This window comes from Micromonospora sp. WMMD729 (assembly GCF_049315225.1).
Classification (GTDB): domain Bacteria; phylum Actinomycetota; class Actinomycetes; order Mycobacteriales; family Micromonosporaceae; genus Micromonospora.
Window position 1 is genome coordinate 1,662,364 of sequence record NZ_CP186059.1, and the last position, 57,671, is coordinate 1,720,034.

Sequence of the window (57,671 nt, forward strand, 5' to 3'; positions counted from 1 at the left end):
ACGGCCGAGCTCAGGACGGTGACCACGAGTCGCGGTCCGATGGCGGACATCGGCTCGGTGGTCCCGTCCGCCCGCTGATCGGTCATGCGGGCACTATCGCACCCCCGCCGGAACGTGGGCAGTGGCCGCGGGCCCGATCGGGTCACCCCGCCGGATGCCCCGGCTGACGGTGCGCGCCGCGAACGCCTGACCTAGCGTCGACGGGTCCGCCGGGGTGGGAAACACCGGAAGATGGCGAAACGTCGACATTGGCGCGTGGTGAACGACGGGTATCCCTAACGACGGTTCAGCGCCGATCATTGCCCGGAGATCGATGTGAGTCATTCTCACCTCCGGGTGGATCGCCCGGCACGGAGGGCGAGACGTCGGCACCGGAAGCCGGGCGTACCGAACGGCCCGACTCCGCGTCCCCGGAGGATCGCCATGCCCCGTACCGCTCTGCGTGCCCGCCTCGCGGCGCTCGCCGCCGCCACCCTGACCGCGAGCGTCCTGACGGTGATCCCGCCGTCACCGGCGCTCGCCGCCACCACCTTCACCGCCAACGACTACTGCCTGGGTCAGTGCTCCGACATCCTGCCCCCGGGACAGAACGGCAACGCCACGCTGGTTGCCATCCTGGCGCACCAGGCGCTCGGCACCCGCCCCGCGCACTCCAGCGACCAGCTCGACGAGTACGCGAACCTGGTCTACAACTACGCCGGGCTCACCGACGAGCAGATCGCCCACTTCTACAACGACGCCTCGTTCGGCGTACCGGCCGCGCAGGTCGAGAGCACCGTCTCGCCGCGCGCGGACGTGACCATCGTGCGGGACAAGGCCACCGGCGTCCCGCACGTCACCGGCACCACCCGCGGCGGCACCATGTTCGGCGCCGGCTACGCCGGGGCGCAGGACCGGCTCTGGGTGATGGACCTGCTGCGGCACGTCGGACGCGGCAACGTCAGTTCGTTCGCCGGCGGCGCGCCCGGCAACCGTGAGCTGGAGCAGAGCGTCTGGGCCAACTCGCCCTACACCGAGGCGGACCTCCAGGCCCAGGTGGAGGCGCTGCGCACCAAGGGCGTTCGGGGTCAGCAGCTCTACACCGACGTCGCCGACTACATCGCCGGCATCAACGCCTACATCGACAAGTCGATCGCCGACGACAACTACCCGGGGGAGTACGTGCTCGCCGGCGCCGGCAAGCCGAAGCACTTCACCATGACCGACCTGATCGCCACCGCCGGCGTGATCGGCGGCCTGTTCGGTGGGGGCGGCGGCAGCGAGATCCAGTCCGCTCTGGTCCGGGTGGCCGCCCGAGCCAAGTACGGCGTCACCGAGGGCGACCGGGTGTGGGCGTCGTTCCGGTCGCAGAACGACCCGGAGACCGTGCTCACCCTGCACGACGGGCAGAGCTTCCCATACGGGGCGACGCCGCCCGGCGCGACCAGCGCGGTGCTGCCCGACGCCGGGACGGTGGTCGCCGAGCCGCTCGCCTACGACGCCAGCGGCGGGGCCGCCTCCCGCACCGGCGCCAGCACCGCCACCAAGGAGCTGATCGGCGGCCTGGCCAACCTGCGCGCGCACGGCATGTCCAACGCGGTCGTGGTCTCCGGGCGGCACACCACCACCGGTAACCCGGTCGCCGTGTTCGGCCCGCAGACCGGCTACTTCGCGCCGCAGCTGCTCATGCTCCAGGAGTTGCAGGGGCCCGGCATCAGCGCACGCGGCGCGGCGTTCGCCGGGCTCAACCTCTACGTGCTGCTCGGCCGGGGCCAGGACTACGCGTGGAGCGCCACCTCCGCCTCGCAGGACCTGACCGACACGTACGCGGTGCCGCTGTGCACCACCGACGGCACCGCGCCGACGCTGCGGTCCAACCGCTACCTCTACCACGGGCAGTGCCTCGCCATGGAGGCGTTGGAGCAGCGCAACTCCTGGTCGCCCACGCTGGCCGACTCCACCCCCGCCGGCTCGTACACGTTGCGCGCGCTGCGCACCAAGTACGGGCTGGTCTCCTACCGGGGACTGGTGAACGGGCAGCCGACCGCGTTCACCAAGCTGCGCTCCACCTACCGGCACGAGGCCGACTCGGCGATCGGCTTCCAGGCGTTCAACGACCCGACGGCGATGGGCAGCGCGGCGGCCTTCCAGGCGTCCGCCGCCAGCGTCGGGTACGCGTTCAACTGGTTCTACGTCAACTCGACCGAGGCGGCGTACTACAACTCCGGCTCGAACCCGGTCCGGTCGTCGGTGACCGACCCGAACCTGCCGGCCAAGGCCGAGCCGGCGTACGAGTGGGCCGGCTGGAACCCGGACACCAACGACGCCACGTACGCCCCGACGTCGGCCCACCCCCAGTCGGTCAACCAGGACTACTACGTGAGCTGGAACAACAAGCAGGCGCGGGACTTCGGGGCGGCGGACGGCAACTTCAGTTTCGGCTCCGTACACCGGGGTCAGCTTCTCGACGGCCCGGTGCGGGCGGCGATCGCCCAGCGCAAGCTCGGCCGCGCCGACGTCGTCAAGATCATGGCGGACGCGGCGGTGACCGACCTGCGCGGCCAGCAGGTCCTCGGCGACCTGCTGCGGGTGCTCGACAGCACGCCGGTCACCGATCCGGCGCTGGCCGACGCGGTGGGCAAGCTGCGCGCCTGGCAGCAGGCGGGCGCCCGCCGGGTGGAGACGTCCCCGGGTTCGAAGGTCTACCAGCACGCCGACGCCATCCGGATCTTCGACGCGTGGTGGCCGCTGCTGGCGTCGGCCGAGTTCCGGCCCGGCCTCGGGCCGGACCTCTACGCCGCGCTGGTGGACGCCATCGAGGTCAACGAGGCGCCGTCGGGCGGCCAGAACGGCGGGCGCGACGGCACCGCGAGCTGGGCGTTGCAGGGTCAGGCGCACAAGGGTTCGTCGTTCCAGTACGGCTGGTGGGGCTACGTCGACAAGGACGTGCGCACCGTCCTCGGCGATCAGGTGGCGGGCGGACTGGGCCGCGCGTACTGCGGCAACGGCAACCTCGGCGCCTGCCGACAGTCCCTTCTGGACGCCCTCGGTCAGGCCGCCGCCGTGCCGGCCGGCACGGTCTACCCCGGCGACAAGTCCTGCGGCGCCGGTGACCAGTGGTGCGCCGACTCGATCGCGCAGTCCGGGCTCGGTGGCATCACCCACCCGGTGATCGCCTGGCAGAACCGTCCCACCTACCAGCAGGTCGTCTCGTTCCCGGCCCGGCGGGGTGACGACATCACCAACCTGGCCCAGGGGCGTCCGGCGACCGCGTCGAGCACCCAGTTCCTGACCAGCTACACGCCGGACAAGGCGGTCGACGGCAGCCTGAGCAGCCGGTGGGCCAGCAGTTACAACGACAACCAGTGGCTCCGCGTCGACCTCGGCGCGGCCCGCACCGTCAGCCGGGCGGTGCTGCGCTGGGAGTCCGCCTACGGCACCTCGTACCGGATCGAGGTCTCCGGCGACGGCAGCTCCTGGACCCCGGTGTTCACCACCACCGGCGGCAACGGCGGCGTCGACAACGTCACCTTCGCCCCGGTCACGGCCCGCTACGTGCGGGTGTACGGCGTCAAGCGGGCCACCTCGTACGGATTCTCGCTCTACGAATTCGAGCTGTACGGACGGTGACCCGCCCGGTAGGGGCCGGCGGATCCTTCGCCGGCCCCTACCGGCACGGCTCGGGTGACCGACGGCGACGAGGTTCCCGCGCACGTCGTCGAGGGTGCGGCGCGGGTTCCGGAAGTCCCCGACCCTGGCGGCGGACGACCACTGCCATGGGTGACAAACGGGTGGTGGGGGCGGCGTCCGACCGGTGGTGTGCGGACAATGGAGCGATGAGACGACAGGTTCGGCTGGGACGGTTGACCGGTGCGCGCGTGGACGGCGCGGTGGCGACGGGCGCGGCGGCCACCGGCGCGCGGGCGGCGGGGGCGGCGTCGCTCGGTGCGCTGGCCCTGGGGGCGCTGGCGGTCGGAGCGGTGGCCGTCGGGGCGCTGGTGATCGGTCGGCTGGCGATCCGCCGGGCGGTGGTGCGGGAGCTGCGCGTCGGCCGGTTGGAGATCGGCGAGCTGGTGGTGCACCACCGACCCGCTGCCGACGGCTGACAAGCGCCCGGTTGGCGTCCCCTCAGGTCGGCCCGGACGGTCATGGCGTCGAGGCCTGGCCCAGGGCAGCCTTGACGATCCGGATCGCCTCGGTGGCGTCGATGCCGACGCGGGCGATGACCGCCGCGTAGTCGCGGGCGGCGCGGCGGGCCTGTTCGAGGGAGTGCTCGCCGCCGGCCGAGACGAACGAGCCGGCCCGGCCGTGCGTCTCGATGAGCCCGGCCTCCTCCAGCTCGCGGTACGCCCGTCCGACGGTGTTCACGGCGAGACCGAGGTCGGCCGCGAGTCGGCGGATCGTCGGCAGTCGCGTGCCGACGGCGAGCGTCCGGTCCTGGATCTGCCTGGCGAGTTGGGCCCGGAGCTGTTCGTACGGCGGCGTCGGCGCGGCCGCGTCGATGACGATCATCGGACCGCCATGGCGCGCCGCGCAGTCGTCCCGACGTCCGTGGTCCGCCCCTCGATCAGGCCCAGCGCGCCGACGCCCGCCAGCACGAGCCCCAGTGCGACGGCGTTCCACCAGCCGAGCGAGTCGCCGTACAGGAAGATGGCCGGCAGCGACCACACGAGGCTCGGTGTGACGAGGTGGCGGGCGTCCTCAACCCGCATGATGACGTCGGCGGTGAGCGACGCCTCGTCCTCGGCCACCGCGGGGGTCGTCAGGATCTGACGGAGTTGCATGACGATGCCGATCGCGACACCGGTCAGGCCGATCAGGACGACTGCCGCTCCGTACCGCAGGCCGGGGTCCGGCAGGGGCAGCACGCTCACCGCGAGCAGCACCGCGCCGGTGAGCGTGGCGACCGCGAAGGCGGCGTGCGGCCGACCGAGCACCACCGGCCAGCCGAGCGCGACCGGATGAGCGACCCGCCGGGACAGTCGCGCGCCGGCCGCCCGGTCGACGCGACGTACCCACCCGCCGAGCAGCCACTGCCCGATCAGCAGTCCGAGCACCAGTGCCGAGAGCACCAGCAGCGGCGGCCAGGAGAACGCGTCGTGGTCGAGTCGTCCCAGCGCGTGCGTCAGTGCGGCAATGATCAGGAACGTGGCGAGCAGGACGCTGTCGACGAGCTTCGCGCGCCGCCGTACCGCCAGTCGCGCCGCGAGCAGCGGCGTGGGCTCGGCATCGGTCAGACCGTGCCGGGTGAGCCACCGTCCGGCTTCCGCGTGATCCGCCTCGCGCATGCCGCCCTCCCTCATACGTCGCAAGCATTGTCTCAACACGATGAGACATGACCTGCGGCAATGTCAACCCCGGCCGTGTGCTGATGGTGTCGACGATCCGACGGCGAAATGATTACTCCCGGTAATAATCTCGCGGCTTCGCGAGGTCGAGCTTGCCGTCAATCTGCATCATCCCGGCATCTGATGTAACGCTCCGGAAGTGGCCGATCACAAGCTGAAAGCGCGGTTCGCAGGCGCGGCGGGCGACCGAAATTCGTGCCGGATAACTGCGACCAAAATGGCCCCCTCGCACGTCTCTTAGGTGACGGATGGTCACGGCCGGCGGGCGGCCAAGGAGGGGTAAGGGACGTGGGGGACGTGCGTGGGCGGATGCGGGACGAACTGGCCCGACACGTCGCCCCGCCACTGGGTGATCTGGTCCAGCAGTCGATGGTGCAGGGTCGACGGCTGCGCCGTCGGCGTCGACTGGCGCAGTTCGGCGCGGGCGGATCGGCGTTGGTGGTGCTGCTCCTGATCGGCCTGGCGATCGGGCCCCGCCTCGGCGGTGACGCCCAGGTCGGTCAGCCCGGAACGTGGGACATCGGTGCGCCGGGTGGGGCGGTCGAGAGCCCCACGCCGTCCCCGGCGCAGACCCTCGACAGCACCCCGGGAGGCGGCTTCGAGCCGGACGAACCCCAGGCGCCGGGGGTGGGCACGTCGCCGACCCCCACGACGACGGTGATCGACACGGTGCGAATCGGTGCCGGGCCGGACGGTGAGTTGCAGACGACCACACCGCAGGCTGCCCTGGAACTGTTGACGCGGCTCCTGCCCAAGGGGACGACGAGCGGTGCGGCGAGCTTGGGCAGCGGCGGCGCGGGCCCCGGCATGCCGTTCGTCCAGATCTACCTGGATCGGGGCGACGGGCCCGGCATGGTGCGGCTCTCCATCCACCAGGACCGCCTCGGTGGCGATCCGGTACCGGGGACGGTGGAGCTGACCGAGGTGCCCGGCAACTGCATCCAGGACAAGATGATCACGGTCTACCACCGCAACGGCCTTCAGGTCGACGTGCTGATCTCCACCTGCCTGGCCTGGGCGGGCAAGGGGAACTCGCCCGCGCCGGTCGTCCTCTCGGTGGACGAGGCGATCGCGATCGCCGCCAACCCGACCTGGGGGACCAGACTGCCGGTCGAGATCGTCGCCATGGGCGCCAAGAAGTTCTCGAATCTGGCCAGGTCGGATGGCTGACGAGGACTTCGTGGAATTCGCGCAGGCGGCCGTGGGTCGCCTGCGCGACGCCGCGTTCCTGATGTGCCGCGACTGGCATCTCGCCCAGGACCTCACCCAGACCGCGCTGGCCAAGGTGTACGCCAACTGGGGGCGGGTGCGTCGGGCGGACGACCCCTACGCGTACGCCCGCAAGGTGCTGCTGCGCTGTGTGATCGATCAGCAGCGGCGTCGCTCCAGCAGCGAGTTGGCCATGTCGACGCCACCGGACCGGGGCGAGGAACATCCGGCTGAGCTGCGCATGACGTTGCTCGACGCGGTCGCCACCCTGCCGATGCGCGATCGGGCGATCGTCGTGCTGCGCTACTGGGACGACCTGAGCGTGGAGACGACCGCCGAGGTCGTGGGCGTCTCCACCGCCGTCGTCAAGAGTCAGAGCATGCGCTCGCTCAGCCGGCTGCGCGAGCTGCTCGGCGAGAGCCGTTCCGAGTTGTTCGCCGAGGAGCGCCATTGACCGGCCGCGCCTGTCCCGTGCGGGCGGGGCGGATGCCAACACGCATCGTCCGCGACGACGCGGCCCGCGGTGGCAGTCATCTGTGTGTGGGAGGTTCGGTGTCCGTATCGAGCAGCAGGGCCGGTCGAGGCCCGGTTCGCGGTCGAGGCCGAGTCCCGGCCGTGGTCGTGCCGCTGGCCCTGTCGACGTTGGTGCTGCTGGTCGCGGGGTGTCAGCGGGGGGATCCGGGCGACCGCCCCGAGGGGTCACCCGCCGTGCGCGTCGAGCCCAGCGGTCTGAGCATGCTGCTGGGAGCCGGTGACCTCGGTACGGGCTGGCATGCCGACGACGCGCGCCCCGGGCTGCCACCCTGGCCGTGGGAGCAGGACGACTGCCCCGACTACCGGAGCGCCGACTACCCCGCGAAGTCCCACCGGCGCGCTGCCGTGGAGCGCTACTACCGGCTGCCGGACGGCTCGTCGCCGGCCCACCACATCGTGGAGACGTACGAGCCCGGCTGGGCCGAGCGGAACGTCGACGACGTCCGTCAGGTCCTGCGGCGATGCGCCAGCTACCTGGTGCACGGATCGCGGGTCTCGTTCGAGTTCATCGACCCGCACTATCTGGGCGGTGCCGGTCTGCTCGTCCGGGGCCGCATCGCCCACACCGCCACCCCCACTACTACCGCTAGGTACTTCGTCATGGTGAAACGGGACGAGACGGTCTCGACGATCAGCCTGCCCGATCTGGGCAACCAGGCTGCGGTGGATTCGATCGCGGCGAAGGCGGTGGCCCGTCTTGGCTGAGCGGGGAGGTCGTAAGCTGCCACGCCGTTGGATCGTCGGCGCCGCCACCGTGTCGCTCGCCGGCATCGCGACGGCCGCGTTCGGCGCCACGCGCGTGCACGAGGGTGGCGGAGCTGACGCGTCACCCGGCCGTTCGCCGTCCGGTCCGGTCCCCACCACGCCGGCCGTCGACCTGATGAAGCCGGCGCGGGCGCGGATCGAGGCGTTCGTCGACCGGTACGACGGCCACCTCGCGGTGGCGGCGCTGGATCGACAGGGCACGGCCACGGTGACGGCCGGTGCCACGCGCTTCCAGACCGCCAGCATCGTCAAGGTCAACATTCTCGCCGCGCTTCTGCTGCGCCAGACGCCGCCCGGCAAGGCCCTGGGGTCGGAGACCAGACGGTTGGCCGAAGCCATGATCGTGTCGAGTGACAACGACGCGGCGGTGGCCCTGTGGCAGAAGATCGACCGCTCGCGCGGCCTCACCGCCGCGAACCGCACACTCGGTCTGCGCGAGACCAAGCCGAACCAGCACTGGGGAATGACCACGACCACGGCCGCCGACCAGCTCCGTCTGCTGACGGCGCTGACGTCCGCGAAGGGACCGCTGACACCGCAGGACCGTTCCTTCGTGATGGGCCTGATGAAGAAGGTGATCCCCGAGCAGCGCTGGGGCGTCACCGTCGCGCGGGAGCCGGGCAACACCTCCGTGTACGTCAAGAACGGCTGGGACACCGCGGACGTCGACGGCGGCCGCTGGATCGTCAACAGCATCGGACGGATCGTCGAGGACCGTCATGACTGGTTGATCGCCGTGCTCTCCGACCATCACGTCAGCCAGGAAGCGGGCATCAAGGTGGTGGAGAAGGCCGCGACGTTCGTCCTCAAGGAGATGCGCGCCGCCACCGCGGGCGACGGCCCCGCGCAGGAGTAGGCCGTCGCCCTGGGGCGTGTGTCACCGGTCGGGTGTGGTCGCCGGTTCAGGTGCGATCGGCGGCCAGGGGCAGCTGTGCGACCGGCACGAGTCGCCGGACGCCGCGGCTCGGGCTGGGCTGCTCGGTGCCCCGTACGGTCGCGATGTCGGCCGCGAGCGCCTCGATCTGTTGGCGGGTGACACCCGGCATGCAGATCAGGTGGCTGATGCCGCCGTCGGCGTTGGAGAGGCCGTAGCGGCGGGAGATCGGCGGTGGCGGCGTGGTGAAGTAGACCGTGAACGCGTGGACGTTGCGCCAGGCGGGCCAGCCGACGCTGGCCAGCAGGGAGTGGGCGAACCGGGCCGTCTCGCGGGCCCGCTCGGCGCGTTCGCGGTGCCCGTCCTCGCCGAGCAGTCGCAGCGCGTACCACATCTGGACCGCCAGTTGGCCGCAGCGGGAGCCGCTGATGGTGCTGTCGGTCGTGGCGGTGTAGGAGATCCGGCGTGCTGCCCGTTGCAGCGAACGGCGGGTCACCACCAGCCCGCCGGGCACGGTGGTGCCGTAGAACTTGTGGCTGGAGATGGCCACGGAGTCGACCACGCCGCCGAGATCGATGGCCACCGGCCGGTCCGGCAGCAGGGCCAACGGCACGCCGGCGAGCGCGCCGTCGACGTGCAGGTGGGCGTTGCGGATCGCCAGTTCGGACAGGGCGCGACGCACCCGGGCCGGGTCGTCCACCGCCTCGGTCACCGTGGTGCCGGCGTTCGCCACCACGATGGCCGGTCGGTCCCGACGCCGGGCCAACTCACCCCGTAGATCGTCGTAGTCGATCTCGCCGGTGACGTCGGTGCGGATGACCACCTCGGGGAGGTTGAGCATGCTGGCGGTCTTGCGGATCCAGTCATGGGTCGCCTGGCTGTAGTAGAGCACCGGGTTCGCACCCGCGAACCGGTCCCGGGCGAGCAGAATGGCCGCCTGGTTGGCCTCGGTGCCACCACTGGTCAGATATCCCCACCGATCGTCGGAGGGGGCGCGGAAGAGGTTCGCGTGCCAGTCGATGACCTCCCGTTCGTAAGCCTTGGTGTGACCGGTGTCGGGGTCGGTATCCGGATCACCGACATTGTTGATCAACAATCCGAACAGCGAGGTCACGGGTCCATAGTCGATATCCACTGCGGCCGGGAAGCCGATCGACCTGCGTGCTGACAGAGCGGCGCGTAGATGCTCGATTTCAGCGTTGAGGGAAAGGTCGTCGGGAACGCTGGTGGGGGAGGTCACGGGCTCTCCGTTGATAGGCGACTCAGCGATGAGTGGACCATGACGTCGACGTCCAGGCAACCGTCTCCGAATCGCGATCAAGCCGACTCGCGGTGCATGGTTGATCGCGGTGTGTGTGCGATGAGAGGCTGTGGTGTCGTCTTTGGAGGGACTGAACACCGTGGCGTACGACAGGCCAGGAACTCGCTCGGGTCCTTTTGCGGGGAACGCCGAGGATTGGAGAGCGGCGGCGAGTGCCGGAAGGGCGACGGCGGTCCCCTGGGACCAGCAGCCGGCCAGCCAATCGTCCCTCCCTCCGGAGCCGTCGGCGACGGTCGGCCGCCATGGTTGGGTGGCGCCCCCGAACGCGATGCCGTCTCCGGCGGTCGAGCAGCCGCCACCGATTCCCTGGCAATCCGCGCCCTCGGCGTACGCGCCGCCACCGGTGGATCCGTCGCCGGCCGCTCGTGAGTCGCCGCCCGCGCCCCCGATCAGCGATCCGGAGACGCGGCGGATCTGGGCGTCGTTGCGGTCCTCGGCGTTGAGCCGGGTCGGGCTGATGAACACGATGCACGGCCGGCACGCGTGGGCGCAGCGCCGACGCAACCCGTTGTGCCCCTACGGATTCGCCTTCCTCTACGCGATGCCGGTCGTGGGCTCCACATCGGATCGTCCGGTCTTCGAGGTGGGCGCGGCGACTCGTCTCGACAAGGCCGGCGAGGACGTGTCGTACCTGCCCAGGTTGCTGTACGACCTCGCGCAGACGGCGCGGCACTACCTCGACAACGGGGGACTGGACCCGCGTCAGCCCCCGCAGATGTGCAACCGTGTCGACGAGCGGATCACCGCCGAGTCGACGTTCATCGGGCTCGCGGTCAGCTCGCTGGACGGTCCGCTCGGCACCTGGGAGCAGACGATGCGCCGGGTGGAGGGTGAGGACCGTATTCCCGGCCGTTTCTACATCCAGCTGATGGATCCCGAGGAGACGCGGATCGTCGTCGACCGGCCCACGGATCCGTGGGAGCGACCGCTGATCCAGTCCACGACGCCGCTCCACGAGGCGTGGCGACCGTTGCAGAGCTACTCGGGGGACACTCCTATCTGGACGGGGATCGCCCAGTTGGCGACGCTGGTGCACCTCGGTGCGCAGCGGATCGCCTCAGCCAAGGGCTAGGGCCGACGGGCAGGCGGCACCACGTACGCGGCGCCGCCTGCCTCGATCCGCGACTCAGAGCGTGAGGTGACCCAGGTCCTCGTCGACCTGCCGCGTCGGGTTGGTCTCGCGCTCGCCGATGCCGGTGAGCAGGTCGGGCCGTCGGGCCCGGACGCTGATCGCCCAGAGCACGCCGACGAGCACGAAGAGGCCAACCGTCCCGGGCACCAACCAGGCGCGGTGGGAGCCGGGTGGCGTGCCGAGCGCCGCGCTGATGTTGACCAGTGTGACCAGCAGGATCACCGCGATCGCGATACCGCCGAGGGTGGGGGCGATCGCCCGCGCCCACAGCGACTCGCTGCGGCCGCCGCCACGGGCGAAGTAGCGGACGGTGGCGAGTGAGCTCACCGCCATCAACAGCATCAGACTGACCGCGGCGATGTTGCTCAGCCAGGTGAACATGGTCAACGCCTCGGCGCCGCTCACCACGAACAGCAGGATGACGATCAGGGCGGTGATCGACTGGGTGATCGAGCCACCCAGCGGCGCCCCCGACCCACCCTCGCGGATCGTGGCCAGCCGAGCGGGCAGCAAGCGGTCCTTGCCGAGAGCGAACAGGTATCGCGCCACGCTGTTGTGGAAGCTGATCATCGCCGCGAGGACGCTGCTGACCAGCAGCAGGCCGCCGAGCGCCACCAGCAGCACGCCGGCGCTACCGGCCCGGGAGCCCGAGAAGACCTCGAACGGCAGCGGCGCCGCCGGATCGCGGGCCAGGTCGACGACCCGGTCGGCGCCGACCGTCGCCACCATCGCCCAGGCGCAGAGGGCGTAGAGCAGGCCCAGGCCCAGGATCACGTAGATGATGCTGCGCGACACCGCCCGTGCCGAGCGCGCCTCCGCGCCGTACGCGGCGATGGTCTCGGTGCCGAAGAACGCGGCGAAGCCGAGCGGAAGCACCGCGAGGCCGGCCACCACCCCGGCGTCGAACAGTTGCGTCGGGTTGAGCGCCGCGAGCGTCAGTTGACCGCCCGCCGGGTGGGCCAACCCGACCAGCACGAACACCAGCAACAGCGTGACCTCGACGATCAGGATGGTCCCGAACATGGCCGTGCTGACACCGGTGCGTTGCAGACCGAACGCCGCGACGATGGCCCACGCGAGGAGCGCCCCGAGCCACCACGGTCCGCCGACCAGGCCGCTGACCACCGAACCGAGTAGTCCGTACAGCGATATCTGAATGGTGTTGTAGGCCAATAGGACGACCGGCGCGCCCGCGACTCCGACGAGTCGGGACAAGCCGGCGGCGAGGGCGGTGTAGAAGATTCCACTGGGCTGCACGTAACGGGCAATGGCGATGTACCCCGGCGCCCACAGCAGCATGACGACCGTCAACAGCAGGAAACTGGAGGCCACGGCGGTATTGCCGGTCGCCGCATAGGTGGCGACGATACCGCCGACGAGAACCGCCATCGGCGACGATGCGGTCGCCCCGAATGTCACCAACGAACTCGTTCGCAGAGTTTTGCGTGCCAGTCCCCGCTCGGCGGACACCGTCAGGGGGGTCACCGAAGGCGTGACCATAACTGAACCTCCCCAGGTTCTTAGGCGATAGGTCAGGGACGGGACTCGATGACCTTACAGGTGATCTCGTCGTTACTGGGAGCAGCGGTCCGCAGAATTTGAGCGCCCCGGGAAGCGGGGTGGTGATTCGGGAGACGGCACCGCAGGTCCTGAGTGGACATCCAGCTGCGCTGATCCGTAACCGCCCCGGTGGAGGGATGCGGAATCACCCCGCGGAGGGAGGCCGGACACCCGCGACCGGTGCGATGGTCGGGTCACGGCCGGCGGTGTGCCGGGACGGACGAGGCGTCGCGGGTGTGGGTGGTGGGGTGACGATGACGAAGCAGGCTGTCCGGGCGGCCCGGATGTTCGACGGCGAGCGGCTCACCGATGGTGGGGTGCTGGTCCTCATCGAGGACGGGCGGATCGCGGACGTACGGCGGGGTTGGGCCGACGCGCCGGAGGGCTGGTCGGTGCGGGAGGCGCCGGACGGCACCCTGCTGCCCGGCCTGGTCGACGCACACGTGCACCTCTGCGCCGACGCCGGCCCCGACGCGCTCGGTCGACTCGCCGAGCGCGCCGAGGCGGAGCTCGAGGCGGTCATCGAGGCGTCACTGCGCGCGCACCTGGCGGCCGGCGTCACCACCGTACGGGACCTGGGCGATCGACGTGACGCGGTGCTCCGCTGGCGGGCTCGGGGAGTGCGCGACGATCTGCCGACGGTGGTGGGATCGGGCACGCCCATCACCAGCGTCGGCGGACACTGCGGGGCGCTGGGGGGCGAGGCGAGCGGTGTCGACGGTGTGCGGGAGGCCGTGCGGCTGCGGGCGGCGGTCGGCGCGGACCTGATCAAGATAATGGCCAGCGGTGGGGTCTTCACCCCGGGCACGGACACCAGCGGGGTGCAGTTCACCGATCAGGAGATGACCGCCGCCGTCGAGCAGGCGCACGAACTGGACCTGCCGGTGACCGCGCACGCGCACGCCCTGAGTGCGGTCGAGCAGGCGCTGCGCGTCGGTGTGGACGGCGTCGAGCACTGCACCTGCGTGACCCCGGCCGGGGCCCGCGTACCCGACGAACTCGCGGACCGGCTGGCCGCGTCCGGACCGGCGGTCTGCGCCACGCTCGGCACCGATCCGGCCGTGGTCACGCCGCCGGAGGTGGTGGCGATGGCCGAGCGCGCCGGGCTCAGCGCCGCCGCGCTGCGGGCCGGCGCTGCCACCCTGTACCGGGCCGGGGTCCGTCTGGTGGCCGGTTCGGACGCGGGCCTCGGCCCCGCGAAACCGCACGGTATCCTGCCGGAGACCCTCGTCGAGTACGTGACCTGCGGCATTCCCGCCACCGCCGCCCTCACCGCGGCCACCGTGGTCGGCGCCGAGGTGTGTGGCGTGGGCGGCGTGAAGGGCCGCGTCCGGCCCGGATTCGCGGCCGACCTGTTGGTCGTCGACGGCGATCCGACGAGCGACATCCGGGTGCTGCGCCAGCCGCTCGCCGTGTACCGCGCAGGTGTTCGGGTGGGCTGACGTCAGGGGCGGGTCACCGGTGCCGGCGGGCCATCCACTGCCAGAGGTGCGTGCCGTGGTGGCTGGGGTCGTTGCGGGCCACGTAGATCCAGGACCAGTGGCCGGGGAACTGGTAGCCGTTCCAGACGACGTGGTCGTACAGGGTGACCAGCGAGCCGCGGATGAGGTCGTGGGCGTGGACCGTGTTGCTCTCGGGCGGCACGGTGTCGTCGTCGAGCGAGGTGACCAGCCAGGTGGGCGTCCGGATCGCCGCCAGCTCCGCGTCGGTGATCAGCGGCGGCCCCTCCCCGCCGAGCGGCTCGACGACGCCGCAGATCGGCACCGACGCGGCGAACAGGTCGGGATACGCGACGGTCATCTTCAGCGACATGTAGCCGCCGTTGCTGCAACCGACGACGTGGATCCGGTCGGGGTCGACGCGTTCACGCCGGACGAGGTCCTGGACGATCTCGCGGATCAGCGGGGCGAACCGGGGCCCGTCCTCCATCCAGTAGGAGGTGCTCTGCGGCGCCACGACGTACGCGCCGGAGAAGATGCGCTGTGCCTCCGGGGTGGCGAAACCCAGCGCGCCACGGTTGGCGCGCAGCGTGGTCTCGTTGTCGTAGTAGTCGTCGGGCAGTGAGGCGCCCTCGCCGGCGCCGTGCAGCCAGAGGATCAGCGGCCGCCGGCCGTGCCGGGGCGGACGCTCCGGGGAGTACAGCCGGTACTTCATCCCCGACGCCGAGACGTGGTGGGTGAAGGCGTCCACCTCGGGGTTCGACAGTCGTCCCTGCACGAAGCGCGTGATGGTGAGCGGTGCGCCGTGGCGGCGGACGAGCGGGGTGTTCTGCGTGATGGTGTAGACGAGGTCCAGCCGGACGTTGCGGCCCCTGCTCAGGATGTAGCCGAGGGTGCCGCCGCCGGGTTGACCCTCGGCGTGGCTCAGCTCCAGCACGATGTTCCCGTGCCGGTCCAGTCGGGCCGCGGTCACCGTGCGGTCCAGGTCGTACTCGCTGAAGATCAGGTCGCCGGGGGCGATCGGGATCGGGCTGGTGGCCTTGGCGTGCACGGTGAACGTGCCGGGGGTGAGCCCGGCGGGATCGATCGGGCCCAACCGACGGGTGTCGAGGGTGACCGAGGTGACCTGCTCACCGCCGTCGAGCGTCCGCGCGTCGAGGGTGAAGCCCACGCCGGTCTCGTGGTGACGGTCGTCGGCCTGGGCGGCGACGCCCGGCAGGGTGAGACCGAGAGCGGCGCCGGCGCCACCGGCCAGCACGGTACGGCGAGTGACAGGCGTGGACATACGGCCCCCCGTTTGTAGACAAACGTCGATGGCACCCCACCGTAACGGCGCGGAAATCCACTGGCAACCGGTGCCGCCACCCGCCGGTCAGGGCGCCCCGGGTCGTGACTCCACCCGGAGGGCGCCCCGATCGGGTCAGTGCGGAACGGTCAGCTCAGGCGCTCGAACACCGAGAACGGGTAGACCCAGGCCTGGGTGAAGATCAGCCCCAGTCGGTGCAGGTACCGCTGGCAGGTGTTCGGCTGCGCGGGGTTGGTGCAGAAGGTCACCCACAGCTCGGAGTACCCGTCCTTCTCGGTCGGGCTGTGGGCGTACACCTCGTCCCGCGTCACGAACTGCATCGAGGTCAGTCGGGGGTCCTGCACGTCGTTGGGGAAGGACAGGGACGTGTCCAGGCCGTACAGCACGATCTCGTTGGCGAACACGCAGACGCTCGCCTGGAAGTACAGCTCGTAGATGGTGGTGTAGGTGGCGGTCTCGTAGACCTGCTCGGAGACCTCCTCCCGATAGCAGGGGGTGCCCGGCGGGAAGACCGCCGGCGGGGGGATCTGAATCACGTTGGTCCCGACGCCGCCGATGGCGCGGGCCGCCTTGTGTGTCGAGGCCGCGGCGAGGCCGCCGTCGACGCAGGCCGTCTTCGTCGTGCAGACGGCCGGGCCGGGCGTCGCCGCCGACGCGGCCGCCGCCGGAACCGCGAGCGTCGCCGCGAGCACGGTCAGGGCCAGGATCAGAGGCTTGAGATGTACGGACACATGACCTCCATCGATCGGATCGGTGCGCTCTGCGCAGGAGCAGGATCGCGGATCGGATCGGGCTCTGGCCGGGATTCCGTACACCGCCGTACACTGACGAACGTCTATTGTCGACGGTGGGGGGCTGGGCACTGGATGCCGCGGGGGCGCAGACGTCTGACGACCTCGCCGGCCTGTTGCGGGCGTTGCGACGCAGGCACGCACGCCAACGGGGCGACGGCGAGCTGACCTATCGGGAGCTGGCCGCCCGCACCGGATGGTCGCACACCGCCATCGCGGAGTACCTGACCGGCAAGACGCTGCCGCCCACCGACCGACTCGACGCCCTGGTCCGGCTCCTCGGCGCCACGCCGGCCGAGCAGGGCGCGTTGGCCACCGCCCGGGACCGCATCGAGGAGAGCCGCCGCCGGGCGCCGCGCACGCCGGGCCGGCTGGTACCCCGGCAACTACCCGCCGACGTGGCCAGCCTCGCCGGCCGCGACGAGGAGGTGGCCATCCTCGACAAGCTGGCCGCCGCGCCCACCTCCGTCGTGGTGGCCGCCATCTCGGGCACGGCCGGTGTGGGCAAGACGGCGCTGGCCGTGCACTGGGCACATCGTGTCGCCGATCGCTTCGACGACGGTCAGCTCTACGTCAACCTGCGCGGCTTCGACCCGCGCGGGCAGGCGGTGAGCCCGGCGAAGGCGCTGCACGGCTTCCTGGACGCGCTCGGCGTTCCGGCCACCCGGGTGCCCGCCGACCTCGACGCCCAGGCCGCCCTGTACCGCAGCGCGCTGGCCGGCAAGCGGATCCTCGTCGTGCTGGACAACGCCCGGGACGCCGAACAGGTCCGCCCGCTGCTGCCCGGCACGCCCACCACCATGGTCCTGGTGACCAGCCGCAGCCAGCTCACCTCGCTGGTCAGCCTGGACGGCGCGTACCCGCTCCCGCTCGGTCTGCTCAGCCGCGACGCGGCCGCTCACCTGCTCACCAATCGGCTCGGTGTGGAACGGGTGGCCGCCGAGCCGGAAGCCGCCGAGGCGATCATCACCGCGTGCGCCCGGCTGCCGCTGGCGTTGAGCATCGCCGCCGCGCGGGTCCAGCAGTCCGGCTTTCCGCTGGCCACCCTCGCGGCCGAACTGGGCACGGCCGGTCGACGGTTCGGCGTACTGGACGCGGGTGACGCGGTCGGTGAGGTGCGGGCGGTGTTCTCCTGGTCGTACACCTCGCTCGACGCGCCGACCGCCCGGCTGTTCCGGCTCGTGGGCCTGCACCCCGGCCCGGACATCACGGTGGCCGCCGCGGCCAGCCTGGCCGGTCGGCCGGTGGACGACACCCTCCGGCTGCTGATCGAACTGACCCGCGCGAACCTGCTGGCCGAGTACCGGCCCGGCCGGTTCACCGCGCACGACCTCCTGCGTGCGTACGCCGCAGAACTGAGCGACGGCACCGATCCCGTGTCCGACCGCAGGGCCGCCACGATCCGCCTCCTCGACCACTACACCCACACCACCCACGCCGCCGACGCCCTGTTGCGCCCGCACAGCGACCCGGTCGACCACCTGATGGCCCCGGCGGCGGCCGGCGTGCGCCCGGAGCGGCCCACCTCGCACGCGGAGGCGCTGCAGTGGTTGACCGCCGAACACCCGGTCCTGCTCGCCGCCCAACGCCTGGCCGCGAGCACCGGCCTCGACGCACACACCTGGAGGCTGGGGCGGGCCCTGGACACGTTCCTGGACCGGCAGGGGCACTGGCACGACCGCGTCGAAACCTGCCGGGCGGCCCTGCTCGCCGCCGAACGGCTCGGCGACCCGGTCGCCCAGGCGGTCGCGCACCGCTTCCTCGCCGGTGCCCACACCGTGGTCAACCAGTACGCCGACGCCCACGGCCACCTCGAACGCGCCCTCGACCTGTACGTCGCCGGCGGTGACACCGAGGGCGAGGCGCGTACGCACCAGAACCTCGCCTCGCTGTGGGACCGGCAGGGCGAGCCTCGCAAGGCCCTGGCGCACTCGCAGCGGACCCTCGCCCTGGCCCGGGCCGCCGGCCACCGCAGGGCCCAGGCCGACGCCCTCAACGCCGTCGGTTGGTGCCACGCCCAACTCGGCGACCATCTCGCCGCGCTGACCTACTGCGAGCAGGCACTCGACCTGCTCCGGCAGCTCGACGACCGGGCGGGGGAGGCCGCCACCTGGGACAGCCTCGGTTACGCACACCACCACCTCGGGCAGTTCGGTCGCGCGGTGGAGTGTTACGAACGCACGCTCGACCTGGCCCGGGAGCTCGGCGACCGCTGGGGCGAGGCGGACACCCTCAGCCGGCTGGGGGACACCCGCCTCGCACTCGGCGACGCCGTCGCCGCCCGCGCCGACTGGCAGCGGGCAGTTGACATCTTCACCGCCCTGGACCACCCGGACGCCGAGGCCGTGCGCGCCAAACTCCGGCTCCCGTGAGGACGCACCGCGGGCCACCTGGTGCCCGGCGGTCGTACGTTCCGACGATCTGCGGTCGCACCACCGTTCGTACCATGAATGCCATGCATCCCCGCCTGCACGCGGTGTTGGGCGAACCTCCGGTCGCACCCGTTCCGTCGCGGGTGTGGCGTGACTGGGCGCTGGTCGCGGTGCTCGCACCGGCGATCGTGGCCGAGGGGGTACTCCGCGCCGACCTGCCGTGGCGGACCGGCTGCGTGGTGATCGCCCTGGCGCTGCTGCCCACCCTGCTGTGGCGGCGCGCGGCGCCGCTGGCGATGGTGGCGATCGGCTTCGGCTGCGCGACGGTCGCGCCGTTCGTGCTGCCCGGTGATCCCTGTCGGCTGATCACGGCGAGCTTCCTGGTTCTGCTGACCTACGCGCTGTTCCGGTGGGGGTCCGGCCGCGCTGCCGTGATCGGTTCGCTCTTCGTGCTGGCCAAGGTGATCGCCGGCGGTGTTTTCGGATCGAACGACGGCGGCGAGCTGGTGGCCGGCTTCGCGGTGATGGTCGCCGCCGCCACGCTGGGCGTCGCCATCCGCTTCCGGGCCGCCGCCCGGCAACGGGAACTCGACCGGGTGAAGCTGCTGGAGCGCGAACGGCTCGCCCGCGACCTGCATGACACGGTGGCCCACCACGTCTCGGCCATGGCGATCCGCGCGCAGGCTGGCATCGCCGCCTCGGTGCGCCAACCGGATGCCGCCGTCGAGGCGCTGCGCACCATCGAGGCCGAGGCGTCCCGCGCGCTCGCCGAGATGCGCGCGATGGTCCGCGTCCTGCGTCGGGGTGAGCCCGCCGACCTGGTGCCCAACCCGCGGGCCACGGACATCGGGCGGCTCGCCGGCCGGTTCCGCACCGGGCCGACCGTCGACGTCGACCTGCGCGGCGATCTCGGTGGCCTGCCGCCCGCGCTCGGCGCCGCGCTCTACCGCCTGGCGCAGGAGTCCGTCACCAACGCCCGCCGGCACGCGCGGCACGCCACCCGTATCGAGGTCAGCGTGGCGGCCGACGACACCGCCGTACGCCTGCGGGTCACCGACGACGGCGAGGCCGGCGCGGCCCGACCGGCCGGCCCGCCGGGCTTCGGGCTGATGGGCATGCGGGAGCGAGCGGACCTGCTCGGCGGCACCTGTGAGGCGGGCCCCAACCCCGACCGCGGGTGGACCGTCACGGCCGTGCTGCCCCGGGCGGGGGTCGGCGCGTGACGGTTCGCGTGCTCGTGGCGGACGACCAGGAGATCGTCCGTACCGGCCTCACCATCATCCTGAACACCCAGCCCGGCATCGAGGTCGTCGGCGGGGCCAGCGATGGCCGTCAGGCGGTCGAGATGGCCCGCCGGCTCCGCCCGGACGTGTGCCTGTTCGACATCCGGATGCCGCGCATGGACGGCATCGAGGCGACCCGGGCGCTCGCCGGTCCGACGGTCCCGGATCCGCTCGCGGTGGTCGTCATCACGACCTTCGACCTCGACGAGTACGTCTACGCGGCGCTGCGGGCCGGTGCCCGCGGCTTCCTGCTCAAGGAGGCAGGCCCCGACCTGCTCAGCCAGGCTGTGCACGCCGCCGCCAACGGCGACGCGCTGATCGCGCCGAGCGTCACCACCCGGCTGCTGAAGGCGTTCGCCGGGGCGGGGCCCGCCGCGCCGCGCCGGCAGCCGGTCGAGGCGCTCACCGACCGGGAGGAGCAGGTGCTGGTCGCCGTCGCCCGGGGGCGTACCAACCGGGAGATCGCCGAGGAGCTCCACATCACGCTGAGCACGGTCAAGTCACACCTCACGAGCCTGATGACCAAGTTGGGCGTGCGGAACCGGGTCGAGGTCGCGATGTGGGCGTACGAGACCGACCGCGCCCGGCCGTAGGTACGACGACGGCGTCGGACCATGGGCCGAACGGATCGCGGCCCATCTGCCGATGAGCGCGGGTAGGTGCGGCGACCACCATCGACGGCATGACGGTGCGCGAGTGGCGGCTACCCGCCGCGTTGATCCTGTTGGGGCTCATACCGATGCTCGCCGGTACGGTGCGGCTCACCGAGCTGAGCACCGGCCCCGAGGTCACCGAGGCCAATGCCCGCTTCGTGGCCGACCCGCTGCCGGTGGTGCTGCACATCGTCGGCGCGGTGGTCTACATCATCCTGGGCGCGTTCCAGTTCGTACCCCGGCTGCGCCGCCACGGCTGGCACCGTCGGGTCGGCCGACTGCTTGTCCCCTGTGGACTGACCGTCGCGTTCAGCGGCGTGTGGATGGCCTTCGCGTACGACCTGCCGGCCCAGGACAACGACGTGCTCGCCGGTATGCGGCTCGTCTTCGGCTCGATCATGGCCGGCTCGATCCTGCTCGGCCTGGCCGCCGCACTCCGCCGGGACATCCCCCGGCATCGCCGGTGGATGGTCCGGGGCTACGCGATCGGCCTCGGCGCCGGCACGCAGGCGTTCACCCACGCGCCGTACGTCCTGGCGACCGGCGGGCAGCCCGACGGTAACGTCCGGGCTGCCCTGGTGGTCGCCGGTTGGTTGATCAACCTTGCGGTGGCGGAGTGGTACCTGCGGCGGCCGGCCGGCCTGGGCTGACGCGCCCGCCTCAGCGGCCCTGGAGGCGCTTCACGTTGTCGCCGAAGGTCCACCCCTTCGACCCGTCCCAGTTCGCCGACCAGGTCATCAGGCCCTTGAGGCCGGGCACGGAGTTCCACGCCTGCGTGACCAGCGACGTCGACAGGTAACCCCCGCCCGCCCCGACCTGCGCGGGAAGGCCGGGGACCTGCTTGTCGTACGGCACCCGGATGGTGGTGCCCTGGATGGTGAGGCCGTTGTTCAGGCACTGCGTCTGCACGGTGAAGCCCTGCACCGTGCCGGCCGGGTAGGAGTCGCCGTTGCAGCCGTACATGCTGCCGTTGTAGTACTGCATGTTGAGCCACCAGAGCCGGCCGTTGTCGACGTACTTCTTGATGATCGGCAGGTACGAGCCCCAGATCGAGCCGTAGGTGACGCTGCCGCCGGTGACGTACGCCGTCTCCGGCGCCATGGTGAGGCCGAAGTTGGCCGGCATCCGGGCCAGCACGCCGTCGATGATCCGGATCAGGTTCGCCTGTGACGTCGACAGGGTGTTGATGTTGCCGCTGCCGGTGAGGCCGGTCTCGATGTCGATGTCGATGCCGTCGAAGTGGTAGGCCGTCAGGATCGGCACGATCGTCGCGACGAACCGGTCGGCGACCGCCGTGGAGCTCAGGTCGATGCCGGCGGCGGCACCGCCGATCGACATCAGGATGGTGGCGCCGGCAGCCTTGGCCTGGCACATCTCGGTCGGGGTCGGGACCTTCACGCCGGCGTCCATGCCGTTCTCCCAGAGCACCGTGCCGTCCGCGCGGATCACCGGGAAGGCCGCGTTGATCACGTTGTAGCCGTGCTGCGGGAGTCGGCTGTCGGTGATCGGGATCCAGCCGAGCCCGGGGTGCACGCCGTTGGACGCGCCGTCCCAGTTCTCCCAGTAGCCCTGCAACACCTTGCCGGTCGGCCGTGACTTCACCGCGCAGGTCCCGCCGGTCGGCGGCGGCGTGGTGGGGGGAGCGGTGGTCGGCGGCGCGGTGGTCGGTGGTGCTGTGGTGGGCGGCGCGGTCGTCGGCGGTGCCGTGGTGGGCGGGGGAGTGCTGCCGGAGCAGGCCCCCAGGTCACGCCAGAGCGACGGGGTCGAGGCGGGGTTCCAGCCGGCGCCCGGGTACGCGGTGTGGGTGACCAGCGCCTGGTAGAGCCGGCCGCCGTAGGTGACCTGGGTGCCCACCTGGTAGGTGGTGCCCTCGGCCCAGGCGGGTGCGGTGCAGGCGACCAGCGCGACGGCGTTGGTCGAGGGCACGGCGGCCATGCTGCTGGGGACGAAGGCGACGGCGGCCGTGACGGACATCGCCGCCCCGGCCAACACTGCGACGATGCGACGGCTTCTCATGGCTCACTCCCCAGGCTTCGACGACCCGCGACCTCCACATATTGACGTTCGTGACGTTTAATATCAAGGGTTGTTTACAGATAGCTCGTGGGATGCCGGACTGTCCTGCCCGGATGGCGGTATCCGGGTCCTCCTCGACGTCAGACGGAGACCCAGCAGTACACCCGTTCGCGGCGGGCCGCGGCGGACCGTGCCAGCGCCGCCAGTTCGACCAGGATCTCCGCCAGGTCGGACGGCTCGCACTGCCCCCGGATCTCCTCGACCTGCGACCAGGGCACCGCCACCCGACGCAGGTCGGTCTCGGACGACTCGGCCAGCGCCGCCTGCACCTCGTCGGTCAACGCGATCACGAGCTGGCCGCCGTCGTCACGGCCGGCGACGATGTGACTCCACCTCGGGTTCTCCGTCACCGTGTCGTAGTCGAGGCCGCGCAGCAGGCCCTCCAGCTTTCCGATCAACACGGAGGGCTCAAGACCCTTCAACTCGAGCACGTCGAGTTCGGGGTCGGTGACGGCGCGCGGGCCGCCGAGGACGTCGATCACGGCGGCGGCGGCGTCATCGGAGGCGGCCGGGAAGTAGTCACAGAGGATTCCCACCGCACGATCCTGGCAGGGGCGTCCGGTCGCCGCTGTCCCTGTCGGGATCGATGCGCCGCGGCAGGCCGCCAGGGCGGATGCCGGGGCATCCGTCCGCACCGGTGGCGGGTCAGCAGGTACGCGGCTGCCAGGTCACCTTCGTCACGTACAGCGGAACGTAGAAGTTCCCGTCGCCGGGGCGCGCGCACTCCGTGCCGGTGTAGATCTGGCCGAGGTACGTGTAGGACCAGGTGATCTCGGCGTTCCGGGAGGTGTGGTTGTAATAGTTGAAGACCGGGACGCTGCCCGACCACTCGGTGGTGGTCACCAGCGACGGAGGCGCCGTCGGGCCCTCGGCCGGGTGGTCCCAGTTGGGCCACGCGCAGAACGCGCCCTGCGGGCAGTTCCCGGGTCCCCAGACGCCGGAGGCCGCGGCGGGAGCGGCGGGGACGGTGGCCAGGACGCCTGCGACGGACGCGGCAACGGCGATGGATTTCCAGTGCACGGCTGACCCCTTTGATAGACGAATATCAATAGCGTTTTAAGCTACCGGTGGAAATTTGCGTCGTCAATGACTGGGGCTGAGTCGGCTCCGGAACCGGAAGCGCCGGGCCCGGCCCGTCACGGCGCGTCCGTCGGCGAATGTTCTCGCCGACGGAAGCGCCGTGCGGGTGGAGCTACGGCTTGCGGGCGAGCAGCCCGACGAAGGTGTGATAGGTGTCGGTCTGCTGCGGCGCGGACGCGCCCGGCTCCGGGCGCCACTCGGCCAGCGGCACCAGCCCCGGCTCCAGCACCTCCAGCCCGTCGACGAACGAGAGGATCTCCTCGTCCGTCCGCCAGCGACCGGTGCCCAGCGACTCGTTGAAGACCCGCTCCACCTCGCGTGCCTTGCGGGAGCCCTCCGGGTCCCGCTCACCCGGGTCGCGGAAGTGCGAGATCGCCACGTAGCTGCCCGAGGGCAGTGCGTCGATCAGCTCCGCCGCCACCGCGCGCGGATCCTCGTCGTCGCCCAGGTGGTGCAGGATCGCGAAGAGGAGCAGCCCGACCGGTCGGTCGAAGTCGAGGAACCGTTGTACGTCCGGGTGGTGCAGGATCTCCTGCGGCGTCCGGACGTCCGCCTGGATGACCGTCGCGGTGCCGTCCGCGGCGAGCAGTGCCCGGCCGTGCGTCAGGACGATCGGGTCGTTGTCGACGTAGACCACCTGAGCCTTCGGGTTCTGCTCGGTGGCGACCTCGTGCACGTTGCCCTGGGTGGGCAGCCCGGACCCGATGTCGAGGAACTGGTCGATGCCGGCCTCGGAGACGAGGAAACGGATCACCCGGCGCAGGAACGCCCGGTTCGCCTGACCGGCCGCCGGCCCGTCCGGGGTGATGCGCAGGGCGTGCTGGGCGACCTGCCGATCGGCCTCGAAGTTGTCCTTGCCGCCCAGGAAGAAGTCATAGACCCGGGCCACGCTGGGAACGCGGGGGTCGATGCCCGGGGGTGCCGCCTTGTCGCGGGTCACAGGCGTCTCCATTCGATGCGAATCAGCGCAGGCTGAGGACTGTGGACGGTGCCGGCGTTGCGGCGAGTGTAGCGATCGGACGGGCGGAATTCCGCCCCGGCTGGTATCGCTCCCAGTGAATCGTCTCCGCACCAGGGCACTCGTCGGGTGGCGCACCGATCGGGCGGCGACCGAGTAATGAGACGCGTTGGCGATCATCGATATGCTGGCCGCATCGTCGAGGTATGACAGGCGTCGCGTCGTCCTCGCTGTTCCGCCGGCTGGGGCCGGGTCTGCTGGCCGCTGCCATGCTCTCGACGGCGGTGGTCGCGACGGCTCCGGGCACCGCGCCGGCGGCCGACGCCGGCACCGTCGCCCCCGCCGGGTATCCCGGGGTCGCCCCGGCGCCGGGCCGGGCCGCGCCGCCCGCCGCCGATCCGACCGGCACCCCGCCGCCACCGACTCCTCCGCCCGGCACGCCGGGCACTTCGCCCTTCCCGCCGACCCCGCCCACGAACCTGACCGCGAGCGAGGTACGGACCGGGTCGGTCACCCTCACCTGGACGGCCGCCAAGCCCGGCTGCTGCGCCATCGTCGGGTACGACATCACGTACTACCAGGCGTTCGACGACGTCATCTACAGCGCCAGCGTGGGCGCGGTCACCAGCACCACGATCACCTCGTACATCGGGCCGGGCCGGCAGTACTTGTTCCGGGTGGCCGCCCGGGACACCCTCGGGCACCTGTCGGCCTCCACCGACACGCTGACCGTGGTCACGCCGGTGACCGACACCGGCCCGGACACCAGCCCGCCGAGCGCCCCGCAGAATCTGACCGTGGGGGAGGTGACCGCCTCGACGGCGACGCTGTCCTGGTCGCCGTCGACCGACAACGTCGGCGTCCTGGGGTACAACGTCTACCGGTTCGACGGCTGGTTCAGCTCGACGCTGGTCGCCACCGTGCCGGGGACGACGTACACGACGTCGTTGCCCGCGACCACGCCGCTGCGGACCCTCTACTACGTACGGGCCCGGGACGCGGCGGGCAACGTGTCGATCGCGTCCAACACGGTCACCCTGCCCACGACGTCCACGCCGTCGCCCCCGCCACCCTCGACCTGCCGGGTGACCTACCGCAACCAGTCCGAGTGGGCGGGCGGGTTCGTGGCGACGGTGACGGTGCAGAATCTCGGTTCCGCGCCGGTCGACGGCTGGATCGTCACCTTCGCGTTCCCAGGGGACCAGGCGGTGGCTTCCGCGTGGAACGCCACGGTCGGCCAGACCGGCACCGCCGTGACCGCCCGGAACGTCGACTGGAACCGCGTCCTGGCACCGAACGGCACCGCGACCTTCGGCGTCCAGGGGCGGTGGAGCGCCAGCGACGCGCCACCGACCGCCTTCGCGCTGAACGGCGCCGTGTGCACCACGGGCTGAGCGCGTCCCTCTGCCAAGGAGTCTCGTGAACACCACCCACCGCCGCCGGACCCTGGCCGGGGCTGCCCTGGCCGGCGTCCTCGTCGCCACCACCCTCAGCGGCCCGACCGCGCCCGTCTCCGCCGCGAACACGCTCAGCATGCGGGGCGCCGACGTGTCCTCGTTGCAGCGCAGTCTGGATCTGGGCGCCCGGTACTACGACGCCGGCGGGGTCGCCCGTGACCCCCTGGACATTTTGAAGTCCGTCGGCGTGAACTACGTCCGACTGCGCGTCTGGAACAACCCGGTCAGCGGCTACAACAACAAGAGCAAGGTGTTGGTACAGGCTCGGGCGGCCAAGGCGAAGGGCCTCAAGGTGCTCGTCGACTTCCACTACTCCGACACCTGGGCCGACCCCGGCAAGCAGTACAAGCCGGCCGCCTGGGCCGGGCACAGCCTGGCCCAGTTGGGCACCGACGTGTACGCGTTCACCTACGACGTCTGCGCCAGCCTACGGGGGCAGGGCACCCTGCCGGACAGCGTCCAGATCGGCAACGAGATCAACGTCGGGATGCTGTGGAACGAGGGCAAGGTCGTCAACAACGACTTCGGCCCGCTGGCCGGCCTGCTGAAGCGGGGCTACAACGCGACCAAGGCGTGCGGCGGCGGCATCCCGGTGATGATCCATACCGCGAACGCCGACAGCAACGCCAACGCCAGGTGGTTCTACGACGGCATCCGCGCGCAGGGCGTGCAGTGGGACATCACGGCCCTGTCCTACTACTGCATGTGGCACGGCAGCCTGGCGAACCTCTACAACAACATCGTCGACCTGCGGAACCGCTACGGGAAGCCGGTGGTCATCGCGGAGACCGCGTACCCGTTCACCCGCGGCAACGCGGACAGCGAGCCGAACGCGATCGGCGACGCGACCTGCGACGGCATCGGCGCGACCTGGTCCGGGCAGGCCCAGGAGTTCGACTGGGTGCAGAACACCGCCCGTAACGCCGGGGCCATCGGTGTCTTCTACTGGGAACCGACCTGGTACGCCGTCAACGGCAACGGCTGGGACCCGGCCAACATCAACGGCACCGGAAACCAGTGGGACAACATGGCTGTCTTCGACTGGTTCGGGCGGGTGAACCCGAACGTACGCTGGACGCCCTGACCTTGCGGGACGCGCCCCCGCCCATCGTCGTCGCGGCGATGAGCGGGGGCGCTGTCGGGTGGACCGTCAGACGGGTGTACGGGACCACTGCTGGTTGGCGCCGCTGTTGCACGTGTACTGCTTGAGGACAACGCCGTCCGCGGTCGACGAGGCCGGCACGTCGACGCACTTGCCGCTGTGGCGGGCCCGGAGCTGGAAGTAACCGCCGTTGGTGACCATCTGGAACTGCTGGTTGGTGCCGCTGCCGCAGGTGTACTGGATGAGTTCGGCGCCGTCGGCGGTGGAGGCGCTCGTCACGTCCAGGCACTTCCCGCTGTTGCGGCTGATGATCCGCCAGTAGCCGCTGCCGGCGTCCTGGAACTGCCACTGCTGCCAGGCGTTGCCGCCGTACGTGTACTGGCCGACGCGGGCGCCGTTGCTCGTGTTCGGTGACTGGACGTCCATCGCCTTGCCACTGTGCCGCACGTCGATCCGGTAGAAGGTTCCGGTGTTCGGGGGAGGCGTCGTGGGGTCGCCGCCGCCGATGGTGTCGCCCCAGCCGTAGCGGATCCGGTCCGCCCCGGAGTTGTTGCGGACGGTGAGGTTGAGGTCGGTGCCGCCGCCGCTGAGCGAGTACATCGAGTACCAGTCGTAGCCGATGCTGCCGGGCTTGCCGCCGAGGGCGGGCCAGTAGGTGCCACCCATCTGATTGTCCCGCATGACCTGGGCCATTGCCCGGATGTAGCGCACGAAGTTGTCGGTGCTGTTCGGGTCGGCGTAGTTGCGGCCGTCGTTCATGGGCGCGCCGAACTCGGTGGCGACCGCCCGGGAGGCGCAGTTGCCCAGGCGTGCCTGGATGTGGCCGCGGAAGGCGTCGTAGGTCATCGCGCCGTAGAAGAAGGCGTAGTAGTGGAAGGAGAGCAGCGTCGCGTTGAAGCGGCTGTCGTTGCAGATGTCGCGCAGGTCCTGGCTGAAGCCGGTGCCACCGATGAGCACCCGGCCGGGCGGGGCCGAGTAGTGGTAGCTGAGCCAGTTGGCCGCGACGTTGCGCCACTCCGCCGAGCTGTAGCCGTGCGGCTCGTTCATCGGCTCGAAGTAGACGTTGGGGTTCGAGCCGTAGGTGTTGGTCACCGTGGACCACATGGCGTTCCACGCGGCGAGGTTCGTGATCCTGCCGCCGGAGGCGGCGCCGTCCTCCCAGTAGGCGAGGATCACCTTGAAGCCGCGGGCGGTGGCCGCGTCGATGGCACCGCGGTACGCCTCCCACCAGCCCGTCCCGACCGTGTGCGTGTTGATGGGCAGCCGCACGGTGTTCACGCCCAGGGTGGACGCCATGTCGTCGTAGAGGGCGTTCGCCTTGGCGCGCACGGTCGCGTTGCTGTCGGACATGCTCAGGCCCTGGACCACGAGGGGAGCGGTGCTGAAGTTGTCACCCAGCACCGCCCAGTTCATACCCCGGAACTGGCTGGTGGCGGCGGCGGCCGGCCCGGGCAGGACCGCGACGCCGCCGACGAGCGCCGTCGTCGCGGCCACCAGAGCGACCAGCGCCCGTCGTAACAGACGCGGATTGCGGGCCGACCCAGGTGCCCGACCGGCGGGTGAAGTGATCATGATGCCTCCGAGGCGGTGGGGAGTGTGTTAGCGCTAACACGACGCTCGGGCATGAGTGATCGAACTGCGGCGCGTTCGGTTGGCCACGCAGGCAGATCTGGGCACCCCACGCCGGGGCGGACAGCGTGTGTTCTGCTTGTTAAGCGCGTGTTGCAGCCAAGTGTTAGCGATCGCATGTGGAGTGTCAAGGCATCGACGGTGCTCGCTGATGGGACGGCTGCGCGCGGCAGGTCGGCCGGACCCGGACAGAGCATCACCGGGCGACCACACACGGTGCCTGCGCGCACCCGGGTCGAGGTGCGGTCCGCTCGGGGCAGCGGACGGTCGTCGGTCGATGACAGGATCGCTCGGTGCGCGTTCTCTTCGACGGCCCCGCGCCGGTCGACTACGGACAGATCTACGTGACGAGCCGCGAGTTGCCGGACATGAGCGGGGCGTTCGCCGGTCAGGTGAACGGCCTGTGCGGTGGCGGCCACCCGGGTGCGCTCTTCCTGATCACCGGTACCCGCTACGGGCGGGTCCGGTTCCGGATCGAGGCGTACGACGCCGAGCCGCCGGCCGCGCCCGCCGAGTGGGAGGACGTGGTGGAGGTGTCGTTCGTGCCCAGGGCCGCGGTGGTCGATCTGGTCCCGTGGGGCGAGGGGGCCCTGGCCCGGTTGCCGTTGACTCCCGATGGGCGCGACGGCGGTCGGTTGCCGGTCTACCGGGTGCGGTACTGCGCGGCGGGCATGGAGGAGGGGAGCGATCCGTTCGGCGGGCTCGACCCCGATGAGCTCGACGAGCACGACGTCAGCTACCTGGACCGACGACCGGACCGCTATCTGCTCTGCTTCTGGCCGCAGGGCGACGCCGACGGCGAGGCGAGCGACGGGGCCGTCCGCGCCGACGCGGTGCTGCGCCAGAGCAGCGGCAGCGCCGCCTACTGGCATGGTTGGGCTCGTGGCTTGCCCGCCCCGCCCACGCTCTGGGAGCGGGTCGAGGCCGAGCTGCGCAGGCGGGCGGAGGAGGAACGCCGCAACGAGGAGTACCGGCGGCGCGCGGAGCTGCGGCGCTGGGGCGGGCGTCTGCCGAGCGAGCGATTCCGCCGGGTACGCGGCAACATCCACGGCATGCTGCTGCTGGACCGGGATCTGGTCGACGCGGTGGCCGACGCCGACGCCGCCGTCCAGCGGGAGATCGCGGTCTGGGCGGCGCGGCAGGCGTGCGCCCTCGCCGGTATCGCGGATCTGGACTGGATGACACCCGCGTGGACGGCGCTCGACCGGGGCGAGCCGCTGCCCGCCGAATTCACCGACATGACGGCGCTCAGGACGCGCATCCACGGTGGGCCGACGCCGACCGTCATGTTCGCCGTCGCCGGGCTGCGCCGCAGGGATGCCGCACCGGCCGACCTGCTGCGCGCGGCGCTCGACAGTCCGGTGGACCCGGTCGCGATGGCCCTGCCGGCCCTCGTGGCCGCCGGGGAGTCGGATCCGTTGCAGGCTGCGCTGGAGGCGCTGTGGGCGGCGGTCAGCACCTACGCCTCCCGGCGGGACGAGTTCCTGGCGGCCGTACGGGGAGCCTTCCCGATCGTCGACCGCACGGACGCGCGGTGACCCGCTCGTCCTCAGGAGAGGGGACCTGGTTCGGCACGGCCGACGACGAGGGGACCACGGCGTCCCAGCGCCCACACGGTGAGCGCCAGACAGCCCAGACCCGCGCCCGCGATCGAGACCGCTGACCAGCCACCCACGGACCAGAGGGTGCTCGCGGCGGCGGAGCCGGCCGCGGCGCCGACGAAGTTGCTGGTCGCCAGCGCCGTGTTGAGCCGGCTGCGGGCCTCGTGGGTGAGGGCGAACAACCGCGCCCGGTTGAGCAGGGCCTGGGTCTGCAAGGCGACGTCGACCACGACGGTCACGCTGATCAGGAGGACGAGGGAACGGCCGCCGAACGCCGCGACGACGAACGCCCCCAGGGCCAACGCCCAGGCCGCCCCGGTGGCCGGGAGCGACCAGCCGCGGTCGTGCAGACGCCCGCCGCGCAGCCCGGAGAGCACGCCCGCGAGCCCGACCAGCCCGAACATCCCGATCACCGCCGCCGGATAGCGGAACGGTGGACCGCTGAGCAGGAACGTCAACGCCGTCCAGAACAGCGAGAAGGCGGCGAATCCGGTGGCGGCCAGGACCAGCGTCCACCGGGCCGCCCGCTCCCGCCGGACCACCGCGGCGACCGAGAGCAGGAGCCTCGGGTACGCGATGCGCGTCCGTGGTGGCAGCGGTGGTGTCGCGCGGCGCAGCAGGACCGCGAGCAGCACGGCGACGACGGCGGCGAGGGCGAAGGTGGCACGCCAGGTGGCGGCGCTGGCGACGAACCCGCTGATCGTGCGGGCGGCCAGGATGCCGGTGAGGGTTCCCGACCCGACGACACCGACGATCCGTCCACGGTGGGCGTCACCGGCCAGGTCCCCGGCGAGGGGGGTGAGGATCTGGCCGGAGACCGTCGTGACACCGAGCACGCCGAGCGCGACGAGGAGTACGCCGATCGACGGCGCGAGCGCGCACAGCAGAAGCGCGGCGGCCGAGGCCAGGAACAGCACCGGGACGAGGCGGCGGCGGTCCAGCACGTCGCCGAGGGGTACGAGCAGCAGGACGCCGACGGCGTACCCGATCTGCGTCGCGGTGACGAGCCAACCGGCCGTGGCCGTCGACGCGTCCAGGTCGTCGGCGATGACGCCGAGCAACGGCTGCGCCCAGTACAGGTTGGCGACGGCGGCGCCGGCCGCCAGCGCGAACAGGAACGTCAGCGGGCGGCTCAGCTCCGAGAGGGCTGCCACCCGATCACGCTAGTCGACACGCGGTCGGCGTCGTAGTTCGCGCAGCACGCCGTGCCGGCGCACGGCCCACACCAGACGCCGAACGCTCGGGTGCCGTACGAACAGCGCCGCCGCCCGGCGGAACAGGCCGAACCGGTTGTCGCTGACCTGGTTCTCCAGCGCCTGCCAGATCAGCTCGCGCACCGGAGCGCTGTCCAGTGCCGACCGCACCTCACGCCGTACCCCGGGGTCTTCGGCGGCCGAGGTGACGGCGGCGGCGAGACCCGGGCGGTCCGCGAGCGGCTCCACCGCCGCCACCACGAGCGGGCGGCGCACCTCGTCCCGTTCCAGCAGCAGCAACACCGCCTCCCGGATCTCGACCGTCTCCAGGCCGGACCGCAGCAGGTCCACCAGGCTGCGTTCGACCTCGCCGTCGTGATCCGGCACGGTCAGCGTGGCCAGCAGCACGGACACCTCGTCGAGATCGATGAGGTGTCGCAGCCCGTCGCGGAACTCCGGCAGCCCCCACGCCACCTGGAGAGCCTTCAGGAGATCGCGGTTCATGCGCCCTGCGCTACCCGCAAGCCACCTCGCGCGAAACGTCCGCACTCCCGCATCCGCCGCGACCCTGCCCGACGAGGCACTATCGTGCGGGGGTGCGCATCCGTTTCGACGTACCCGCCGACCCCGCCTACCCCGCCCGCGTGGCGGCCACCCTCGCCGGTGTCCGGCTGCGGCGGTTCAGTTACATCGGCGCCGTGCTGGTGGCGGTCGGAGCGGTCGGCCTGGTCCTCTCGCGAGGGCTGGGCTGGGGCGAGCGGGTGTCCCCGCTGTGGCTGACGTTGGTGGTGGCCGGCGTGCTGTCGATGCTGTACCTGCCGTGGGTGCGGGCGCGGGCCCGCCGCCGCTCGGGTGACTACGCCGTCGAGGGCGGCTACGAGATCACCGACGCCAACATCATGATGCGCAGCGGCTCGGAGTCCGGCGGTATCGCCTGGGACGGAGTCGCCCGGGTGCAGGGCGACCCGGAATTCTGGATCGTGTACGTCGGTCGGATGCCGGCGACCGTGATCCCCCGGTGGCTGATGTCCGCCGAGGACGCCGAGACCCTGCGCGCCTTCATGGCCGACCGAGGGCTGCTCCGCGCCCGGTGACCGCGTCACCCCGGGCCGGGCGCGTCGGCACCGAAGGCCGCCGCGAGCGCCTTCGCGATGAGGTCGGGTAGGTCACTGCGCCCGTCGTCCTGCGCCCACCGCACCAGCGCGGTGTGCATGGCGGCCAGGCAGGCGCTGGCCGCGGCGGCGGCCTCGAAAGCCGTGTCCGGGTCGGCGGTATCGGCGTCGAGGGCTTCCACGATGGCCTGCTGAAGCACGTACTGGCTGTCCAGATGGCGGGCGCGCAGCGCGGGCGTCGAGATCATCAGTCGTAGGCGGGCCAGCAGGAGTCGGTCGTCGCCGGCGGTCAACGTCCGCGCGGAGTCGATCAGCGCGCTGCCGATGCGGTGGACGAGGGGCTGCCCCGCCGCCGTCGCGGCGATCCGTTCGGCGACCAGCGGGCCGTTCTGGTCGACCAGCACCAGGTCCTCTTTGGTCGGGAAGTGCCGGTACACCGTCATCGGCGACACGCCTGCCGCCGCCGCGACGTCGGTCACGGCCGTGCGGTCGTACCCACGGTCGACGAACAACCGCACGGCGACTGCCTGCAGCGTGCGCTGCGTCTCGAGCCGCCGTTGTTCGCGCAGTGTTGAGTGCCGCTCGCCCATGTGTTAGACACTACCTCAGTGATAGTCACTACCACTTTGGGAGTAGCTAACAATGCAGGATCTGATCGGGCGGGCAGCGCTGGTCACCGGCGCGTCGCGGGGTATCGGGCAGGCGATCGCGCGTCGATTGGCAGCGCGGGGAGCGGTGGTCGTCGCGCACTTCGGCGCGGACCGGGACGGCGCGACGGCCACCGTCGAGCAGATCGCCCGGGCGGGCGGCAGGGCGTACGCCGTCGGCGCTGAGCTGGGGGTGGACGGCGATGTCGAGACGCTTGTCGACGGTGTCCGGGCCAGTCTGGCGGGGCAGCCATTGGACATCCTCGTCAACAACGCGGCGGCACCGCCCGCCGGTGCGCTCGGCGTCACCACCCGGGCCGCCTTCGACCACCTGTTCGCGGTCAACGTGCGAGCGCCGTACTTTCTCATCGAGCAGACGCTGCCCCTGCTCAGCGACGGCGGTCGGATCATCATGATCTCGTCCGCGGCGACCCGGATGGCCAACGCCACCCAGACGTCGTTCGCCATGACCAAGGGCGCGATCGAGACGATGACCCGCACGCTGGCCAACCAGTTCGGTGCCCGGGGCATCACGGTGAACGCCGTCGCGCCCGGCGCCACCCGGTCCGCGACGAACGCGCACGTCTTCGACGCGCCGGGCCTTGTCGACCTGATCACCGCGATGACGGCGCTCGACCGCCTCGGCAGCCCCGACGACGTCGCCGACGTGGTCGCATTCCTGGCCTCCGACGCGGCCCGCTGGGTCACCGGTCAGGTCATCGAGGCGAGCGGTGGCCTCTTTCTGGGTCCGCGTCCCTGACGGCGAGGGTACGGTTCTTCGGCTGGACGAGGAAGCGCAGGTAAACGGCCCGGTCGAACGGGTTGCCGTCGGTGCGGGCCCGGCGCGGCGGCTCGCCGGACACCGGTCGGTCGCCGCCGGGCGTCGACGACCACAGCCCCTCCCCGCTGGACAGGTCGGGCAGCCGCTGCTGCGCCTCGGGTTCGAGCCGCGCCGGCAGCACGCCACCGATCCGCCAGCCGGCGGGGACGGCGACGGTGCCGTCGAGTCGGGCGCCGAGCCGGCTCAGGTACGACGTGACCGGGCCGAGCCGGTCGGCCGGTACCTCCACCTCGAACCGGCGGCACGGCTCGAAGACCCGGGTGCCGGCCTCGGCGAGCGCCTGCATGAGGACGTACGGCGCGAGGTCCCGGAAGTGCCCGGCCGTCGTGATCGGCGACCAGTAACCGCTGTGGGTGAGGGTGATCCGGATGTCGGTCACCGGCCAGCCGTGGCAGCCCTGGTCGAGGGCGGCACGGGCGGCCTCCTCGATGGCCGTGTGGAACGACAGCGGCAGGGAGCCGAGTTCGACCTCCCGTCGGTAGTCCACGCCGTCGCCGGGCTCGACCCGGAACCCGACCGTCCCGAAGAAGCCGTGCCCGATGATCTCCACGGCGGTGCCCGTGCCGGCCGGCCGCTCGACGTGCATGAGCCGCCCCGGCCCGAACTCCGCCTCGATCCCGTACGTCTCGGCCAGCGTGCTGCTCAGCACCTCGCGCTGTACCTCGCCGTAGAGGAGCACGCTCGTGCCGCCGTCGGGGGCCACCCGGGTCCGCAGGAACGGGTCGGCGTCCGCGATGTCCAGCAGCGCGGCGTGCAGCGCCAGCGTCCGGGACGCCTCGCGGGGGCGTACCACCGCCTCCAGGGTCGGCGCGGGAAAGTGGGACCGCCCGTCGAGGCCGGCCGGGCTGCCGAGCTGGTCGCCGAGGCGTACCCCGGTGAGGCCGACCACCCGGGCGATGTGGCCGGCGGTCAGCGCGGCCCGGTCGGTGGCCGCGCCGACCACGTCGAGCCGCGTGATCCGCCCGCGCGTCGCGGTGGTCCGGCCGTCCGGCTCCCGGCGGTACGCGGTGACCCGCTCCCGCGTCCGGAACTGACCGCCGTACGCGCGCAGGTAGGCCACCCGTTCGCCGGAGGGGTCGCGCTCGATGGCGAACACCCGCGCCCGTGGGTCGGACTCGGCCGGGGGCGACGGCGGGAGCAGGGCCGCGACGGCGTCCAGCAGCTCCGGCACGCCGGCGCCGGACAACGCCGAGCCGAACAGCAGCGGGTGTACCTGCCCGGCGGCGACCTGCGCCCGCAGTGCCTCGTCGACGCGGTCGCTGTCCAGGGGCAGGTCGTCCACCAGGGCGGCCAGCACGTCGTCGTCGTGCTCGGCGAGGACCTCGGCGAGTCGGTGGTCGTACCCCCGAGGGTGTGGCCGGTAGCTGGCCCCGGGCGTGCCGGGCGCGCGGACCGTGCCCAGCGGGACGACGGTCGGGGTGAGGAGCCGGCGCACGTCCGCGACCAGCTCGTCGACCCGGGCGCCGGCCCGGTCGATCTTGTTGACGAAGATCAGGGTGGGCAGTCCGAGCGATCGCAGGACCCGCATGATCCGGCGGCTGTGCGGCTGGACGCCCTCGACGGCCGACAGCACCAGCACGGCCGCGTCGAGTACCCCGAGCGCGCGCTCGACCTCGGCCACGAAGTCGCTGTGCCCGGGGGTGTCGAGCAGGTTGACCTGGCGGTCGCGCACGGTGAACGAGACGACCGCGCTGCGGATGGTGATGCCCCGCCGACGCTCGATCTCGCCGGTGTCGGTCTGGGTGGTGCCCGCGTCGACGCTGCCGAGCCGGTCGATGACCCCGGTGGCGTGCAGCAGGCGTTCGGTCAGGCTGGTCTTACCGGCGTCGACGTGGGCGACGATGCCAAGGTTGACGGTCTGCACAGGCGATCGGGTCCTCGAAAGCTCGCGTCCGGATGGGCGGGTTTTCGAGTCCTCGCATCGCCGTGCTCCCGTCTGCTGGTGGTGCCGGGCCGTGCGGCCGGGTCCTTCTCCCGCCAGGCTGGCACGGCCGGTGGCGGCGGGCCACCGATTTACGCGCGCTTGATTAGATAGGGATTGGTCAATAGATTGAGGGTGGGCGTCACCGGTTCCGGGCAACGGTCCGAGACGGTGACTGACAGCTTCACCTCGAGCCGGGCACGTCGGTCGTACGCATCGACCTCTCGCTGTGGCGCATCGCCGCGCCGTACCCGGCGGGTTGCCACGTCCGCTCCGGACGCGCGCTGCCGCGCCGGTTTCTCCCGCTCGATGGCAGAAGGACTTCCCATGACCATTCTCCGTGCCCGCCCCGCCCCGACCCTCGCGGTCGTCGCCGCGCTGGCCACCGCCGTGACCGCGACCGGCACAGCCCTGCTCGTCGTCCCGGCGGCGGCCGCCCAGGGCTGCCGGGTCGACTACACGCCCAACCAGTGGCCCGGCGGCTTCACCGCCAGCGTCAAGGTCAGCCCCGGCGACACCGCCGTCTCCAGCTGGACCGTCACCTGGACCTACGCCGGGAACGAGCGCATCACGAGCGGCTGGAACGCGACGGTCAGCCAGTCCGGATCGACGGTGACCGCCCGCAACATGTCGTACAACGGGAGCATCCCGGCCGGCGGCGCCACCGAGTTCGGCGTGCAGGGCACGTACAGCACCAGCGGTGGAGCGCCGACCGGCTTCAGCCTGAACGGCGTGCCGTGCAACGGCGTCGCGCCGACCACGCCCCCGCCGACCACTCCGCCGCCCACGACGCCGCCACCCACCACGCCACCGCCCACAACGCCGCCCCCGACCACTCCGCCCCCCACGACGCCACCGCCCACGACGCCACCGCCCACGACGCCACCGCCCACGACGCCACCGCCCACGACGCCACCGCCCACGACGCCACCGCCGACGACGCCGCCGCCGGTGGGCTGTGCCGGCGCGGTGCTCTGTGACGGCTTCGAGAGCCAGACCGGTTCGACGCCGTCCGGCGACTGGACCGTGGTGAGTCCGGACTGTTCCGGCGCCGGAACCGCCACCATCGACACGACCACCACGCACAGCGGCAGCCGGGCCGTCCGGATCAACGGCGCGGCGGGGTACTGCAACCACGTCTTCATCCGGTCCACGAAGAACCTCGGCAGCGTGGGCAGCGTCCGGTACGGCCGGATCTGGGTCCGGCACACCACCGCCCAGCCCACCGACCACACCACGATGATGGCGATGACCGACGCCGCCGACGGCAACCGGGACCTGCGGATGGGCGGCCAGAACGGCGCCCTGCAGTGGAACCGCGCCTCCGACGACGCGACGCTGCCCGAGCAGAGCCCGGCCGGGGTGGCACAGAGCGTGCCGCTGCCCACCAACCGGTGGACCTGCCTGGAGTTCATGGTGGACGGCTCGTCCGGTCAGCTCCGTACCTGGCTGGACGGCACCGCCGTCGTGGGGCTGACCGCGGACGGCGTACCCACGCACGACATCGACGGGCAGTGGTACAACCGCGCCTGGCGACCGCAGCTCACCGACCTGAAGCTGGGCTGGGAGAGCTACGGCAACGGCTCCGACACCCTCTGGTACGACGACGTCGCGGTCGGGGCCAGCCGGATCGGCTGCTGACCACCGGACGGGCGGCCGGGGGCGTGGCATGGTCGACGTGCCGCACCCCGGCCGCCCGTGCGTCCGCCGTCGCCTCGGTGCCGCCACGGCCCACCTGGTGGCGGCCGACCGGGCGGCCCGGCGATAGCCTGCTGTCATGGCGAGCGCCGAACTCCAGGAGTTGATCGTTGCGGACGCCGACGCGCTGCGCGCGTGGCTGACGGCCAACCACACCACGTCGCCGGGCGTCTGGCTGGCCCTGACCAAGAAAGGCGGCACGGTCACGACGCTCACCTGGCAGCAGGCCGTCGACGAGGCGCTCTGTTTCGGCTGGATCGACGGGCAGGCCCGCAAGCGGGACGAGGAGTCCTCCTGGATCCGGTACACCCCCCGCCGCCCGCGCAGCATCTGGTCGCAGCGGAACGTCGCGCACGTGGAGCGGCTGGAGGCGCAGGGGCGGATGACGCCCGCGGGCCGGGCCGCGGTGGAGGCCGCCAAGGCCGACGGGCGGTGGGCGGCCGCGTACGCCCCGCCGTCGGAGGCCGAGGTGCCGGCCGACCTGCTCGCCGCCATCGCCACCGATCCCGCGGCGCAGGCCATGTTCGACGTGCTCACCAAGACCAACCGGTTCTCCCTCATCCACCGCGTCAACGCGGTCAAGCGGGCCGAGACCCGGGCGCGGAAGATCAGCGAGTTCGTCGCCATGCTGGCCCGCCACGAGACCCCCTACCCGCAGAAGGCCAAACCGTCGAGCCCTCCGTCGTCGTGATTCCGCCGGCCGGGCGGCGGTGGTCCGGCACGGCCGGGGGGAGCGTCAAGTAGCTGTCCACTGGGCCGTCGCATCCTTGTCGGGCCCGAGCGTTGCCCAGAACCACAACTGAAGGAGCCCGGTGTCCAGCCTCGTCCTGGTCGTAGCGGTCGGTGTCGCGATCCTGGTCGGTGCGGGCGCGGCCCGTCGGCTCCGGATCGCCCCACCGGTGCTGCTCCTGGTCGCCGGTGTCCTCCTCGGCTTCGCGCCCGCGCTGCGCGCGGTGCACCTGCCGCCCGAGGCCGTCCTCCTGGTGTTCCTTCCGGTGCTGCTCTACTGGGAGGCGTTCTCCTCCTCGCTGCGCGAGATGCGCCGGAACCTGCGGGTCATCGTGCTGCTGAGCACCCTGCTCGTGGTGGCGACGGCGGCCGGTGTCGCGGTCGCCGGGCACGCGCTCGGGCTCGGCTGGGGAGCGGCGTGGGTGCTGGGTGCCGCCGTCGCGCCGACCGACGCCACGGCGGTCGGCGTCCTGGGTCGGATGCTGCCGCGTCGAATTGCGACCACCCTGCGCGCGGAGAGCCTGGTCAACGACGGTACGGCGTTGGTGATCTACACCCTCGCGGTCGGCATCACGCTCGGCGAGGAACACCTGAGCGTCGGTCGGGTCGCCGGGCTGTTCGCCTTCTCGTACCTCGGTGGCATCGCGTCCGGCGCGGTCGTGACGTTCCTCGTCCTGCAGATCCGTCGCCGGTTGACCGACCCGTTCCAGCACAACCTCCTCGCGTTGCTGACGCCCCTGACCGCGTACCTGATCGCCGAGGCGGCCGAGGTGTCCGGCGTCCTCGCGGCCGTGGTCAGTGGCCTGTGGGTGGGCCGCGCCTCGCCGCGCCTGTTCCCGGGTAACGCCCGCCGACACGTCCACACCGTCATGGAGTTCCTGACCATGCTGGCGAACGCGGCGCTGTTCGTCCTGGTCGGGCTGGAGGCGCAGTCGGCCGTGCGCGGGCTCGACAGCAGCGGTCTGGCACACGGCATGCTGGTCGCGCTCGTGGTCTGCGCGGTCATCGTCGCGGTGCGGTTCGGCTGGCTCTTCACCAGCCCGTACGTGATCCGGGCGATCGACCGCCGACCGCAACAGCGGGAACGGCGGCTCAGCGGGCGACCCCGGGCGCTCATGTCGGCGGCCGGTTTCCGGGGCGCGGTGTCGATGGCGGCGGCGCTGGCCGTACCCCACACGCTTCCGTCCGGTTCGGAGTTTCCGGACCGGGACCTCATCGTCTTCGTCACGGCCGTCGTGATCGCCGTGACCCTGCTGGTGCAGGCGCCGCTGATGCCCCGGGTGACGCGGTGGGCCGGGCTGGGCGCGGACTCCGAGGCCGAGCGGGAACGCCGGCAGGCCGAGATCACGTCCATGGACCGGGCGCTGGGGTCGCTGCCCACGATGGCGGCCGAGTTGGGTACGAGCGACGACGTGCACGAGCAGTTGCGCGCCGAGTACGACCGCCGCCTGCGCGTCCTGCGCGACGGCGACGCCACCTCCGGCCCGGACGAGGCCGCGGCCGACTACGAGAAGCAGTACGCCGACCTGCACCTCGCGGTCATCGGCCACCGCCACGAGACCGTCGTGCGGATGCGCGACGCGGGTGAGATCGACGACGAGGTGCTGCGCCGGGTCCAGGACGGCCTCGACCTCGAACAGGTCCACATGACCCAGCGACGGGACAACGACAACCGTTAGGGCCCGTCGACGCGGGCGGCGATGTCCCGCAGGGCGGCGATGTGGCCGCTCAGGGCCGCCCGGCCGGCCGTGGAGAGGTTGATCCAGGTCCGGGGACGCTTGCCCACGTAGCCCTTGCGCACCTCGACGTAACCGCCGTCGCTCAGGTTCGAGATCCGCTTGGACAGGGCCGAGTCGCTGAGGTCCATGGCGTCGCGGACGAACGCGAACTCGGCCCACTCGGTCCCCGCCAGCAGCGCCAGGATGGCCAGCCGGGTGGGATCGAGCAGGGCCGGGTCCAGCTTCGGGTCGGCCGCCACGGTCAGGCCGGGCGGGTGAGGACGCGGCGCTGCCACCACGGACCTGCGGCGGCCAACAGCACACCGGCGACCAGGCCGAACCACAGCCAGAGGTGTGGAACGTCCAGCGCGGTGGCAAGGGTCGCGCCACCGATCAGCAGGGCCACCACCAGGGCGGACCACAGCAGGCTCGACGCGTCGGGGGTGGCACGGGGACGCACCGGCCGCCGCAGCAGAGCCGCTCCCCACCGGGTGTTGGCGGCCATCGAGACGAGCAGCAGCAGGATGACGATGGTGGTGCCGTAGGTGCGCACGAAGTCCGGATACCGGTCGGCCACGAACCCGTACGCCGCGGCGAGGACTCCGGCGGCGAGCCAGGTCCACCGCGACCGACCGGCAGCCGTCGCCGTCTGGTCCCGGCGCCGGTCCACGTCCGCAAGAGCCCGTCGTGCCTCTTCTGGGGTCGGGGTGGTGCCCATCGCGCAACTCCTTGAGCTAGGGAAAGTACTTGCTCGTACGGAAAGTTAACACTCACTTTCCGCATCGGCAAGTACTTGCCTGGCCGGTGCCGCGCCACACGGCGCTGCCGCCCGCACCCGGAGTGAGCCGGCGGCAGCGCCGTGCGGACTCACTCCGGGAGCTGGTAGAGGCGGTACCGGGTGACGGTGTCGAACCCGATCTGCCGGTACACCGGCTCACCCTCGCTGCTCGCCTGCAGGGTGACGATCCGCCGCCCGGACTCGCGGGTGATGCGCAGCGCCGCACGGGTGAGGGCGCTCGCGATGCCCCGCCGGCGGTGGTCGGGGTGGGTCGCGATGCAGTACAGGGCGCCGACGTCGGTGCCGAGCGACAGGGTGCAGGTGCCCACCGTGCGGCCGTCCACGATGCCGGCGAGCCGGATCACGTCCGGGTAGGCGAAGGACACCTCCCGGTCCACGACGAGCCCGAGGTCGCCGGGGATGCCCAGCGGCCCGGCGTACGCCTCGACGTACTCGCGCAGCTCGGCCGGCGTGGCGGCGACCTGGATCCGCAGGTCGCCGGGGGCTTCCACCTCCGCCACGGTGGTCACGTCCACCGCCATGACGGGCATGTCGGAGATCTGGGTCGCGCCCCGCGCGAGCAGGCCCTCGGCGGTGCCCTCGTCGCTGTCCGCGCCCACCCACCAGCCCCAGGTCGAGCCGGTCAGGTGCTTCCGCGCCTCCGTGATCGCCTCGTCGAGCTCCCGTCCGCGCACCCGCAGGACCCCGTTGAGCAGTGGGTGCGGGACGTCGGTGCGGTAGGTCGGCAGGTCGGTGTCGGGCTCGGCGCCGGCCCAACCGCACCAGTACGTGCGGTTCGCGGCGAGCTGCGGTTCCAGGTCGTGGATGGAGTACGTGGTCATATCCTCAGGACATCGTTCGGCGGTGGAAAGTTCGATTCCGCGGTGGATTCTCTAGAACCGGGTCGGCCGTGGGGTGTGCAGAAGGCGCACCTCGCGCACCAGGCCCTCTTTCTCCTTCAGCAACCAGGTCGCTCCGGGCGGACAGTGGTACGGATCCTCCGGCGGGTTGATGAAGGCGTTCTCCCAGATCGTGACACCGGACCCGGCGAGCACGCCGGTGATCTTGGCGCCGACGCCGGACTCGTAGTCCTGCCGCATCACGGCGAAGACCGGTTCCCGACCGATCGTCCGGATGCCGCTCGGCCACCAGAAGGTCATGTCCTCGGCCCAGCGGGCGGCGACCTCGTTCAGCCGGGCGCCGTCCGGTACCGCCGACAGGATCGTCGCCGCCTCCTGCTGTCGTTCGGCGCGTAGCGCCGCGGTCTCGCCGTGCCGCTGGTCCTGCACGCGGGGGAGGACGTCGGCCAACTGCCGCCGCGCCTCGCTGAGGCGACTACGGACGGTGCCGACCGGCGTTCCACACAGGTCCGCGATCTGCTCGTACGAGTTGTTCGTGGTGAAGTAGCGCAGCAACGCCACCGTCTGCGCGGCCGGCGACAACTGCTCGATGGCGTGCCAGACCCAGTCCCGCATGGCGCTGCGTTCGATGCAGGCGACCGGGTCGTCCAGCTCCGAGGCGAGCAGGTTCTCGCCGGCCACCCCGACCGGTACGGGGACGCGGGCGCGCAGCATCGTCCGGCAGTTGTTGCGCACGATCGCGTGTAGCCAGGACCGCGCGGCCGCGGGGTCGCGCAGCTCACCGATGCGACTGAACGCGGTGATCGCCGCGTCCTGGCAGGCGTCCTCGGCGTCGGGCCGCGAGCCGAGCAGGCGGTGGGCCACGGCGAGCATGCCGGCGTAGTGACGGTCGAGGAGCAGCGCGAAGCCGGCCGGATCGCCCCGCTGGGCGCTGCGGACCTGCTCGACCGTGTCGTCGGCCGACCCGGGCGCCGAGGTCGGAAGAAGCATCCGGGAAACCTAGCGCGCGGGTGGGAAAAACCCATCGAGAGCATCGAACTTTCCGCTCGGCAGCGACGTCTGCATGACATGGGTTACGAGACGGAGCCGTGCCGCGACGACACCGATCCGGCCGATGCGTGCCGCCTTCCGTCCCGGAGTCGGTTTCGCCGCGCCCGGGATTGTCGGATGCTGCGACGAACTGTCCGATCCAGTCATCGTCAAGTAGGCCTCCACTCGGTGGACGCAGCGTGATCAACGTGACGGACGACGTCGGCTCCGGTCGAGAAGAGGAATCGGCGTCGCAGGGGAGACCGCGCTTGCAGATCATGGGTCCGCTGCGGGTCTGGCGCGGCGACACCGAACTCGACGCCGGCCCGCGTCAACAACGGCGTCTCCTGGCGGTGCTGCTGGCCCGGCAGGGGCGTCCCACCACCACCAGCGATCTCATGGATCTCGTCTGGGGGCCCGATTCGCCGGCCAGCGCCGTGAACGTGATCCACAAGTACGTGGCGGCGCTGCGTCGCCTGTTCGAACCCGACCTGCCCGCCCGGGCCGTCGGGTCGTACCTGCTGCGGCACGGCAACGGGTACCTCTTCGTGGCCGGGCCGGAGACGCTCGACCTCGTGGCGTTCCGCCGCGACGTCTCGGCGGCCAGGTCCAGCCTGGCGCAGGACCGCCCGGACGAGGCGTTGACGCACTACCTCGACGCGCTGCGGCGCTGCCACGGTTCGTCCGGCGACGGGCTCATCGACAGCGCCGCCGCCGCGGCGGTCCTCGCGGGCATCGACGGCGAGTTCTTCGACGCCACCATCGCCGCCGCCGCGCTGGCCGTACGACTGCGTCAGCCCACCCGGGTCCTGACGCCGCTGCGACTCGCGGCCACGATGGGTCAGCTCAACGAACCGGTCCACGCGAGCCTGGTGACGACCCTCGCCGCAGCCGGCCAGCAGGCCGAGGCGCTGGCCGTGTACGGCGCCATCCGGGCGCGCCTCGACGAGGAGTTGGGTATCGACCCCGGGTATCACCTGCAGGACGCCCATCGGCGGGCCCTGACCCAGACGGCGCTGACACCGGCCGAGGACGCGGAGCCGGTGGTGGCCCGGCCGATGCCGCTGGTCCGCCCGGCGCAACTCCCGCCGGACCCACCCCTGTTCGTGGGCCGCGAATCCGAACTGCTGATCCTGAACGACCTGACCACGGGGATGCGGACCGCCGGCCGGACCAGCCCACTGGTGATCGCGATGGACGGCATGGGAGGAGTGGGCACCTCGACGCTCGCCACGCACTTCGCGCACCGGGTCGCCGACGAGTTCGCCGACGGGCAGCTCTACCTCGACCTGCGGGGGCACCTCTGCGCGGACGAGCGCCTGTCGGCCGACGACGCGGTGCGTTCGCTGTTGCACCTGGTGGGCGCGCCCGCCGCCGACGTACCCGACACGTTCGAGGCGCGGATCGGCATGTACCGGAGCATGACCGCCGGCAGGCAGATGCTTTTCCTGCTGGACAACGCCCACGACGCCGCCCAGGTGCGCCCACTGCTGCCGAACTCGGCGAAAAGCCTCGTGATCATCACCAGCCGGCGGGCACTGGTCGGCCTTGCGGCGTTCGACGGCGCGCACCTGCTCCGGGTCGACCCGCCCGACCTGCCGACGGCCCGCCGACTGCTCGAACGTCGTCTCGCCGGGCTGCCGAGCCGGTCGACCGACGAGGCGGGGTGTGCCGCCACCGCGGACGAGATCATCGAGCTGTGCGGCCGGCTTCCCCTGGCGCTGGCCATCCTGGCGGCCCGGATCGCCGCTCGTCCGGGTCTGTCGCTCGGCACCATCGCCGCCGAGCTGCGCGACAGCGCCCGCCGGCTCGAGGCGTTCGCCGGTGGCCGTGGGTTGATCGATCCCCGGACCGCCTTCTCGTGGTCCTACCGGCAGCTCAGCCCGGAGGCTGCCCGGCTGTTCCGGCTGCTGTCGGCCGCCCCGCTGCCCGGTGTCACGGCCGAGGCCTGCGTGAGCCTCGCCGACCGCGACCCGGACAGCACCCGCGCCCAGCTGGCCGAGCTGATCGACGCGGCGCTGGTCAGCGAGGACGAGGACGGCAGGCTCACCTCGCACGTGCTGGTGAAGGCGTACGCCGAGGAGCTGTTCGAGGCCGAGGAGTCGGCGGCGGAACGACAGGCGGCGCTCAGCCGCCTGCTCCAGCACTACCTGCACAGCGGTTACCAGGCGCAGTCGGCGCTGAACCCGAATCGTCCGCCGATCGAGCCGGCGCCGCCGCTGCCCGGTGTCGTCGCCGAGCGGCCGGGCACGTACGACGAGGCCATCGCCTGGTTCGACCGCCAGCGGGAGGTGCTCACAGAGGTGGTGCGCCTCGCCGCCGACGTCGGGCACGGCATCGTGCCGTGGCAGCTCGCGATCGCGATGCAGCAGTACCTGCAGTGGGCCGGACGCTTCCAGGACTGGGAGGACGTCATGCGGGTCGCGCTGCGTGCCGCGCGGGAGCACCACGACGTGGTCGGGGAGGCGCACGTCCTGCGCAGCCTGGCGGGCGCCCGGTACTTTCTCGGCGCCCACGAGGAGGCGCTCGACCTGCTCGACCAGGCCGCCCGGACCTATCGGGACCGGGGCATGCGGCTGGAGCAGGCGCTGGTGCACAACAACTGTCACCAGGTGCTCAGCGTGTTGGACCGACACGACCGCGCGCTCACGCACAGCACCGAGGCGCTGTCCCTGTTCCGTCTGCTCGGCCACCGGCAGGGCGAGGTCTGCAGCCTGCTGCGGATGGGACGGTCCCTGACCGCCCAGGGGAGGGTCGGTGAATCGATCCGGGTGCTCCGGGAGGCCCTCGACCTCAACGAGCGGGTGGGGCGCGCACACGAGGAGAGCGCGATCCGGGCCGCCGTCGCGGACAACCTGGCCGAGACCGGCCGCGTCGCGGAGGCGGTGACGGAGCTGGAACTCGCGGCGAGCACGGCGCGGCGGGTGGGGAACCGGCCGTCGCAGTTCGCCGCACTGCGGCAGATGGCGGACGTGCTCATCGCCGCCGGTGACCTGCCCGGTTCCCGCCGGGTGTTCGAGCAGGCCCGCACGCTGCTGCGGGAGTTCCCCGAGGGCGGCACCGACGACATGCGCGCCTCGGTCACCCGGTTGGCCGAGAGGCTGACCTGACCGCGCGGTTTGTCGCCGCCCGGTCGGGGAAGCCGGATCCCGTTCCGGGCACGAGGTGTCCCGTTGTCGAGTGCTGGCGCGACGAGAGCGGCCAGCGGGGATGGGAGTACGCGTGAAGGCCGTCGTTTACCACGGTATCGGTGACATTCGGGTCGACGACGTGCCCGAGCCGCGCATCGAACAACCCACCGACGCGATCGTCCGGGTCACCACGGCGGCGATCTGCGGCACCGACCTGCACTTCGTCCGTGGCACCATGCCCGGGATGAAGCCGGGCAAGGTCCTCGGCCACGAGGGCGTCGGGGTGGTCGAGGAGGTCGGTTCGCAGATCCACAACTTCCGGCCGGGCGACCGGGTGGTGATCTCGGCGGTGCTGGGCTGCGGGTCCTGCTGGTACTGCCGTCGAGGGCTCTTCGCACAGTGCGACAACGCCAACCCGCTGGGGCCGAGGACCGGTACGGCATCGCCCGGCTCACCCGAGATGCAGGGCCCGTTCAACGGCCTGCAGGCGGAGTACGCCCGGGTCCCGTTCGCGCACACGAACCTGATCTCCCTCGCCGAGAACGTCACCGAGTCGCAGGCCATCACGCTGTCCGACATCTATCCGACCGGCTACTTCGGAGCGGTCCTCGCCGATGCCAGCGACGGCAGGATCGTCACGGTCTGGGGCTGCGGTCCGGTGGGACAGTTCGCCATTCTCTCCGCGTACCAGCGCGGCGCGTCCCGGGTGATCGCGGTCGACGGGCATGCCGACCGGCTGGAACACGCCCGCAGCCGTGGTGCCGAGGTCATCAACTTCAACGAGGTCGACCCGGTCGACGCCATCATGGAGTTGACGAACGGGATCGGGGCCGACTGCGCGATCGACGCCGTCGGCGTGGACAGCGAGAGCGCCAAGTCGGGGCCGGCGGCCGGTAAGGACGCCGAGCGCAACGCCGAGGAGCAACACGCACTCTCGCCCAACCTCGACAGTCAGGGCCAGGACGGGCACTGGAAGCCGGGTGACGCGCCGAGCCAGGCGCAGACCTGGGCGGTGGACAGCCTCGCCAAGGTCGGCACACTCGGCATCGTGGGCGTCTACCCGCCCGGCGACCGGTACTTTCCGATCGGGACGGCGATGGGTCGCAACCTGACCGTCCGTGCCGGCAACGGCAACCACCCCCGGTACATCCCCAGGCTGGCGGCCATGGTCGCCTCCGGTCAGGTCCGGCCGGAGGACGTGGTGACGGAGCACGAGCCGCTCACCGACGCGGTCGGCGCGTACCGGGAGTTCGACCTGCGCAGCCCCGGCTGGCTCAAGGTGGCCCTGCGCGCCACCTGAGGACGGTTGCGGCGGCACCCTCCCTGAACCGATTCCGGACCCGTTCCGTGTGGGGGGCGAACGGTTTCCGGACCTCCTGGAAGCCGGGTGACCGCTGGAGATTTCCGATGATGCGCAACCACGTGACACCCCTCATCGCCGCGCTGGCCGTCGGCGCGGTGACGCTCACGGCCTGCGGCCCGAGCCAGGTGCCACCCGGCCCGGCCCGGGCCGCCGACCTGAGCGGCAGCCCGGCGGCGTCGCCGCAGGGCGGGGGCGGCGTCGCCGACCTCGCCCTCACGTCCGGCACCGCGAAGTCCAACAACGCGCCCGAGGGCACCGGCGACTGGGCGGTACGTGACGGCGGGGTACCGACCGGAGCCGCCCGGGAGGAGGCGCAGCGCTGGGTCCAGATGACCCTTGGCAAGGCGGGCAAGCTCGACCCGGTCGTCGTCAACGGCGCGGGCCTGACCCTCTACCGGTTCGACAAGGACAGCAACAACCCGCCGACCTCGAACTGCGACGGTGACTGCGCCACCACCTGGCCGCCGGTCACCGTCACGCCCGGCGGCAAGATCTTCGTCGCGGGGGTCAAGGCCGAGGCCGTCGGCACGGTCCGGCGCGCGGACGGCAGCCGGCAGGTCACCATCGGCGGCTGGCCGGTCTACCGCTTCGCCAAGGACACCAAGCCCGGTGACACCAAGGGCCAGGGTGTCGGTGGCACCTGGTTCGGCGTGACCCCGACCGGCGGCAAGGCCGGCGTGTCCGGTGGCGGGCAGCCCACCGCGGAGTCGCCGGCCCGACCGGCGACCAGCGCCGTCCTCTTCGACGACCCCAACTTCGGCGACGGCGCAGGCTCGCAGGGAGTCGCGGGCACCGGCTGCCGGAACCTGAGCCGCCCGGGCGTCTCCTCCTCGGTGGCGGCGCCCGGCTCGCTCAAGCTGTGGACGGGCGCGGACTGCACCGGCCGCTCGACGGTGATCAACGGGGACGTCGCCGACCTGGGAACCGTCGGCTTCGACAACGCGGTCGTCTCGGTGCGCCTGGGCTGATCCCGCGAAACGGCTCGCGCCGGCCCGGCCACCTGGCCGGGCCGGCGCTCGTTCGTCGTGGGGTCGGTCGGGCACGGCCAGGGCCGCCGCCGGTGACCGGCTACAGCGTCGCGCTGACGTACACCGTGCCGTCGGTCGTCTCCACCCGGACACTGTCGATCTGGGCCTCGTCGATCAGGGCACTGCCGTCCAGGGTGACGCCCTCGGCGGCGCCGCGCTCCGACACCAGCCAACTGCCCGCCAGCACCGTGCTGCCGTCCTTGCCGACGACCAGGAGGCGACAACGCCGGCCCTGCGGGATGCCGGAGACCGTGGCGTTGACGCGTACCCAGCCGGGAGCCGGTTGGACGGCCACGGCGAGACGGGCGCCGGTGCGGGGATCGGCGGCGTTGGCGGAGCGGACCGCCCGGTCGGCCGTGGCGCCGGGGCTCGACGGTGGCGTGGTCGCGTCCGTCGTCGAGTCGCCCCGGGGGACGAGGAAGGCGCCGCCGAGGACGGCCGAGGCGACGACCGCCGCGGCGACCCCGGTCACGGCGTGCCGGCGGCGGCGTTCGTCGGCGGCCTCGCCGCGGATCTGCCGCAGGGTCCGCTGCAACAACAGGTCGCCGTCCTCCGGCGGGCCGTCGAGCAGCATCACATCGGGTACGTTCCCGAGGGCGCCCGCCCACGTCCGCAGCGACTCGACCTCGGCCCGGCACTGCGCGCAGTCCGCCAGGTGCTCCTCGGCTCGGCGGGTCGACTCCTCGTCGAGCGCCCCCAGCAGGTAGCCGCCGATGTCGAAGTGGTCGGCGTGGGGCGATGAGCTGTCGGTCGTCATGAGGCAGGCCGTTCCACCCCGGCGCGACGCTCGGCGAGATCGCGGAGTGCTCGGAGTGCGTAGTAGGAGCGGGACTTCACGGTGCCGGGCGGGATCCCGAGGACCTGGGCGGCTTCCGCGACTGTACTCCCGCGCAGGTAGACCTGCTCGAGCACCTGTCGGTGCTCGGTGGAGAGGCGGTTGAGGGCGTCCGTGACGACGATCGAGTTCACCACCTGGTCGGCGTGGTCCCGTTCGACCGCGGATTCGGTCGGGCCCTCCGGCACCTCGGGCGGCCGCGCCTTCCGGGCACGGACGGTGTCGGTCACGATGTTGCGGACGACCGTCAACAGCCAACCCCGTACCGAGCCCTTGCCGTTGACCAGACTGTCCGGGTGACGCCACGCACGCACCAGCGCCTCCTGGACGACGTCCTCCGCGGCCGCGCGGTCGCGGGTCAACTGTGTCGCGTACGCGAGCATCGCCCGTCCGTGCTCCTCGAATATGGACCGGACCAGTGCCTCGCCTGCCACTTCGCGCCGACGAACAGGTCCTGATCCCGCCATTGCTACCACCCTTTTGCTGACCCTCACGTCGCCGGCGTTCCCGCCGGTTGTCTACGGGCCCTCAGGATGCACGTCCCGTTCGTACCGATAGTTGATCAATAGAAAGTTTGTCTACTGACCCACGTCGAGACCGAAACGAGATGTCAACCGTCGCCGATGTCTGCCCGACGACCGGTCCGCGCTGGGCCCGGACGGTCGGTCCGAGCCCAGCGTGGGGAGCTGCCGGCCCTACGGGGCGAACGGCCACGGCTCGTCGCTCTCCGGAACTGTCCCCGCGGCGAGGTCGCGCAACGCGTCGGCGAACAACCGCATGGCACGTGGGCCGCCCGGGTTCAGCAGCACGTCGACGCCGTCCGGCAGGAGCGTCAGCAACTCGTCCAGGTCGACCTGCCGCCAGTCGACCGCGTCGACCCGGGCCTGATCCACGGCCCCGGTCGCGACGAGCACACACGGGACGCTGTCCGGCGCCGGTGCCACGATGACGCCGCCCGCACTGTCCAGTGCCACCTCGACAAGGCTGTCGCGTAGTGCCAGGAGCACCGCGTCGACGTCCGCGCGGCCGGCGGCTACCAGGGCCGCCGTGGCGTCCACCGGGCTCGTGGGCGCCGCCGGATTCCTCGGTCGGTAGAGGGGATTGGCAGTGAAACGGGCGATGGTGCCGTCGCGTTCCACCAACCAGCCACCGACGATGGCCTCCGCCGGCGGCATGGCCGCCGCGCCTGTCGCTTCACCGTCGGAGTCCGTCCACTCCTCGTCCAGCAGCAGCATCCAGTTCCGCTCGTTGTCCACGTCGTCCACGCGTTCGTCCGTCACTGCGTCACGTCCCGCGTCACGCCAGGCTTCATTTCCTTGAAAACGCCCATATTCTCCACCGTCACATTCGCAATGCTGTTGCCGGGGCTGGTGAAAAGGCCGTCGACGTCCACGCCGCGGCTCGCCTGTACGACCTCCGTCGACGCAAAGACCTTCCGGTTTTCGCCGAGATCCCGCATCACGTTGGCAAAATCCTGGCCAGCGCTTCCCGCAGGGTTGGCGAAGTTGCAGGAGAGCAACGCGATCGATCCCTTGGGGTTGTTCTCCGCAGCACTTCGGAAGACGTTGTCGAAGTGCACGACCTTAGCGAACTGCGTGCCCGGCACCGACATTATCTTGCCGTTCTTGAGCGTGATGTCCACGGAGTGTGGATCACCGTGCGCGATGACGAAGATGGGCGGGCTCTTCAGGCGGGCCCAGGGCGCCAGATCGAACTGCTCGGTGCTCATCGGCGCCTCCCTGCCGGGGATCGAGCGGACCAGCTTGGCGCCGCCCACGTTCAGCGAGCCGCCGAGGTTCCGGCCGAGCGGTACGTTCGCCTCCAACCTCGCCCAGTCGGTAAACGTGTCGACGTCCCCGGACGCGCTGGGGAAGAGGACGCCGATCTGTTTGCCGTTGCTGTCCTCGAGCGGTACCGACCGGACGTCCGAGGCGTGGAACGTCTTGAGGCGTCCCTTGCTGTTCTGCCCGATGATGAGGGTCGGATCCAGCGCGGTCTGCTTCCGGGCGTTCTTGAGATCACGATCGAAGCGGAGATCCGTAATTTTCTGCCGGATCCCGCCGAACACGCCCTTGATGGTCTTGCCGACGCCGAGGCGGGTGACGTTCTCGTCGATCCCACGTCCCACGGTCACACCGGGGCCGCCGGTGATCTCCTTGGTGCTGTTCTTGATGCCGTCCGCGACGCTGCCGGGGCGGATCTTGCCGGCGAACTTGTTGGCGAACTTGATGACCCGGCTGACGATTCGTCCGCCGGGGACGAGGCCGAGGGCGAGTCCACCGGCGGCGAGGGCGATTTCGGCGGGGTCACCGCCGAGGGCGGCGGCGGCCAGGTCGATGGCACCGGAGAGGAAGCCGATCGCCGAGCCCAGGGGCGGGAAGATGAAGGAGGCGACGACGGAGAGCACGTCGAGGATGGTGGTGATCCATTCGATGACGGTGCTCTGCAGGAAGTCGATGAACGCGTTGAACGCTTCGACGATCTTGTCCCAGAGGGAGCGTTGCGGCGCGTCCTTCGCCAGTTGGTGCAGGGTGTCGGCGGCGGTGCGGGCGGCCTGGTCGCGCAGGGCGGTGGCCTGGCCGAGCAGGGACTTGGCCGCGTCGAGGGCTTGTTGGGCGTCGGCGGCGCGGTTCCTGGCGGCGGTGGCGTCGTCGGTGGCCTGGTCCTTGGCGTCCGCGCTGGTCGCGGCGTCGGCGTTCATGACGAGAAGCGCGGCTGCGGCGGTGGCGGCTGCGGCCTGGGCGGCGCTCCGGTCTCCGGCGGCCTGTCGGGCCTGGTCGAGGGCGCGCAGTGACATCGTCTGCGCCTCCTCGAGGGAGGGCAGGTAGCGCAGGTAGGCGTCGGCGGCGCTGGCGTAGGAGTTGGCCATCCGGTCGAGTCGTCCGGGTAGTTTGCCGATGAGGTCGCGGAAGGCGTCCATGGCCTTGCCCTGGCCGACGTCGATCTGGCTGCCCGAGGCGAGGAGGTCGTGTGCCTCCTGGGTGGTTCTGGCCAGTTCCTGGTACGCCCGGGTGATCTCCTCGAAGGACTCGGGATCACCCGGCACGGGATCCGAGTCGAGTTGCAACACGGACCACTCGGCGTCGCCCGGACGCGTCATGACATGCCTCCCCATCGCACCGTCAGGTCGGCGCCCGGACCGTTCGCCGGGAGCCGGGTCGCACACGTAGCGGGTGGGAGTTCGGTTCAGCGGGTGAACCGGGCCGGCCGCCGATCCGTGTACGCCGCAGTTGCCGTGACACCTCGGGAGGGTGCGGAGATGAGGGAACGGATGGGCGGGCCGGCGGGGGAGTGGACGCGATGAGCGAGATCCTCGTTCCCGGCGCGGAGTTGGAACGCGTACACGAACTGCTGGCGCGTACGAAGGAGCTGATGGACAGCGCGTCGGTCCGGTCGATGGGCGCGGTGGTCGACACGCTCGGTCAGCGCGACCTGGAGGGCGCCGCCCGGCAGTTCGAGAAGCGGTGGGGCGACGGCCGGCACGTCGTGGGCAAGGACCTCGGCGGCGTACGCGACGCGGCCAAGGCGGTCGCCGACGCGTTCCGGGAGACCGACACCCAGACGGTCAACGCGTTGACCACGCCGGATGCGCAGGCGGCACAGTGAGCGCCCCGACCGCGACGCCCATTCCGACGGGCTTTGAGCTGCGTACTCCCGTGGCGTGGGTCGACTTCCCGGTGGCCGACGAGGCGAGTGAGAACCGGCTCGGTGAACAGGCGCGGGGGCAGGCCCTGACCGGCGGGTTCACCGCCGACCAGGCGGGCCGCTTCGCCGAGCAGGTGCGCCGGTCGATCCGCCAGGCCCGCCGCAGCGGCGCGGTGCACGCCGCGGGCGTCTTCGAGATGTACGAGAACGGTCCGCTCACCGCCACCGTGGTGGTCGCGCTGGTCACGCCACCTGCCAACGGCGACATCCTCGGCGCGCTGACCGCCGTGGCGCAGCCGAACCGGGCCGACGGGACCTGGCGGCGGGTGACCACCGCGGCGATCCCCCGGATCGGCACCGTGGGCCGGGTGTACGGCATCCAGAACGTCGTCCAGGACGGCGTCACGATCCGGTGCGCGGTGATGCACACCGTCGTGCCGATGCCGGGATCGGCGGACGTCGTGGTGGTCACCGGGTCGAGCCCGAACCTCGCCGAGGCGGAGGAGATCTTCGAACTCTTCGGCGCGATCACCGAGACGTTGGCGTTCACCTGGGACGACGGCCAGCCGGAACTGGCCGCGCCGACGGAGCCGACGGACACCACCGACGCCTGACAGCGATGGTCGACGAAGGGGGGACACCGCGCCGCGGTGTCCCCCCTGTCGCTCCGGTGCTAGTCCGGCGACGTCACCAGGGCACGCAACGCCGCCGGGTCGGTCCGGGGGACCTGCAGCAGCCGGACGGTGCCGTCGCCCAGGTGCAGCAGCGCCCGACCGAGGCGTCCTCCACCGAGCTGGCCCCGACTCAGCTTGGCGCCGATCAGCTCACCGTCGCCGAGGCCCTGCGGGCTGAGCAGCGCGCCCTGCCGGTTGCGCCGGGCGTCGACGTGCCAGCCGCCGAAACCGCCGGCCAGCCCGTCGATGGTGCCGGCCATCACCAACCCGAGTCCGCGCTCGGTGCCGGCCCGGGCGATCTCGCCGAGGTCGCTCCCCGCGTCGCACTTGAGCAGCAACTCGGCGTCGTCCAGCACGACCACGGCCGGCCCGTCCCGGCGCTCCAACGCCGCCGTCAGGCCGGCGGAGGTGAGGTTCTCGCTCGGCACCAGGTCGAGTACGCCCGGCAGACCGGCCAGTTCGCGCAGCGGCGACCTGCGCGGCGCCGCCACGACCACCTGGGTGCCCTTGCGCAGCAGGCCGGCGACCATCGTCAGCAGCGCGGTGCTCCGCCCCGAGCGTGGCGGTCCGGCCAGGACCAGGGTCGGGACGATGGTCAGGTCCGGTCCGATCGCGGTGAGCTCGTCCCCGCCGACACCCACCATCGTCCACAGTGCCCCTTCGGGTCGGGCCAGTGCCTCGGTGTCCGCGAGGGTCAGCTCGTCGGGCAGCACGTCGATCCGGAACGGGCGGTCGCCGGACGCGAGGTCAGCGTCCCGCCGTCGGGCCGTCTCGGCGATGTCGGCGAGTACCCGCGCCTGTCCCTGACCCGAGGTGTCCTCGCCGAGCAGCGCGATCTGCGCCTCGGCGCCGTCGGACGCCCGGATCGCCCGACCCGGCTCGATCTCGTCCGGCAGTTGCCGATGGTTGATGCCGACCATGCTGTAGTCGCCGCGTTCGGTCAGGCGCAGCACCAGCTTGTCGTCCGTGGTGGACGAGATCCGGCTGGAGAACATCGCCCGGTCGCCCGCCAGCACCACATGGATGCCCGCCCCGGCGCCCTCGCGCAGCAACGTCAGCAGAGCGGCCATGATCGTGCCGTTGTCGTAGTCGGCGAAGGTCTTGTCGAAGACCTCGAACCGGTCCAGCAGCACCAGGATGTGCGGAGGTCGCTCACCCGGGGCAGCGCCGGCGCGGAACTCCACCATGCTCGCCGAGCCCCGGGTGGCGAGCAGTTGCTGCCGCCGGCCCAGTTCCGCGACGAGACGGGCGAACAGCCGGCCGAGCCGTTCCGCCTCGGTACGCTGCACCACCGCCCCGCAGTGCGGCAGGCCGTTGAGGGCCAGCAACGCGCCGTTGCCGCAGTCGACGCCGTAGAGGTGGACGTCGGCCGCGGAGTGGACGCGGGCGAGCGCCCCGGCGATCGTCCGGAGCGTCTGCGATCGGCCGCTGCGCGAGGAACCGATGACGTGCAGGTGCCCGAGCGTGGCGAGGTCCAGCGTCAGCGGCACCTGGTCCTGCTGGGCGGGGAGGTCCACCAGCCCGTAGGCGACCGCCGGGAGGTGGTAGTCGGTGGCGCGGGCCGGTGGCAGCGCGTCCACGGTCAGCGACAGGGGCAGCGCCGGCAGCCAGGGGCTGTGCTGCGGCGGGATGCCGAGCCGTTCGCTGGCGTCCCGGATCGCCGTCACCAGCACCGCGAGGTCGGTCAGCTCGGCCGACGGCGCCGCCTCGCCGGAGCGACGACGCGGCGCGGGGTGACCCAGGTCGGGAAAGGACAGCGGCGCCAACCACGGGGCCGGTCGGTCGGTGCTGCGCGCGCCGGGGCGGAAACCGCCGACCCGACCCGCCTGGAACGGCACCAGCGACGACTGGGCGAGCCGGACGAAGGCCCGGCCCGGCGTCGACTTGGAGATGGCGGCCGCGTCCGGGGCGTTCAGCACGTCCTGGCTCTCGCTGCTGTCGGTCACCCGCAGGGCGATGCGCAGGTTGGTGTTCGCCCGGATCTCGGGGGAGACCACGCCGCCGGGTCGCTGGGTCGCCAGCACCAGGTGGATGCCGAGCGACCGGCCGCGCTGGGCGATGTTGACCAGACCGGTCACGAAGTCCGGCAGGTCCCGCACCATCGACGCGAACTCGTCGATCACGATGAGCAACCGCGGCATCGCCACCCGGGACGGCTCGCGGCGCAGCAGCTCCACGTAGTCGTCGATGTCCTTCGCCCCGGCCTCGGCCAGGATGTGTTCGCGTCGGCGCAGCTCCGCCGAGAGCGAGGTCAGCGCCCGGCCCACCAGGTGGGTGTCCAGGTCGGTCACCATGCCGACGGTGTGCGGCAGCAGGACGCAGTCCTTGAACGCGCTGCCGCCCTTGTAGTCGACGAGCACGAACGTCATCGCGTCCGGACGGTTGGCCACGGCGAGCGAGGCGACGAGCGTCTGCAACAGCTCCGACTTGCCGGAGCCGGTGGTGCCGGCCACCAGGCCGTGTGGTCCGTCCCGCTTCAGGTCGAGGGCGAACGGCCCGTCGAGCGACACCCCGAGCACCGCCTCGGTGGTTCGACCACCCGAGGTCCACCGGGCCGTCACCGCGTCCGGCTCCGGCGGTTCCATCCCGAGTACGTCGAGCAGCCGGCTCGACCCGGGCAGGGCGCTCTCCTCGTCGGCGCCACCGATGTCCCGCAGCGGCGCCAGCGCCCGGGCCACCCCGTAGAGCCACGCCGGCGGCACGACGTCCGGGTGCACGTCGGCGATCGGGGCGGCGAGGGTCTGGGTCACCAGCAGCGATCCGTCCTCCTGCTGGGCGATCACCGCCTGGCACTCCTCGGGCAGTAGCCGCTCCTCGGCGTCCAGGCAGATGGCGTACACGCCGACCGCTGGTCCTTCGCGCAGGATCTGGGTGACGCCGGGCAGGGACCGCAGCTTGCGGGCGCCGTCGAGCACCACGAGGACGTCCCGGAACGCGCCGTTGCCCCGTTCGCCGGAGCGGGACGAGATGATGGCCACCAGCTCGCCGACCCGGCGGGCCAGCGTCTGGGTGTCGGTGCCGACCGTCGCGAGGGTGTCCTGACCGTCCCGGGGCCGCAGGTGCGGCAGCCACCCGGCCCAGGCCCAGCCGGCCTCGTCGGCGGCCCCGCAGAGCAGGTAGATCTGCAGGTCCTCGGGGCTGTGCAGGGCACTGGCCTGGGCCATCATCCACCGGACCGTGGTACGTGCGACGGTGTCGCCGGCCACCCCCACGACCCCGTGCTTGCGCACCGGTACGGTCGCCGGCACGTCGAGGGCGCTCCACCGGACCTCACGCCGGTTCTCGTCCTGGCTCAGGTCGCGGAGCACCACCTCCGACGGCAGGTCCGCGCTGCCGACCCGCAGCTCCAGGAAGTCCGGATCGGTGCGGCGTCGTTCCCAGAGGCGACGTTGCGGCCCGCCGGCGATCAGCCCCATCGCCGCCGGGTCGGGGAAGTCGTCCCGGCGTACCGACCGTTCGGCGGCCAGCGCCTCCTCGGCCTCGCCGCTGATCCTCGCTCTCTTCTTCTCGTACTCGGCGAGCCGGGAGCGGTACGTGGCCCGGCCCTGACGCCGCGCGCCGATCTGACCGGCGATCAGCACCAGTGGCGACAGGATGGCGAAGAGCAACGTGAGCGGGTTGCGGGTGACGACGAACGCGGCGCCGGAGAGCACGACCGGCGCCAACACGGTGATCAGCGTGAGCGGCCGTCGTTCCGGCGGCGCCGGCGGCCCGGGAAGCGTGAACTGGGTGGTCCGCGCCGCGGGCAGCAGCCGGGGTGGACGGTTGTAGTCCAGGCCCGTCCGGTCCTCGGAGATCTGGAGCGCGGCCTCGTCCCGCAGCGGGCGGCGAAGCTCCAGCAGGGAGGAACCCGCGGCGAGTTGCGCCCCCGGCGTCCAGATCCGCTCCTGCTCGTCGACCTCCGCCCGGTCGAGCAACAACCCGGGGTCCGTCGGACGGAGCCAGCACTCGCCGTCCTCGGTCACCCGCAGCCGGGCGAGCGCCGGGGCGAGCGGGTCGT

At 71.8% G+C, this 57,671-nt stretch carries 50 protein-coding genes (2 of these 50 only partly in view); 25 read left to right on the forward strand and 25 right to left on the reverse strand.

From position 1 onward, the window contains the following. Nucleotides 1-86: the beginning of a hypothetical protein gene (locus ACN263_RS07725; RefSeq protein ID WP_422739113.1), read on the reverse strand. 301 nt of this gene lie to the left of the window's left edge; only the first 86 of its 387 coding nucleotides appear in the window; the start codon lies at nucleotides 84-86; its stop codon lies off the left edge, out of view. A 337-nt stretch (nucleotides 87-423) separates the two neighbouring features. On the opposite strand from ACN263_RS07725, the gene ACN263_RS07730 reads away from it, so the two are divergent. After that, on the forward strand, nucleotides 424-3,609 hold the full coding sequence (locus ACN263_RS07730) for a penicillin acylase family protein (protein WP_422739114.1): 3,186 nt from the start codon (nucleotides 424-426) through the stop codon (nucleotides 3,607-3,609). A 206-nt stretch (nucleotides 3,610-3,815) separates the two neighbouring features. Next, nucleotides 3,816-4,085, forward strand: a complete 270-nt coding sequence (locus ACN263_RS07735) for a hypothetical protein (protein ID WP_422739115.1) — start codon at nucleotides 3,816-3,818, stop codon at nucleotides 4,083-4,085. A 40-nt stretch (nucleotides 4,086-4,125) separates the two neighbouring features. On the opposite strand, the gene ACN263_RS07740 is transcribed toward ACN263_RS07735, so the two are convergent. Together ACN263_RS07740 and ACN263_RS07745 are read right to left on the reverse strand one after the other, a co-directional pair. Further along, complete coding sequence (locus ACN263_RS07740; protein WP_422739116.1) at nucleotides 4,126-4,491, reverse strand: GntR family transcriptional regulator; 366 nt, start codon at nucleotides 4,489-4,491, stop codon at nucleotides 4,126-4,128. Then, complete coding sequence (locus tag ACN263_RS07745) at nucleotides 4,488-5,267, reverse strand: hypothetical protein (protein WP_422739117.1); 780 nt, start codon at nucleotides 5,265-5,267, stop codon at nucleotides 4,488-4,490. Before ACN263_RS07745 ends, ACN263_RS07740 begins: the two co-directional genes overlap by 4 nt. A gap of 348 nt (nucleotides 5,268-5,615) precedes the next feature. Between ACN263_RS07745 and ACN263_RS07750 the strand changes: the two genes are divergently transcribed. The 4 genes from ACN263_RS07750 to ACN263_RS07765 all read left to right on the forward strand — a co-directional run bounded on the left by ACN263_RS07750 (nucleotide 5,616) and on the right by ACN263_RS07765 (nucleotide 8,691). Next, nucleotides 5,616-6,497, forward strand: coding sequence for a hypothetical protein (locus ACN263_RS07750; RefSeq protein WP_422739118.1), 882 nt, complete (start codon nucleotides 5,616-5,618; stop codon nucleotides 6,495-6,497). Next, entirely contained in the window at nucleotides 6,490-6,990 is a 501-nt protein-coding gene (locus ACN263_RS07755) for a SigE family RNA polymerase sigma factor (RefSeq protein ID WP_422739120.1), read from the forward strand. The genes ACN263_RS07750 and ACN263_RS07755 overlap by 8 nt, the downstream gene beginning before the upstream one ends. A gap of 161 nt (nucleotides 6,991-7,151) precedes the next feature. Next, complete coding sequence (locus tag ACN263_RS07760; RefSeq protein ID WP_422739121.1) at nucleotides 7,152-7,775, forward strand: hypothetical protein; 624 nt, start codon at nucleotides 7,152-7,154, stop codon at nucleotides 7,773-7,775. Further along, nucleotides 7,768-8,691, forward strand: coding sequence for a serine hydrolase (locus ACN263_RS07765; protein WP_422739122.1), 924 nt, complete (start codon nucleotides 7,768-7,770; stop codon nucleotides 8,689-8,691). Before ACN263_RS07760 ends, ACN263_RS07765 begins: the two co-directional genes overlap by 8 nt. 46 nt (nucleotides 8,692-8,737) lie before the next feature. Here ACN263_RS07765 and ACN263_RS07770 read toward each other — a convergent pair whose 3' ends face one another. After that, on the reverse strand, nucleotides 8,738-10,108 hold the full coding sequence (locus tag ACN263_RS07770) for a histidine decarboxylase (protein ID WP_422739124.1): 1,371 nt from the start codon (nucleotides 10,106-10,108) through the stop codon (nucleotides 8,738-8,740). Between the two features lie 172 nt (nucleotides 10,109-10,280). On the opposite strand from ACN263_RS07770, the gene ACN263_RS07775 reads away from it, so the two are divergent. After that, the gene (locus ACN263_RS07775; protein ID WP_422739125.1) at nucleotides 10,281-11,102 is read left to right on the forward strand and encodes a hypothetical protein; all 822 of its coding nucleotides are present in this window, start codon (nucleotides 10,281-10,283) and stop codon (nucleotides 11,100-11,102) included. A 54-nt stretch (nucleotides 11,103-11,156) separates the two neighbouring features. Here ACN263_RS07775 and ACN263_RS07780 read toward each other — a convergent pair whose 3' ends face one another. Then, nucleotides 11,157-12,662: an APC family permease gene (locus tag ACN263_RS07780; protein ID WP_422739126.1), complete on the reverse strand. Its 1,506-nt coding sequence runs from the start codon at nucleotides 12,660-12,662 to the stop codon at nucleotides 11,157-11,159. 314 nt (nucleotides 12,663-12,976) lie between these two features. Here ACN263_RS07780 and ACN263_RS07785 point away from each other — a divergent pair, with 314 nt between their 5' ends. Continuing rightward, nucleotides 12,977-14,164, forward strand: coding sequence for an amidohydrolase family protein (locus tag ACN263_RS07785; RefSeq protein ID WP_422739127.1), 1,188 nt, complete (start codon nucleotides 12,977-12,979; stop codon nucleotides 14,162-14,164). 13 nt (nucleotides 14,165-14,177) lie between these two features. Here ACN263_RS07785 and ACN263_RS07790 read toward each other — a convergent pair whose 3' ends face one another. Further along, nucleotides 14,178-15,446 carry a prolyl oligopeptidase family serine peptidase gene (locus ACN263_RS07790; RefSeq protein ID WP_422739128.1) on the reverse strand — a complete coding sequence of 423 codons (1,269 nt, stop codon included), beginning with the start codon at nucleotides 15,444-15,446 and terminating at the stop codon, nucleotides 14,178-14,180. Nucleotides 15,447-15,595: 149 nt separating this feature from the next. Continuing rightward, nucleotides 15,596-16,198 (reverse strand): hypothetical protein, encoded by a 603-nt coding sequence (locus ACN263_RS07795; RefSeq protein ID WP_422739129.1) that lies wholly within the window; start codon nucleotides 16,196-16,198, stop codon nucleotides 15,596-15,598. Nucleotides 16,199-16,314: 116 nt separating this feature from the next. Here ACN263_RS07795 and ACN263_RS07800 point away from each other — a divergent pair, with 116 nt between their 5' ends. From ACN263_RS07800 to ACN263_RS07815, 4 genes are all read left to right on the forward strand, one after another. Then, a complete protein-coding gene (locus ACN263_RS07800) occupies nucleotides 16,315-18,630 on the forward strand; it encodes an ATP-binding protein (RefSeq protein ID WP_422739130.1) in 2,316 nt (771 codons plus the stop codon). 74 nt (nucleotides 18,631-18,704) lie between these two features. After that, nucleotides 18,705-19,853 carry a sensor histidine kinase gene (locus tag ACN263_RS07805; RefSeq protein ID WP_422739131.1) on the forward strand — a complete coding sequence of 383 codons (1,149 nt, stop codon included), beginning with the start codon at nucleotides 18,705-18,707 and terminating at the stop codon, nucleotides 19,851-19,853. Further along, complete coding sequence (locus tag ACN263_RS07810; RefSeq protein WP_422739132.1) at nucleotides 19,850-20,506, forward strand: response regulator; 657 nt, start codon at nucleotides 19,850-19,852, stop codon at nucleotides 20,504-20,506. The genes ACN263_RS07805 and ACN263_RS07810 overlap by 4 nt, the downstream gene beginning before the upstream one ends. Before the next feature lie 89 nt (nucleotides 20,507-20,595). Further along, entirely contained in the window at nucleotides 20,596-21,216 is a 621-nt protein-coding gene (locus ACN263_RS07815; protein ID WP_422739133.1) for a DUF2306 domain-containing protein, read from the forward strand. A gap of 10 nt (nucleotides 21,217-21,226) precedes the next feature. Here the strand turns inward: ACN263_RS07815 and ACN263_RS07820 are convergent, their stop codons facing one another. The 4 genes from ACN263_RS07820 to ACN263_RS07835 all read right to left on the reverse strand — a co-directional run bounded on the left by ACN263_RS07820 (nucleotide 21,227) and on the right by ACN263_RS07835 (nucleotide 24,662). Beyond that, nucleotides 21,227-22,582 carry a carbohydrate-binding protein gene (locus ACN263_RS07820; protein ID WP_422739134.1) on the reverse strand — a complete coding sequence of 452 codons (1,356 nt, stop codon included), beginning with the start codon at nucleotides 22,580-22,582 and terminating at the stop codon, nucleotides 21,227-21,229. Between the two features lie 140 nt (nucleotides 22,583-22,722). Next, complete coding sequence (locus ACN263_RS07825; RefSeq protein ID WP_422739135.1) at nucleotides 22,723-23,178, reverse strand: hypothetical protein; 456 nt, start codon at nucleotides 23,176-23,178, stop codon at nucleotides 22,723-22,725. A 109-nt stretch (nucleotides 23,179-23,287) separates the two neighbouring features. Beyond that, nucleotides 23,288-23,662, reverse strand: coding sequence for a hypothetical protein (locus ACN263_RS07830; RefSeq protein ID WP_422739136.1), 375 nt, complete (start codon nucleotides 23,660-23,662; stop codon nucleotides 23,288-23,290). Between the two features lie 172 nt (nucleotides 23,663-23,834). Beyond that, on the reverse strand, nucleotides 23,835-24,662 hold the full coding sequence (locus ACN263_RS07835) for an SAM-dependent methyltransferase (RefSeq protein WP_422739137.1): 828 nt from the start codon (nucleotides 24,660-24,662) through the stop codon (nucleotides 23,835-23,837). A 224-nt stretch (nucleotides 24,663-24,886) separates the two neighbouring features. Here ACN263_RS07835 and ACN263_RS07840 point away from each other — a divergent pair, with 224 nt between their 5' ends. Together ACN263_RS07840 and ACN263_RS07845 are read left to right on the forward strand one after the other, a co-directional pair. Further along, nucleotides 24,887-26,074 (forward strand): cellulose binding domain-containing protein, encoded by a 1,188-nt coding sequence (locus ACN263_RS07840; protein WP_422739138.1) that lies wholly within the window; start codon nucleotides 24,887-24,889, stop codon nucleotides 26,072-26,074. Nucleotides 26,075-26,099: 25 nt separating this feature from the next. After that, nucleotides 26,100-27,221: a glycoside hydrolase family 53 protein gene (locus ACN263_RS07845; RefSeq protein ID WP_422739139.1), complete on the forward strand. Its 1,122-nt coding sequence runs from the start codon at nucleotides 26,100-26,102 to the stop codon at nucleotides 27,219-27,221. Between the two features lie 66 nt (nucleotides 27,222-27,287). Here ACN263_RS07845 and ACN263_RS07850 read toward each other — a convergent pair whose 3' ends face one another. Then, complete coding sequence (locus tag ACN263_RS07850; RefSeq protein WP_422739140.1) at nucleotides 27,288-28,811, reverse strand: RICIN domain-containing protein; 1,524 nt, start codon at nucleotides 28,809-28,811, stop codon at nucleotides 27,288-27,290. A gap of 350 nt (nucleotides 28,812-29,161) precedes the next feature. Between ACN263_RS07850 and ACN263_RS07855 the strand changes: the two genes are divergently transcribed. Beyond that, entirely contained in the window at nucleotides 29,162-30,406 is a 1,245-nt protein-coding gene (locus tag ACN263_RS07855) for a hypothetical protein (RefSeq protein WP_422739141.1), read from the forward strand. Between the two features lie 11 nt (nucleotides 30,407-30,417). On the opposite strand, the gene ACN263_RS07860 is transcribed toward ACN263_RS07855, so the two are convergent. Beyond that, nucleotides 30,418-31,623 carry an MFS transporter gene (locus ACN263_RS07860; protein ID WP_422739142.1) on the reverse strand — a complete coding sequence of 402 codons (1,206 nt, stop codon included), beginning with the start codon at nucleotides 31,621-31,623 and terminating at the stop codon, nucleotides 30,418-30,420. 9 nt (nucleotides 31,624-31,632) lie between these two features. Beyond that, the gene (locus ACN263_RS07865) at nucleotides 31,633-32,166 is read right to left on the reverse strand and encodes a hypothetical protein (RefSeq protein WP_422739143.1); all 534 of its coding nucleotides are present in this window, start codon (nucleotides 32,164-32,166) and stop codon (nucleotides 31,633-31,635) included. A 92-nt stretch (nucleotides 32,167-32,258) separates the two neighbouring features. Between ACN263_RS07865 and ACN263_RS07870 the strand changes: the two genes are divergently transcribed. Continuing rightward, the gene (locus ACN263_RS07870; protein WP_422739144.1) at nucleotides 32,259-32,756 is read left to right on the forward strand and encodes a YcxB family protein; all 498 of its coding nucleotides are present in this window, start codon (nucleotides 32,259-32,261) and stop codon (nucleotides 32,754-32,756) included. Between the two features lie 5 nt (nucleotides 32,757-32,761). Here ACN263_RS07870 and ACN263_RS07875 read toward each other — a convergent pair whose 3' ends face one another. After that, the gene (locus ACN263_RS07875) at nucleotides 32,762-33,364 is read right to left on the reverse strand and encodes a TetR/AcrR family transcriptional regulator (protein WP_422739145.1); all 603 of its coding nucleotides are present in this window, start codon (nucleotides 33,362-33,364) and stop codon (nucleotides 32,762-32,764) included. A gap of 52 nt (nucleotides 33,365-33,416) precedes the next feature. On the opposite strand from ACN263_RS07875, the gene ACN263_RS07880 reads away from it, so the two are divergent. Then, on the forward strand, nucleotides 33,417-34,181 hold the full coding sequence (locus tag ACN263_RS07880) for an SDR family oxidoreductase (RefSeq protein ID WP_422739146.1): 765 nt from the start codon (nucleotides 33,417-33,419) through the stop codon (nucleotides 34,179-34,181). Here ACN263_RS07880 and ACN263_RS07885 read toward each other — a convergent pair. Continuing rightward, entirely contained in the window at nucleotides 34,138-36,126 is a 1,989-nt protein-coding gene (locus tag ACN263_RS07885) for a GTP-binding protein (RefSeq protein ID WP_422739147.1), read from the reverse strand. The two genes, ACN263_RS07880 and ACN263_RS07885, sit on opposite strands and share 44 nt — an antisense overlap. Nucleotides 36,127-36,510: 384 nt before the next feature. Here ACN263_RS07885 and ACN263_RS07890 point away from each other — a divergent pair, with 384 nt between their 5' ends. From ACN263_RS07890 to ACN263_RS07900, 3 genes are all read left to right on the forward strand, one after another. Further along, entirely contained in the window at nucleotides 36,511-37,824 is a 1,314-nt protein-coding gene (locus ACN263_RS07890) for a cellulose-binding domain-containing protein (RefSeq protein ID WP_422739148.1), read from the forward strand. A gap of 136 nt (nucleotides 37,825-37,960) precedes the next feature. Next, nucleotides 37,961-38,572 carry a YdeI/OmpD-associated family protein gene (locus ACN263_RS07895; protein WP_422739149.1) on the forward strand — a complete coding sequence of 204 codons (612 nt, stop codon included), beginning with the start codon at nucleotides 37,961-37,963 and terminating at the stop codon, nucleotides 38,570-38,572. Nucleotides 38,573-38,693: 121 nt separating this feature from the next. Further along, a complete protein-coding gene (locus ACN263_RS07900) occupies nucleotides 38,694-40,289 on the forward strand; it encodes a Na+/H+ antiporter (protein WP_422739150.1) in 1,596 nt (531 codons plus the stop codon). On the opposite strand, the gene ACN263_RS07905 is transcribed toward ACN263_RS07900, so the two are convergent. The 4 genes from ACN263_RS07905 to ACN263_RS07920 all read right to left on the reverse strand — a co-directional run bounded on the left by ACN263_RS07905 (nucleotide 40,286) and on the right by ACN263_RS07920 (nucleotide 42,956). Beyond that, the gene (locus ACN263_RS07905) at nucleotides 40,286-40,624 is read right to left on the reverse strand and encodes a winged helix-turn-helix domain-containing protein (protein ID WP_422739151.1); all 339 of its coding nucleotides are present in this window, start codon (nucleotides 40,622-40,624) and stop codon (nucleotides 40,286-40,288) included. The genes ACN263_RS07900 and ACN263_RS07905 overlap by 4 nt on opposite strands. After that, nucleotides 40,591-41,046 (reverse strand): hypothetical protein, encoded by a 456-nt coding sequence (locus ACN263_RS07910; protein WP_422739152.1) that lies wholly within the window; start codon nucleotides 41,044-41,046, stop codon nucleotides 40,591-40,593. The genes ACN263_RS07905 and ACN263_RS07910 overlap by 34 nt, the downstream gene beginning before the upstream one ends. 149 nt (nucleotides 41,047-41,195) lie before the next feature. Then, a complete protein-coding gene (locus ACN263_RS07915; RefSeq protein WP_422739153.1) occupies nucleotides 41,196-41,948 on the reverse strand; it encodes a GNAT family N-acetyltransferase in 753 nt (250 codons plus the stop codon). A gap of 51 nt (nucleotides 41,949-41,999) precedes the next feature. Continuing rightward, entirely contained in the window at nucleotides 42,000-42,956 is a 957-nt protein-coding gene (locus ACN263_RS07920) for an RNA polymerase sigma factor (protein WP_422739154.1), read from the reverse strand. Between the two features lie 248 nt (nucleotides 42,957-43,204). Between ACN263_RS07920 and ACN263_RS07925 the strand changes: the two genes are divergently transcribed. From ACN263_RS07925 to ACN263_RS07935, 3 genes are all read left to right on the forward strand, one after another. Beyond that, the gene (locus ACN263_RS07925; RefSeq protein WP_422739155.1) at nucleotides 43,205-46,105 is read left to right on the forward strand and encodes a BTAD domain-containing putative transcriptional regulator; all 2,901 of its coding nucleotides are present in this window, start codon (nucleotides 43,205-43,207) and stop codon (nucleotides 46,103-46,105) included. Between the two features lie 112 nt (nucleotides 46,106-46,217). Then, entirely contained in the window at nucleotides 46,218-47,426 is a 1,209-nt protein-coding gene (locus tag ACN263_RS07930; protein WP_422739156.1) for an alcohol dehydrogenase catalytic domain-containing protein, read from the forward strand. Nucleotides 47,427-47,533: 107 nt separating this feature from the next. Next, nucleotides 47,534-48,457 (forward strand): hypothetical protein, encoded by a 924-nt coding sequence (locus ACN263_RS07935; RefSeq protein WP_422739157.1) that lies wholly within the window; start codon nucleotides 47,534-47,536, stop codon nucleotides 48,455-48,457. A gap of 100 nt (nucleotides 48,458-48,557) precedes the next feature. On the opposite strand, the gene ACN263_RS07940 is transcribed toward ACN263_RS07935, so the two are convergent. The 4 genes from ACN263_RS07940 to ACN263_RS07955 all read right to left on the reverse strand — a co-directional run bounded on the left by ACN263_RS07940 (nucleotide 48,558) and on the right by ACN263_RS07955 (nucleotide 52,452). Further along, nucleotides 48,558-49,274, reverse strand: coding sequence for a zf-HC2 domain-containing protein (locus ACN263_RS07940; RefSeq protein ID WP_422739158.1), 717 nt, complete (start codon nucleotides 49,272-49,274; stop codon nucleotides 48,558-48,560). Then, entirely contained in the window at nucleotides 49,271-49,819 is a 549-nt protein-coding gene (locus ACN263_RS07945) for a sigma-70 family RNA polymerase sigma factor (protein WP_422739159.1), read from the reverse strand. Before ACN263_RS07945 ends, ACN263_RS07940 begins: the two co-directional genes overlap by 4 nt. A gap of 228 nt (nucleotides 49,820-50,047) precedes the next feature. Continuing rightward, nucleotides 50,048-50,632, reverse strand: coding sequence for a type VII secretion system-associated protein (locus ACN263_RS07950; protein ID WP_422739160.1), 585 nt, complete (start codon nucleotides 50,630-50,632; stop codon nucleotides 50,048-50,050). After that, nucleotides 50,629-52,452, reverse strand: coding sequence for a hypothetical protein (locus ACN263_RS07955; protein ID WP_422739161.1), 1,824 nt, complete (start codon nucleotides 52,450-52,452; stop codon nucleotides 50,629-50,631). Before ACN263_RS07955 ends, ACN263_RS07950 begins: the two co-directional genes overlap by 4 nt. Nucleotides 52,453-52,652: 200 nt before the next feature. Between ACN263_RS07955 and ACN263_RS07960 the strand changes: the two genes are divergently transcribed. Continuing rightward, on the forward strand, nucleotides 52,653-52,958 hold the full coding sequence (locus ACN263_RS07960) for a hypothetical protein (protein WP_422739162.1): 306 nt from the start codon (nucleotides 52,653-52,655) through the stop codon (nucleotides 52,956-52,958). Next, nucleotides 52,955-53,611: a hypothetical protein gene (locus ACN263_RS07965; protein WP_422739163.1), complete on the forward strand. Its 657-nt coding sequence runs from the start codon at nucleotides 52,955-52,957 to the stop codon at nucleotides 53,609-53,611. Before ACN263_RS07960 ends, ACN263_RS07965 begins: the two co-directional genes overlap by 4 nt. Before the next feature lie 59 nt (nucleotides 53,612-53,670). Here ACN263_RS07965 and ACN263_RS07970 read toward each other — a convergent pair whose 3' ends face one another. Then, nucleotides 53,671-57,671: the 3' portion of an FtsK/SpoIIIE domain-containing protein gene (locus tag ACN263_RS07970; RefSeq protein WP_422739164.1), read on the reverse strand. The gene runs 370 nt beyond the window's last position; 4,001 of the gene's 4,371 nt are visible here — the last part of the coding sequence; its start codon lies off the right edge, out of view — the gene reads right to left on this strand; it ends in the stop codon at nucleotides 53,671-53,673.

Coding starts and splice junctions, on each gene's coding strand:
- ACN263_RS07895 (WP_422739149.1), top strand. CDS start 37,961: ATGGCGAGCGCCGAACTCCAGGAGTTGATCGTTGCGGACGCCGACGCG.
- ACN263_RS07935 (WP_422739157.1), top strand. CDS start 47,534: ATGATGCGCAACCACGTGACACCCCTCATCGCCGCGCTGGCCGTCGGC.
- ACN263_RS07940 (WP_422739158.1), bottom strand. CDS start 49,274: ATGACGACCGACAGCTCATCGCCCCACGCCGACCACTTCGACATCGGC.
- ACN263_RS07745 (WP_422739117.1), bottom strand. CDS start 5,267: ATGCGCGAGGCGGATCACGCGGAAGCCGGACGGTGGCTCACCCGGCAC.
- ACN263_RS07850 (WP_422739140.1), bottom strand. CDS start 28,811: ATGATCACTTCACCCGCCGGTCGGGCACCTGGGTCGGCCCGCAATCCG.
- ACN263_RS07945 (WP_422739159.1), bottom strand. CDS start 49,819: ATGGCGGGATCAGGACCTGTTCGTCGGCGCGAAGTGGCAGGCGAGGCA.
- ACN263_RS07740 (WP_422739116.1), bottom strand. CDS start 4,491: ATGATCGTCATCGACGCGGCCGCGCCGACGCCGCCGTACGAACAGCTC.
- ACN263_RS07735 (WP_422739115.1), top strand. CDS start 3,816: ATGAGACGACAGGTTCGGCTGGGACGGTTGACCGGTGCGCGCGTGGAC.
- ACN263_RS07960 (WP_422739162.1), top strand. CDS start 52,653: ATGAGCGAGATCCTCGTTCCCGGCGCGGAGTTGGAACGCGTACACGAA.
- ACN263_RS07955 (WP_422739161.1), bottom strand. CDS start 52,452: ATGACGCGTCCGGGCGACGCCGAGTGGTCCGTGTTGCAACTCGACTCG.
- ACN263_RS07780 (WP_422739126.1), bottom strand. CDS start 12,662: ATGGTCACGCCTTCGGTGACCCCCCTGACGGTGTCCGCCGAGCGGGGA.
- ACN263_RS07875 (WP_422739145.1), bottom strand. CDS start 33,364: ATGGGCGAGCGGCACTCAACACTGCGCGAACAACGGCGGCTCGAGACG.
- ACN263_RS07910 (WP_422739152.1), bottom strand. CDS start 41,046: ATGGGCACCACCCCGACCCCAGAAGAGGCACGACGGGCTCTTGCGGAC.
- ACN263_RS07865 (WP_422739143.1), bottom strand. CDS start 32,166: ATGAACCGCGATCTCCTGAAGGCTCTCCAGGTGGCGTGGGGGCTGCCG.
- ACN263_RS07915 (WP_422739153.1), bottom strand. CDS start 41,948: ATGACCACGTACTCCATCCACGACCTGGAACCGCAGCTCGCCGCGAAC.
- ACN263_RS07755 (WP_422739120.1), top strand. CDS start 6,490: ATGGCTGACGAGGACTTCGTGGAATTCGCGCAGGCGGCCGTGGGTCGC.
- ACN263_RS07840 (WP_422739138.1), top strand. CDS start 24,887: ATGACAGGCGTCGCGTCGTCCTCGCTGTTCCGCCGGCTGGGGCCGGGT.
- ACN263_RS07805 (WP_422739131.1), top strand. CDS start 18,705: ATGAATGCCATGCATCCCCGCCTGCACGCGGTGTTGGGCGAACCTCCG.
- ACN263_RS07880 (WP_422739146.1), top strand. CDS start 33,417: ATGCAGGATCTGATCGGGCGGGCAGCGCTGGTCACCGGCGCGTCGCGG.
- ACN263_RS07820 (WP_422739134.1), bottom strand. CDS start 22,582: ATGAGAAGCCGTCGCATCGTCGCAGTGTTGGCCGGGGCGGCGATGTCC.
- ACN263_RS07790 (WP_422739128.1), bottom strand. CDS start 15,446: ATGTCCACGCCTGTCACTCGCCGTACCGTGCTGGCCGGTGGCGCCGGC.
- ACN263_RS07815 (WP_422739133.1), top strand. CDS start 20,596: ATGACGGTGCGCGAGTGGCGGCTACCCGCCGCGTTGATCCTGTTGGGG.
- ACN263_RS07730 (WP_422739114.1), top strand. CDS start 424: ATGCCCCGTACCGCTCTGCGTGCCCGCCTCGCGGCGCTCGCCGCCGCC.
- ACN263_RS07785 (WP_422739127.1), top strand. CDS start 12,977: ATGACGAAGCAGGCTGTCCGGGCGGCCCGGATGTTCGACGGCGAGCGG.
- ACN263_RS07920 (WP_422739154.1), bottom strand. CDS start 42,956: ATGCTTCTTCCGACCTCGGCGCCCGGGTCGGCCGACGACACGGTCGAG.
- ACN263_RS07890 (WP_422739148.1), top strand. CDS start 36,511: ATGACCATTCTCCGTGCCCGCCCCGCCCCGACCCTCGCGGTCGTCGCC.